Source organism: Amycolatopsis acididurans (assembly GCF_012328925.1).
In the GTDB taxonomy this organism is placed as follows: domain Bacteria; phylum Actinomycetota; class Actinomycetes; order Mycobacteriales; family Pseudonocardiaceae; genus Amycolatopsis_E; species Amycolatopsis_E acididurans.
Genome location: NZ_JAAXLS010000037.1, coordinates 1 through 55,936, shown reverse-complemented (window position 1 = coordinate 55,936; position 55,936 = coordinate 1). Strand labels below are relative to the sequence as shown.

Annotated in this window: 55 protein-coding genes and 1 pseudogene (1 of these 56 cut by a window edge); 39 read left to right on the top strand and 17 right to left on the bottom strand. The window is 69.6% G+C overall.

Annotated features, from left to right (window positions below):
* From HFP15_RS32105 to HFP15_RS32075, 7 genes are all read left to right on the top strand, one after another.
* A protein-coding gene (locus HFP15_RS32105) for an acyl-CoA dehydrogenase family protein (protein ID WP_168520539.1) crosses the window boundary here: on the top strand, positions 1-916 show its 3' portion. The gene continues 281 nt to the left of window position 1, outside the view; only the last 916 of its 1,197 coding nucleotides appear in the window; its start codon lies beyond the left edge, outside the window; its stop codon occupies positions 914-916.
* Between the two features lie 102 nt (positions 917-1,018).
* On the top strand, positions 1,019-1,543 hold the full coding sequence (locus HFP15_RS32100) for a YflT domain-containing protein (protein ID WP_168520556.1): 525 nt from the start codon (positions 1,019-1,021) through the stop codon (positions 1,541-1,543).
* A gap of 131 nt (positions 1,544-1,674) precedes the next feature.
* Complete coding sequence (locus HFP15_RS32095; protein WP_376768911.1) at positions 1,675-2,979, top strand: ABC transporter substrate-binding protein; 1,305 nt, start codon at positions 1,675-1,677, stop codon at positions 2,977-2,979.
* Positions 2,976-3,926, top strand: a complete 951-nt coding sequence (locus tag HFP15_RS32090) for a carbohydrate ABC transporter permease (RefSeq protein ID WP_168520537.1) — start codon at positions 2,976-2,978, stop codon at positions 3,924-3,926. Before HFP15_RS32095 ends, HFP15_RS32090 begins: the two co-directional genes overlap by 4 nt.
* Positions 3,926-4,768 (top strand): carbohydrate ABC transporter permease, encoded by an 843-nt coding sequence (locus HFP15_RS32085; protein ID WP_168520536.1) that lies wholly within the window; start codon positions 3,926-3,928, stop codon positions 4,766-4,768. The genes HFP15_RS32090 and HFP15_RS32085 overlap by 1 nt, the downstream gene beginning before the upstream one ends.
* 4 nt (positions 4,769-4,772) lie before the next feature.
* Complete coding sequence (locus HFP15_RS32080) at positions 4,773-5,954, top strand: ABC transporter ATP-binding protein (RefSeq protein WP_168520535.1); 1,182 nt, start codon at positions 4,773-4,775, stop codon at positions 5,952-5,954.
* 86 nt (positions 5,955-6,040) lie between these two features.
* On the top strand, positions 6,041-6,382 hold the full coding sequence (locus HFP15_RS32075) for a hypothetical protein (protein ID WP_168520534.1): 342 nt from the start codon (positions 6,041-6,043) through the stop codon (positions 6,380-6,382).
* Here HFP15_RS32075 and HFP15_RS32070 read toward each other — a convergent pair.
* Positions 6,339-7,001, bottom strand: a complete 663-nt coding sequence (locus tag HFP15_RS32070) for a TetR/AcrR family transcriptional regulator (protein ID WP_168520533.1) — start codon at positions 6,999-7,001, stop codon at positions 6,339-6,341. The genes HFP15_RS32075 and HFP15_RS32070 overlap by 44 nt on opposite strands.
* 102 nt (positions 7,002-7,103) lie before the next feature.
* Between HFP15_RS32070 and HFP15_RS32065 the strand changes: the two genes are divergently transcribed.
* Complete coding sequence (locus HFP15_RS32065) at positions 7,104-8,588, top strand: MFS transporter (RefSeq protein WP_168520532.1); 1,485 nt, start codon at positions 7,104-7,106, stop codon at positions 8,586-8,588.
* 10 nt (positions 8,589-8,598) lie between these two features.
* Here HFP15_RS32065 and HFP15_RS43090 read toward each other — a convergent pair.
* Both HFP15_RS43090 and corA read right to left on the bottom strand, forming a co-directional pair.
* A pseudogene (locus HFP15_RS43090) lies at positions 8,599-9,188 on the bottom strand (ParB N-terminal domain-containing protein); the annotation flags it as partial.
* 340 nt (positions 9,189-9,528) lie between these two features.
* Positions 9,529-10,611, bottom strand: coding sequence for a magnesium/cobalt transporter CorA (gene corA, locus HFP15_RS32050; protein ID WP_168520531.1), 1,083 nt, complete (start codon positions 10,609-10,611; stop codon positions 9,529-9,531).
* A gap of 311 nt (positions 10,612-10,922) precedes the next feature.
* On the opposite strand from corA, the gene HFP15_RS32045 reads away from it, so the two are divergent.
* Genes HFP15_RS32045 through HFP15_RS32035 form a run of 3 tightly spaced genes read left to right on the top strand, consistent with a single transcriptional unit; the run spans position 10,923 to position 14,184 of the window.
* Positions 10,923-11,426: a MaoC family dehydratase gene (locus HFP15_RS32045; protein WP_168520530.1), complete on the top strand. Its 504-nt coding sequence runs from the start codon at positions 10,923-10,925 to the stop codon at positions 11,424-11,426.
* 9 nt (positions 11,427-11,435) lie between these two features.
* Complete coding sequence (locus HFP15_RS32040; protein WP_168520529.1) at positions 11,436-12,539, top strand: DUF2332 domain-containing protein; 1,104 nt, start codon at positions 11,436-11,438, stop codon at positions 12,537-12,539.
* A 37-nt stretch (positions 12,540-12,576) separates the two neighbouring features.
* A complete protein-coding gene (locus tag HFP15_RS32035) occupies positions 12,577-14,184 on the top strand; it encodes an acyl--CoA ligase family protein (protein ID WP_168520528.1) in 1,608 nt (535 codons plus the stop codon).
* Between the two features lie 435 nt (positions 14,185-14,619).
* On the opposite strand, the gene HFP15_RS32030 is transcribed toward HFP15_RS32035, so the two are convergent.
* Positions 14,620-15,021: an NUDIX hydrolase gene (locus HFP15_RS32030; protein WP_168520527.1), complete on the bottom strand. Its 402-nt coding sequence runs from the start codon at positions 15,019-15,021 to the stop codon at positions 14,620-14,622.
* A gap of 152 nt (positions 15,022-15,173) precedes the next feature.
* Here HFP15_RS32030 and HFP15_RS32025 point away from each other — a divergent pair, with 152 nt between their 5' ends.
* From HFP15_RS32025 to HFP15_RS32000, 6 genes are read left to right on the top strand one after another with little or no spacing between them, the layout of a single operon-like run.
* A complete protein-coding gene (locus tag HFP15_RS32025) occupies positions 15,174-15,368 on the top strand; it encodes a hypothetical protein (RefSeq protein ID WP_210718143.1) in 195 nt (64 codons plus the stop codon).
* An 18-nt stretch (positions 15,369-15,386) separates the two neighbouring features.
* Positions 15,387-15,947 (top strand): PH domain-containing protein, encoded by a 561-nt coding sequence (locus HFP15_RS32020; protein WP_168520526.1) that lies wholly within the window; start codon positions 15,387-15,389, stop codon positions 15,945-15,947.
* Positions 15,948-15,979: 32 nt separating this feature from the next.
* The gene (locus tag HFP15_RS32015) at positions 15,980-16,840 is read left to right on the top strand and encodes a PHP domain-containing protein (protein WP_446680260.1); all 861 of its coding nucleotides are present in this window, start codon (positions 15,980-15,982) and stop codon (positions 16,838-16,840) included.
* A gap of 4 nt (positions 16,841-16,844) precedes the next feature.
* The gene (locus HFP15_RS32010) at positions 16,845-17,474 is read left to right on the top strand and encodes a MarC family protein (protein WP_168520524.1); all 630 of its coding nucleotides are present in this window, start codon (positions 16,845-16,847) and stop codon (positions 17,472-17,474) included.
* A 16-nt stretch (positions 17,475-17,490) separates the two neighbouring features.
* On the top strand, positions 17,491-18,348 hold the full coding sequence (locus HFP15_RS32005) for a RecB family exonuclease (protein WP_312871861.1): 858 nt from the start codon (positions 17,491-17,493) through the stop codon (positions 18,346-18,348).
* 14 nt (positions 18,349-18,362) lie between these two features.
* Entirely contained in the window at positions 18,363-18,683 is a 321-nt protein-coding gene (locus tag HFP15_RS32000; protein ID WP_168520522.1) for a hypothetical protein, read from the top strand.
* Here the strand turns inward: HFP15_RS32000 and HFP15_RS31995 are convergent.
* From HFP15_RS31995 to HFP15_RS31985, 3 genes are read right to left on the bottom strand one after another with little or no spacing between them, the layout of a single operon-like run.
* On the bottom strand, positions 18,680-19,516 hold the full coding sequence (locus tag HFP15_RS31995) for an alpha/beta fold hydrolase (RefSeq protein WP_168520521.1): 837 nt from the start codon (positions 19,514-19,516) through the stop codon (positions 18,680-18,682). The genes HFP15_RS32000 and HFP15_RS31995 overlap by 4 nt on opposite strands.
* The gene (locus tag HFP15_RS31990) at positions 19,513-20,913 is read right to left on the bottom strand and encodes an Rv3212 family protein (protein ID WP_312871860.1); all 1,401 of its coding nucleotides are present in this window, start codon (positions 20,911-20,913) and stop codon (positions 19,513-19,515) included. The genes HFP15_RS31995 and HFP15_RS31990 overlap by 4 nt, the downstream gene beginning before the upstream one ends.
* 32 nt (positions 20,914-20,945) lie before the next feature.
* The gene (locus tag HFP15_RS31985; protein WP_168520520.1) at positions 20,946-22,550 is read right to left on the bottom strand and encodes a DEAD/DEAH box helicase; all 1,605 of its coding nucleotides are present in this window, start codon (positions 22,548-22,550) and stop codon (positions 20,946-20,948) included.
* A gap of 362 nt (positions 22,551-22,912) precedes the next feature.
* On the opposite strand from HFP15_RS31985, the gene HFP15_RS31980 reads away from it, so the two are divergent.
* The gene (locus tag HFP15_RS31980; protein WP_168520519.1) at positions 22,913-23,560 is read left to right on the top strand and encodes a ferritin-like fold-containing protein; all 648 of its coding nucleotides are present in this window, start codon (positions 22,913-22,915) and stop codon (positions 23,558-23,560) included.
* A gap of 45 nt (positions 23,561-23,605) precedes the next feature.
* Positions 23,606-23,833: a DUF3107 domain-containing protein gene (locus tag HFP15_RS31975; RefSeq protein WP_168520518.1), complete on the top strand. Its 228-nt coding sequence runs from the start codon at positions 23,606-23,608 to the stop codon at positions 23,831-23,833.
* Between the two features lie 51 nt (positions 23,834-23,884).
* On the opposite strand, the gene HFP15_RS31970 is transcribed toward HFP15_RS31975, so the two are convergent.
* From HFP15_RS31970 to HFP15_RS31950, 5 genes are read right to left on the bottom strand one after another with little or no spacing between them, the layout of a single operon-like run.
* The gene (locus HFP15_RS31970) at positions 23,885-24,544 is read right to left on the bottom strand and encodes a tyrosine-protein phosphatase (RefSeq protein ID WP_168520517.1); all 660 of its coding nucleotides are present in this window, start codon (positions 24,542-24,544) and stop codon (positions 23,885-23,887) included.
* 37 nt (positions 24,545-24,581) lie between these two features.
* A complete protein-coding gene (locus HFP15_RS43085) occupies positions 24,582-24,935 on the bottom strand; it encodes a hypothetical protein (RefSeq protein WP_168520516.1) in 354 nt (117 codons plus the stop codon).
* Entirely contained in the window at positions 24,932-25,414 is a 483-nt protein-coding gene (locus HFP15_RS31960) for a DUF6247 family protein (RefSeq protein ID WP_168520515.1), read from the bottom strand. The genes HFP15_RS43085 and HFP15_RS31960 overlap by 4 nt, the downstream gene beginning before the upstream one ends.
* A gap of 45 nt (positions 25,415-25,459) precedes the next feature.
* The gene (locus tag HFP15_RS31955) at positions 25,460-25,777 is read right to left on the bottom strand and encodes a DUF4873 domain-containing protein (protein ID WP_168520514.1); all 318 of its coding nucleotides are present in this window, start codon (positions 25,775-25,777) and stop codon (positions 25,460-25,462) included.
* Complete coding sequence (locus tag HFP15_RS31950; protein ID WP_168520554.1) at positions 25,767-26,531, bottom strand: TetR/AcrR family transcriptional regulator; 765 nt, start codon at positions 26,529-26,531, stop codon at positions 25,767-25,769. Before HFP15_RS31950 ends, HFP15_RS31955 begins: the two co-directional genes overlap by 11 nt.
* 48 nt (positions 26,532-26,579) lie before the next feature.
* Here HFP15_RS31950 and HFP15_RS31945 point away from each other — a divergent pair, with 48 nt between their 5' ends.
* Positions 26,580-27,485: an AurF N-oxygenase family protein gene (locus HFP15_RS31945; RefSeq protein WP_168520513.1), complete on the top strand. Its 906-nt coding sequence runs from the start codon at positions 26,580-26,582 to the stop codon at positions 27,483-27,485.
* Entirely contained in the window at positions 27,482-28,378 is an 897-nt protein-coding gene (locus HFP15_RS31940; RefSeq protein WP_168520512.1) for an alpha/beta fold hydrolase, read from the top strand. Before HFP15_RS31945 ends, HFP15_RS31940 begins: the two co-directional genes overlap by 4 nt.
* Positions 28,379-28,412: 34 nt before the next feature.
* Here HFP15_RS31940 and HFP15_RS31935 read toward each other — a convergent pair whose 3' ends face one another.
* Positions 28,413-29,051, bottom strand: coding sequence for a TetR/AcrR family transcriptional regulator (locus HFP15_RS31935; RefSeq protein ID WP_168520511.1), 639 nt, complete (start codon positions 29,049-29,051; stop codon positions 28,413-28,415).
* An 87-nt stretch (positions 29,052-29,138) separates the two neighbouring features.
* Between HFP15_RS31935 and HFP15_RS31930 the strand changes: the two genes are divergently transcribed.
* From HFP15_RS31930 to HFP15_RS31870, 13 genes are all read left to right on the top strand, one after another.
* Positions 29,139-30,143: an alpha/beta fold hydrolase gene (locus HFP15_RS31930; protein WP_168520510.1), complete on the top strand. Its 1,005-nt coding sequence runs from the start codon at positions 29,139-29,141 to the stop codon at positions 30,141-30,143.
* Positions 30,144-30,224: 81 nt separating this feature from the next.
* The gene (locus HFP15_RS31925; RefSeq protein ID WP_168520509.1) at positions 30,225-31,319 is read left to right on the top strand and encodes a DUF3152 domain-containing protein; all 1,095 of its coding nucleotides are present in this window, start codon (positions 30,225-30,227) and stop codon (positions 31,317-31,319) included.
* A gap of 99 nt (positions 31,320-31,418) precedes the next feature.
* Positions 31,419-32,597: an adenylyltransferase/sulfurtransferase MoeZ gene (gene moeZ / locus HFP15_RS31920; RefSeq protein ID WP_168520508.1), complete on the top strand. Its 1,179-nt coding sequence runs from the start codon at positions 31,419-31,421 to the stop codon at positions 32,595-32,597.
* A gap of 56 nt (positions 32,598-32,653) precedes the next feature.
* Complete coding sequence (locus tag HFP15_RS31915; RefSeq protein WP_312871859.1) at positions 32,654-33,457, top strand: TIGR02569 family protein; 804 nt, start codon at positions 32,654-32,656, stop codon at positions 33,455-33,457.
* 229 nt (positions 33,458-33,686) lie between these two features.
* Positions 33,687-35,696: a molybdopterin oxidoreductase family protein gene (locus HFP15_RS31910; RefSeq protein WP_168520552.1), complete on the top strand. Its 2,010-nt coding sequence runs from the start codon at positions 33,687-33,689 to the stop codon at positions 35,694-35,696.
* The gene (locus HFP15_RS31905; RefSeq protein ID WP_168520507.1) at positions 35,693-37,138 is read left to right on the top strand and encodes an FAD-dependent oxidoreductase; all 1,446 of its coding nucleotides are present in this window, start codon (positions 35,693-35,695) and stop codon (positions 37,136-37,138) included. Before HFP15_RS31910 ends, HFP15_RS31905 begins: the two co-directional genes overlap by 4 nt.
* Positions 37,139-37,153: 15 nt before the next feature.
* Entirely contained in the window at positions 37,154-38,521 is a 1,368-nt protein-coding gene (locus HFP15_RS31900; protein WP_168520506.1) for a nitrate/nitrite transporter, read from the top strand.
* A gap of 32 nt (positions 38,522-38,553) precedes the next feature.
* Positions 38,554-41,091, top strand: coding sequence for a nitrite reductase large subunit NirB (gene nirB / locus HFP15_RS31895; protein ID WP_168520505.1), 2,538 nt, complete (start codon positions 38,554-38,556; stop codon positions 41,089-41,091).
* Positions 41,092-41,093: 2 nt separating this feature from the next.
* The gene (gene nirD, locus HFP15_RS31890; protein ID WP_168520551.1) at positions 41,094-41,432 is read left to right on the top strand and encodes a nitrite reductase small subunit NirD; all 339 of its coding nucleotides are present in this window, start codon (positions 41,094-41,096) and stop codon (positions 41,430-41,432) included.
* A complete protein-coding gene (locus HFP15_RS31885; protein ID WP_168520504.1) occupies positions 41,429-42,541 on the top strand; it encodes a uroporphyrinogen-III synthase in 1,113 nt (370 codons plus the stop codon). The genes nirD and HFP15_RS31885 overlap by 4 nt, the downstream gene beginning before the upstream one ends.
* On the top strand, positions 42,538-43,215 hold the full coding sequence (locus tag HFP15_RS31880) for a sirohydrochlorin chelatase (protein ID WP_168520503.1): 678 nt from the start codon (positions 42,538-42,540) through the stop codon (positions 43,213-43,215). The genes HFP15_RS31885 and HFP15_RS31880 overlap by 4 nt, the downstream gene beginning before the upstream one ends.
* 105 nt (positions 43,216-43,320) lie before the next feature.
* Positions 43,321-43,818, top strand: coding sequence for a hypothetical protein (locus tag HFP15_RS31875; RefSeq protein ID WP_168520502.1), 498 nt, complete (start codon positions 43,321-43,323; stop codon positions 43,816-43,818).
* 11 nt (positions 43,819-43,829) lie between these two features.
* Positions 43,830-44,480 (top strand): hypothetical protein, encoded by a 651-nt coding sequence (locus HFP15_RS31870; protein WP_168520501.1) that lies wholly within the window; start codon positions 43,830-43,832, stop codon positions 44,478-44,480.
* Between the two features lie 28 nt (positions 44,481-44,508).
* Here the strand turns inward: HFP15_RS31870 and HFP15_RS31865 are convergent, their stop codons facing one another.
* Together HFP15_RS31865 and HFP15_RS31860 are read right to left on the bottom strand one after the other, a co-directional pair.
* Positions 44,509-45,618, bottom strand: a complete 1,110-nt coding sequence (locus HFP15_RS31865; RefSeq protein ID WP_210718142.1) for a DNA glycosylase AlkZ-like family protein — start codon at positions 45,616-45,618, stop codon at positions 44,509-44,511.
* Positions 45,619-45,697: 79 nt separating this feature from the next.
* Positions 45,698-46,081, bottom strand: coding sequence for a DUF3224 domain-containing protein (locus tag HFP15_RS31860; RefSeq protein ID WP_168520500.1), 384 nt, complete (start codon positions 46,079-46,081; stop codon positions 45,698-45,700).
* Positions 46,082-46,144: 63 nt separating this feature from the next.
* On the opposite strand from HFP15_RS31860, the gene HFP15_RS31855 reads away from it, so the two are divergent.
* Both HFP15_RS31855 and HFP15_RS31850 read left to right on the top strand, forming a co-directional pair.
* A complete protein-coding gene (locus HFP15_RS31855) occupies positions 46,145-47,113 on the top strand; it encodes a helix-turn-helix transcriptional regulator (protein WP_168520499.1) in 969 nt (322 codons plus the stop codon).
* Positions 47,106-47,912, top strand: a complete 807-nt coding sequence (locus HFP15_RS31850; protein WP_168520498.1) for a uroporphyrinogen-III synthase — start codon at positions 47,106-47,108, stop codon at positions 47,910-47,912. Before HFP15_RS31855 ends, HFP15_RS31850 begins: the two co-directional genes overlap by 8 nt.
* Here the strand turns inward: HFP15_RS31850 and HFP15_RS31845 are convergent.
* Positions 47,881-48,708: a siderophore-interacting protein gene (locus tag HFP15_RS31845; protein WP_168520497.1), complete on the bottom strand. Its 828-nt coding sequence runs from the start codon at positions 48,706-48,708 to the stop codon at positions 47,881-47,883. The two genes, HFP15_RS31850 and HFP15_RS31845, sit on opposite strands and share 32 nt — an antisense overlap.
* A 47-nt stretch (positions 48,709-48,755) precedes the next feature.
* Positions 48,756-49,049, bottom strand: a complete 294-nt coding sequence (locus HFP15_RS31840; protein WP_168520496.1) for an MGMT family protein — start codon at positions 49,047-49,049, stop codon at positions 48,756-48,758.
* Between the two features lie 22 nt (positions 49,050-49,071).
* Here HFP15_RS31840 and HFP15_RS31835 point away from each other — a divergent pair, with 22 nt between their 5' ends.
* The 3 genes from HFP15_RS31835 (at position 49,072) to HFP15_RS31825 (ending at position 55,932) form a co-directional block, all read left to right on the top strand.
* Entirely contained in the window at positions 49,072-49,428 is a 357-nt protein-coding gene (locus HFP15_RS31835; protein WP_168520495.1) for a VOC family protein, read from the top strand.
* A gap of 91 nt (positions 49,429-49,519) precedes the next feature.
* Positions 49,520-52,675: an ATP-dependent helicase gene (locus HFP15_RS31830; RefSeq protein WP_312871857.1), complete on the top strand. Its 3,156-nt coding sequence runs from the start codon at positions 49,520-49,522 to the stop codon at positions 52,673-52,675.
* A gap of 11 nt (positions 52,676-52,686) precedes the next feature.
* Positions 52,687-55,932, top strand: a complete 3,246-nt coding sequence (locus HFP15_RS31825) for an ATP-dependent helicase (protein ID WP_168520549.1) — start codon at positions 52,687-52,689, stop codon at positions 55,930-55,932.
* The last annotated feature ends 4 nt before the right edge of the window (positions 55,933-55,936 follow it).

Genomic DNA, 55,936 nt, shown 5'->3' with positions numbered 1-55,936 from the left:
GCATTTCATCGTGGCGCACATGATTTCCCGGCATGGGACGCCGGAGCAGAAGCGGTACTACCTGCCCAGGATGGCGACCGGGGAGATCCGGGGTTCGTTCTCGATGTCGGAGCCCGATCTGGGTTCGGATGTGGCGGCGATCAAGACCCGCGCCAAGCGTGATGGCGACGACTACGTCATCGATGGCGCGAAGATGTGGTTGACCAACGGGGGCACGTCGAATCTGATCGCGTTGCTGGTCAAGACCGATGAGGGTGCGGAGAAGGCGCATCAGAATCTGACGACGTTCCTGGTGGAGAAGCCCGAGGGTTATGGCGAGGTGCTGCCGGGGCTGACGATCCCGGGCAAGATCGACAAGATGGGGTACAAGGGCGTGGACACCACCGAGGCGGTGTTCGACGGGTTCCGTATCGGGGCGGACAAGGTGCTGGGTGCGGCCCCGGGGCGGGGGTTCGCGTTCATGATGGATGGTATCGAGGTCGGCCGGGTGAACGTGTCGGCGCGGGCGTGCGGGATCGCGATCCGGGCGTTCGAGTTGGCGATCGAGTACGCCCAGCAGCGTAAGACGTTCGGCAAGGCCATCGCGGAGCATCAGGCGATCGCGTTCAAGCTGGCGGAGATGGCCACCAAGGTCGAGGCGGCGCATTTGATGATGGTCAACGCGGCCCGGTTGAAGGACACCGGGGACCGTAACGACGTCGCGGCGGGGATGGCCAAGCTGATCGCCAGCGAGTACTGCGCCGAGGTCACCCAGGAGGCGTTCCGTATCCACGGCGGCTACGGCTACTCCAAGGAGTACGAGATCGAACGCCTGATGCGGGAGGCCCCGTTCCTGCTCATCGGCGAAGGCACCAGCGAAATCCAGAAAACGATCATCAGCCGCGGCCTGCTACGCGAGTACCGGTCGAAAGGGTGAAAAAACGCCGACAACAGGTTGGTCAACACTGACCTGACGCCGGGTTCGCGTGGTTTCCTGGTCCTTGACAGGATGGCAGTCCATCGAACGACGACACAGGTGATGACCGTGACCGGCCCGTTTTCCTCGTCCGGACGCTCCGCGCAGGGGCTTCCGCGCCTGCCGACCCCACCCACCGGGTGGCCGATCGGCTCCTACACCACGTACTCGGACGCGCAGCAGGCGGTCGAGCATCTGGCGGCCAACGACTTCAAGGTCGAGGACGTCACGATCGTGGGTGTCGATCTCATGCTCGTCGAACGCGTCATCGGCAGGCTTTCCTGGGGCAAGGTACTGGGGACCGGTGCGGTGTCCGGCGCGTGGTTCGGCCTCTTCGTCGGCGTGCTGCTGAGCCTGTTCAGCGGTGGCGCGGGCATCACGTACCAGCCGATACTCGTCGGCCTGGTGTCGGGCATGCTGTTCGGCCTGGTGTTCGCCGCGATCAGTTACGCCTCCACCCGGGGTCGCCGCGACTTCTCCTCCTCCAGCCAGCTGGTGGCAGGCCGCTACGACGTGCTCTGTCAGCCGCGTAACGCCGAGCAGGGGCGCGATCTGCTCGCCAAACTCGCCATGCGTCCATCCAGCTGAATCGGTCTTGAAAGCGCTTGCGGCGCGTGACCGCCAGGCATAAGTTGAGTCACCACCGATTCCTGCGCACGACGGCGTGCTGACAACCAGGCTCTGCCGGCGTACGCGTTCGGCAAGGAGGCCTGATGGGTATGGGGAGGGCTCGGCCGAAACGGCGGTTCACGGCCGCGGTCAGCGCCGCAACTGTCGCCGCCGGTCTGCTCAGCGCCTGTAGCTCCGCGCAGGGGCTCAAGATCAACCTCTACTACGCTCCGGAAGACACCTTCCAGAGCGTGGTGGACAACTGCAACAAGCAGGCGGCCGGCCGGTACGAGATCGTCTACAACAAGCTCCAGCGCGGCGCCGACGACCAGCGCCAGCAAATGGTCCGCAGGCTCGCGGCGGGCGACAAGGAAATGGACATTCTGGGGCTGGATGTCACATGGGTGCCCGAGTTCGCCGAGGCGGGCTGGATCGACGAGTGGACCGGCGCGAACAAGGCCGCCGCCACCGCAGGCGTGCTGCCCGGACCGCTGGAAACCGCGACGTGGAACGGAAAGCTCTACGGCGCCACGAAGAACACCAACGTCCAGCTGCTGTGGTACGACGACCGGATCACCCCGCAGCCGCCCGCCACCTGGTCCGACATGATCAACGAGGCGAAGCAGCTCAAGGCGGCGGGCAAGCCGAACGCGATTCTGTTCACCGGTGCCCAGTACGAGGGCCTCGTGGTCGTCTACAACACGCTCGTCGCATCCGCGCGCGGGCACATCCTGTCCGACGACGGGAAATCGGTCGTGATGGACGCCGGCGCCGTGCAGGCGCTGCAAATCCTCAAGGACGTCACCTCCAGCGGGATCACCGACCCGTCGCTGACCAACTCGAAAGAGGATGACGTCCGGCAGGCGTTCCAGCGCGGCAACGGCGCGTTCGAGCTGAACTGGCCCTTCGTCTACGCCTCCTACGCCGAAGAGGACGCGGCGAACCTGCCGCATTTCAAGTGGGCGACCTATCCGGCGGTCAACCCCGCAACGCCCGCGAAGACGACGATCGGCGGATACGACCTCGCGGTGAGCAGCACCTCGCAGCACAAACCCGAGGCGTTCGAAGCGGCGTTGTGCTTGCGCAACAGGGACAATCAGAAATTCTCGGCGCTCAAGGACGGCGTGCCGCCGAGCATCGAGTCGCTCTACACCGACAACACGCCGCTCGACCCGGCCAAGCCGGTGGACGCGAAGAACAACCCGAGCATGCAGACCGCGTATCCGATGCGTGACACGATCCTCGCGGCGCTGAAGAACGCGGCGATCCGTCCGCTCACCCCGGCTTATCAGAGTCTGTCCACCGTGATCTCGAAGGTGCTCTCGCCGCCGTCGAAGATCGACCCGCAGAAGACCGCCGACGAGCTGCGCAGCCGGCTCGCGGACGCGCTCGAGTCCAAAGGGGTGATCCCGTGAGTCACGCCGTTTCGGAGGTCGAGGAGAAGGCCCGCCCGGGCAAACCGGCGAAGAAACCGGTGCTGTCCGAGGGAAAGAAGGCGGAGCGGCGGCTGGGCTGGCTGCTGTGCGCGCCCGCGGCGATCGTGATGCTCGCGGTCACCGGCTATCCGATCGTGTACTCGGTCTGGCTTTCCCTGCAGCGCTACGATCTGCGCTTCCCCGCGGATCGCACGTTCATCGGGTTCGAGAACTACATCACCGTACTGTCCAATTCGTACTGGTGGACCGCGTTCGGTACCACGATGGGACTCACGGTCGTCTCGGTCGCGATCGAACTGGTGCTGGGCATGACGCTCGCGCTGATCATGCACCGCACTCTCGTCGGGCGCGGTCTGGTGCGCACGGTTTCCCTGATCCCGTACGGAATCGTGACGGTGGTCGCGGCCTTCTCGTGGTACTACGCGTGGACGCCGGACACCGGATATCTCGCGAACCTGTTCGCGTCCGGCTCGGCGCCGCTGACGCAGTACCTGCCCTCGCTGGGGATCATCGTGCTCGCCGAGGTCTGGAAGACCACACCGTTCATGGCGCTGCTGCTGATGGCGGGTCTGGCCCTGGTGCCGGATGATCTGCTCAAGGCGGCCGCGATGGACGGCGCGAACGCGTGGCAGCGGTTCGTCAAGGTGATGGTGCCGGTGATGAAGCCGGCGATCCTGGTGGCATTGCTGTTCCGCACGCTGGACGCGTTCCGCATCTTCGACAACATCTTCGTGCTCACCAACGGCGCGAACGACACGTCGTCGGTGTCCATGCAGACCTACAACAACCTGCTGAAAGGCCTCAACCTCGGGATCGGGTCGACCATGTCGGTGCTGATCTTCATCACGGTCGCGCTGATCGCGTTCATCTTCATCAAGTTGTTCGGGACCGCCGCGCCGGGCAGTGACTCTGGAGGCAAGCGCTGATGGCCATGCAGGGTGCGATCACCGCCGGTCGGCGGACGCGGTGGACGCTGGTCGACATCGTGGTCGTGGTGTACGCGCTGGTTCCGGTGCTGTGGATCCTGTCGCTGTCGTTCAAGACGAAGGACACTTTGGACGACGGGAAGTTCGTTCCCCGGTCCTGGACCTTCCGGAACTACATCGACATCTTCCAGACCACCGACTTCATCCGCGCGCTGATCAACTCGATCTGCATCGCGTTGATCGCGACGCTGATCGCCGTGGTGCTGGGCACGATGGCCGCCTACGCGATCGCGCGGCTGGAATTTCCCGGAAAGCAGCTGCTGGTCGGGGTTTCGCTGCTGATCGCGATGTTCCCGCAGGTTTCGCTCGTCACGCCGTTGTTCAACATCGAGCGTTCGCTCGGGTTGTTCGACACGTGGCTCGGGCTCATCCTGCCCTACATCACCTTCGCGCTGCCGCTGGCGATCTACACGTTGTCGGCGTTCTTCCGCGAGATTCCGTGGGAGCTGGAGAAGGCGGCGAAGATGGACGGGGCCACACCCGGCCAGGCGTTCCGCAGGGTGATCGCGCCGCTGGCCGCGCCCGGCGTGTTCACCACCGCGATCCTGGTGTTCATCTTCTGCTGGAACGACTTCCTGTTCGCCATCTCGCTGACGTCGACCAACGCGTCACGCACGGTTCCGGCGGCGCTGTCGTTCTTCACCGGGGCCTCGCAGTTCGAGGACCCGACCGGGACGATCTCCGCGGCGGCCGTGGTGATCACCATCCCGATCATCCTGTTCGTGTTGTTCTTCCAGCGCCGCATCGTGGCGGGGCTGACCTCCGGTGCCGTGAAGGGGTAGTGGCATGGCCGAAATCGTGCTGGACAAGGTGAGCAAGCGTTATCCCGACGGCGCGCTCGCGGTGTCCGAAGTGGACGTGACGATCGCGGACGGCGAGTTCATCATCCTGGTCGGCCCCTCGGGGTGCGGGAAGTCCACGACGCTGAACATGGTGGCGGGCCTGGAGGACATCTCGTCGGGCGAGTTGCGTATCGACGGGCAGCGGATGAACGAGCGGGCGCCGAAGGACCGAGACATCGCGATGGTATTCCAGTCCTACGCGCTGTATCCGCACATGAGCGTGCGGGAGAACATGGCGTTCCCGTTGCGGCTGGCCAAAGTGGACGATGCGACCGTCCGGCAGAAGGTGGAGGAGGCGGCGCGGATCCTGGACCTGACGCAGCATCTGGACCGCAAGCCCGCCAACCTCTCGGGTGGCCAGCGGCAGCGCGTGGCGATGGGCCGGGCGATCGTGCGCAGCCCCAAGGCGTTCCTCATGGACGAGCCACTGTCCAATCTGGATGCGAAGTTGCGCGGGCAGATGCGCACGTCGGTGTCGAAGCTGCAACGCCAGCTGGGCACGACGACGCTGTACGTCACGCATGACCAGACCGAGGCCATGACCCTGGGCGATCGTGTCGTCGTGCTGCGGGCAGGCTACGTTCAGCAGATCGGGTCGCCGCAGTTCCTGTACGACCATCCCGCGAATCTCTTCGTCGCGGGTTTCATCGGCTCGCCGTCGATGAACTTCGTCCCGGCCACGCTCGAAGACGGGCAGATGAAGAGTGCCCTGGGCTCGTTCGCCCTGCCGGACAAGGTCCGCCGCCTTGCCGAAGCCGCGAACGCCCAGCGCGAGGTGATCGCCGGTGTGCGCCCGGAACACTTCGAGGATGCCGCACTGCTGGACGAGTCGGCACGGCAAGCAGGCGTGACCTTCTCGGCGCGCGTTGACGTGCTCGAGTCGATGGGGTCGGAGAAGTACGCGTACTTCACGGTCGAAGGCGAGCTGGCCAGCACCACCGAGCTGGCGGAACTGGCAGCCGACACCGGCGCGGACGACGTGCCCGGCGGCGGCGCGCAGATCGTGACCCGCCTGTCCGCCGCGAGCCCGGTGACCGAAGGCGCCCACGCGAACGTCTGGTTCGACGCGACGAAGATCCAGCTATTCGACCCGACCTCGGGAGCGAACCTGACTTACGAGCAATAGCAGCCTCCCCCAACCCCCGGTCCGCCGCACCCTCCGCCGCGGCCTACGGGCCCGTCTCCGTCCTCGTCCGCGACGTCGCGTTCTCCGTGCGCGGCGAGGGTTTCGCGCAGCTGCCGTGGCTGTCACTGACCGGCGCGGTGCTCGCCTTCCTCGCCGGGGCGTGGCTCATCCAGCCCGGCTACGCCGGCGGCCCGCCGGACATCGTCGTCGGCTGCAAGACCGTGGTGAACCCGCTGGTCGCGACGACGCTGGGCCTGACCGTCCTGAAAGAGAGCGCGCAGCCCGACCGCGCGACCGCGAGCGCGCTCGCCGCGTGCGCCGTGGTCGCGACAGCCGGAATCGCCGTGCTGGCACGGCATCATCAGCTCGCGACCACGCACCGCGTCACGGCGGGCAGTCCATCGCCTGGCGGAGCATCTCCTCGGTGAGCGCCGGATGCGGCAGCGGCGTCGGATCGCCGGGCCTGCCGCGCAGGCTGTCGATCAGCAGCGTGAAGTACCGCCGCCAGATGCCGGGCGCCATGTGGTCGATGTAGGTGGCGACCGCGCCGCACATCTTGAGCAGCACGACCACGTCCTCGACCTCGAAATCGGCCCGGAGTTCGCCGGAGTCCTTGGCGCGCTGAACGATCTCCCGCCCGAGCGGCATCAGCTGGTCGCGGATCTGAGCGACCTGCTCGTGCCCGAACGCCGTGCTGACCATCATGTCGTGCATGCCGCGGTCGGCCGCCATCAGCTCGACGACCTTCTCCAGGAATCCGACGAACCCGTGCCACGGGTCCGGGTCGGCGAGCGTCTTCTTCGCCAGTTCGATGATCTCGGTCATCCGGTCGGCGAACATCGACTCGATCAACTGTTCCTTGTTGGGGAACCGCCGGTAGACGGTGCCGACGCCGAGACCGGCGTGATGCGCGACATCGTCCAGAGTCGCTTCGAATCCGCGCTCGCGGAAGACCTCCCTAGCGGCGGCGATGATCCGTTGTCGATTGCGCTCGGCGTCCTTCCGGAGCGGGCGCGGCGCTGCGATCCGCTGTGTGTCCGGTGTCATAACGTCCATTCTCTCACAAAGTCGAGGCCTCCCCTCCACTTCCTGTACCGTTGGAACATGAAAGGGGAGGTACCTACTCCACATAGTACGTGAGGGGTCCACATGTCCGAGTCGACAGCGGTCATCGAGCCGCCAAGACAAGAAGCAGATCCACATCATTCGCGGCGCTGGCCGATCCTGGTGATGATCGCCATCGCGCAGCTCATGATCGTGCTCGACGTCACGATCGTGAACATCGCGCTGCCCACCGCGCAGCATGAGCTGGGCTTTTCCAGCGACGCGCGCCAGTGGGTCATCACCGCGTACGCGCTCGCGTTCGGCAGCCTGCTGCTCCTGGGCGGTCGCGTCGCCGACCTGTTCGGCCGCAAGTACGCGTTCCTGATCGGTACCGCCGGGTTCGCCGTTGCCTCAGCCGTCGGGGGAGCGGCGACAGGCTTCGAGATGCTCGTCATCGCCCGCGCCGCGCAGGGCCTGTTCGGTGCGCTGCTCGCGCCCGCCGCGCTGTCGCTGCTGACCACCACGTTCACCGACGTCAAGGAACGCGGCCGCGCGTTCGGCATCTTCGGTGCGATCGCCGGTGGCGGTGCCGCCGTCGGCCTGCTGCTCGGCGGCGTGCTCACCGAGTACCTGGACTGGCGCTGGTGCATGTTCGTCAACATCATCTTCGCGGTCATCGCGTTCGTCGGTGGGCTGACGCTGCTGGTGCACCGGCGCTCCGAGCACCGGCCGAAGCTGGACATGCCCGGCACGATCACCGCGTCCGGTGGCCTGTTCCTGCTGGTCTACGGGTTCTCCAACGCCGAGACCCACGACTGGTCGAGCGCGTCCGTGTGGGGCTTCCTCGTCGCGGGCGTCGCGCTGCTGATCGCGTTCGTGGCCATCGAGACCCGGGCCGAGCATCCGCTGCTCCCGCTGCGCGTCGTGCTCGACCGTAACCGCGGCGGCGCCTACCTCGCGGTGTTCCTGCTCGGTATCGGCATGTTCGGGATCTTCTTGTTCCTGACCTACTACCTGCAGCAGAACCTGGGCTTCACGCCGGTCAAGTCCGGCCTGGCCTACCTGCCGATGGTCGGCACCCTGATGGTCAGCGCCACCCTCGCGACCAGCCTGCTGTTCCCGCGCTTCGGCGCGAAATGGCTGGTGGGGCTGGGCATGTTGATCGCCGCGGCCGGAATGTACTGGCTGACCGGGCTCGACTCGGGCAGCACTTACGCCAGTGGCGTGCTGGGCCCGCTGCTGGTGACCGGTCTCGGCATCGGCCTGTCGATGGCACCGGCGATGAACGTCGCGACCTCGGGGGTGGACAAGCACGACGCGGGTGTCGCCTCGGCGACGGTGAACACCTCGCAGCAGGTCGGCGGTTCGATCGGCACCGCACTGCTGAGCTCGATCGCGTCGAACGCCGCATCGTCGTTCGTGATCGGCAAGACGCCGACGCCGCAACTGGCCGTCGACGCCGCGATCAACAGCTACACCACGACGTTCATGTGGGCCGCGGGAATCTTCCTGGCCGGCGCGATCATCTGCGGGCTGCTGCTCAAGCCGGGTGTTCCGGAGAATATGGGCGAGGCCGCCGTCCACATGTGACGATCACGGCTCACCGCTGGGCGCGAAGGGCTTCGAAGACTTCGTCGTCCCAGCGGTGAGTGCGGATCAGCCGGTAGCGCTCGCCCGCGACCCACATGTAGGCCTCGGCCTCGGTGCGGTTGCCGATCAGGTCGGCCTGCCGCATCAGGTCCACGACGGGCCGGTATTCGCTTTCGTACCAACGGAATAGTCCTTGACGATCAGATCGCCCCGGTACCGGATCCCGCCAGGGTTGAGTTTCGTGGTCACCTCGGTCACGTAGGCGTCTACTGTGGACAGACCGAGGGCGTGCGCGACGGACACGCGATGGTGGCCGTCCACGATGAAGTGCAGTTCGCCGACGCGGTAGACCTCGATCGGCGGAATGCTCTCGCCGCGGCGGGTGGCCAGGGCCAGCCGCTCCCACCGCTCGCGCACCCGGCCGGACGTCGGCCGGAACCGCCGGTCGAAATCGCGGCCCCGGTCCACGCTGCCGACGATCGAGTCGAGCTTGATCACGCGCAGCCCGATCCGCCGCTCTCCGGCGTAGCCCACCGCCTCGACCACCTCGTCGAAGGGCAGCATGATGTTGACGTCGTCGGGTTCGCGGCGCAGCCAGGACGTTGCGCACCTGGGTTTCGCCGATCCGGCGTTCGGGCTGCGGTTCAGGCCCGCGACGTCGACGACACGACCGTTCGCGTTGATCGCCCCGGCCGGTCCAGGCCATTCGCGCGGAAACCCGTCCCGCATCGACGAACACGCAGGGCGCGTTCAGTGCGTCGATGGGCCGCGCATGCACCCGACACCAGGCGTCAGTGGGCGGCGCGCGCGAGATCCGGATGAGACGCGATGGCCACCGCCACCCCCGTGATCCACAGGATGGTCAGGGTCAGCGCCCAGAACTTCAGGTTCGTCAGCAACCGGGACATGGGGAAACTCCTTTCGAAGAATCAGGAAAGAACTAGAGCCATTTGTTCTTCCTGAATATTCGGTAGAGGAGCAGGCAGATCCCGAGAATCAGGACCAGCACCAGCGGATAGCCGAACTGCCAGTGCAGTTCGGGCATGTAGTCGAAGTTCATGCCGTAGATGCCGGCGATCATCGTCGGCACCGTGATGATCGCCGCCCACGCGGTGATCTTGCGCATGTCCGTGTTCTGCTGCAGCGAGATCTTCGCGACCGTCGCGTCGACCAGGGTGGTCAGCAGTTCGTCGTAGGCGGCCACCCGTTCCGACACGGTGGTCAGGTGGTCGTCGACGTCGCGGAAGTAGGAGCGCACCTCGTCCGGCACGAGCCGGGTGAAGCCCTCGGCGAGCCGCCGGACCGGGGTGGCGAGCGGCATCACCGCCCGCCGCAGCTCCAGCACCTCGCGCTTCATCAGGTAGATCTGCTCGGCGCTGATCACCGTGCGCGGGGCGAAGACCCTGGTCTCCATCTCCTCGATGTCGTCCTCGACGGCGCTGGTGACCTCCAGGTAGTGGTCCACCACGTGGTCGGTGATGGCGTGCAGCACCGCGGCCGGACCCGCCTTGAGCGTCTCGGGATCTTCGTCCAGATCGCGGCGCAGCCGGGCCAGCCCGGAGTGCGCGCCGTGCCGGACCGTGATGATGAAGTCGAGCCCGAGGAACGCCATCAGCTCGCCGGTCTCCACGATCTCGTTGGCCGTGGTCGGCGACTCGTGTTCGACGTAGCGCAGCGTCTTGAGCACCATGAACAGGGTGTCGTCGTAGCGTTCGAGCTTGGGCCGCTGGTGCGCCTGCACCGCGTCCTCGACCGCCAGTTCGTGTAGCCCGTACATCTCGGCGATGCCCTGGATCTGCTCCTCGTCCGGCTCGTGCAGCCCGATCCACACGAAACCCTCGCGGCGCCGCCGCACCTCCTCGATCGCGGAGGCGTGCGTCCAGCGCCCGGGCAGCCGCTTACCGTCGACGTACACGGCGCAGTCGACGACGTAGGCGGACATCGGCACCGGGATCGGAGGCTGGGCGCGGGAACGGCCACCGCCACGGCCGCGCAGGCCGCCGAGTGAGGGAATCGCAGGCATGAGATCTCCTGGCTGACGTAGATCGTGCTACGACGGCCGGACGGAAACGCTTCCGCTCGGCCAGCGCCCAGCGAAACCCGCGAAAGTTCTTGCTAGCGGCCGGAGAAGGCCCGTGCGGGAACGCTGGAGTTACTAGGGAGCGGACTATCGCCACTGCTCATCTTGCGTTCCTCACCTCCTCGGGCCGGGGACACTGTGCCAGTCGTCGCGTTGCGTTGACGCGATGCCTCCGTTGGTCGAGGGTACTCCTCAACGTACGTTGACGTCGCTCCAGGTAGGTGTGGCGTTACCCGCAATAGGAGGTAGGAACGGTGCAGTTCGGTCGGTACTTCGAGGAGTTCGAGGTGGGCGCGGTGTACAAGCACTGGCCGGGCAAGACCGTGACCGAGTACGACGACCATCTGTTCTGCTTGCTCACGATGAACCATCACCCGCTGCACATGGACGCGCACTACGCGGGTGAGACGACCGATTTCGGCAAGAACGTGGTGGTCGGCAACTACATCTACTCGCTGCTGCTCGGCATGTCCGTTCCGGACGTCTCGGGCAAGGCGATCGCGAACCTCGAGGTCGAATCGCTCAAGCACGTCAAGCCGACCTTCCACGGCGACACCATCTACGGCGAGACCGAGGTGCTGGACAAGACGCCGTCGAAGTCGAAGGACGACCGCGGCGTGGTCTACGTGGAGACCAGGGGCTACAAGCAAGATGGCACGATCGTGTGTGTCTTCCGCCGTAAGGTGATGGTGCCGAAGCGTTCCTACGGCGACGTGCGGGGCGGTGAGCAGCCCGCGCGGCCGATTCCACACGAGTAGGAGGACTGGGTGGCCGGACTGGACGACGTCAAGCGGCGGCTGCGCGTGTTCGCGGCCGACCAGGCGGCGGGGGTGTCCCCGCTCTACGAACACCTGGCCGAGCGCGCCGCCGAGGACGACGACGTCGCGGGACTGCTGACCGCGGCACCCGACGACGCGGCCGACCCCGCGCTGCTGCTCGCCGCCGCGCACCGCCTCGTCCAGGCCGAGCCCGTCCACCCGCTGTTCCGCTACTACCCCTCGCTCGGCGGCGCCGACGGCGTCGACGACGGCACGTGGCCGACGTTCCGCGAGTTCCTGCTGGAACGCGCGGACAAGGTGCGGGCGCTCATCCGGTCCCGGCGGGTCGTCGGCAACGAGGTGAGCCGCGCCGCGAGCCTGTACCCGGCGGTGGCCATGGCGGCGAAACAGGCCGGCGGCAAGGTCGCGTTGCTCGAGGTCGGCTGCAGCGCGGGCCTGCTGCTGGGGATGGACAAGTTCGGGTACCGCTACCAGTGCGACGGTGGCGAGCAGTTGACGGCGGGGCCCGCGAAAACGCCGGTCGGCCTGCACTGCGCGCTGGAACTCGGCGAAGGTGCGCGGCTGCCGAAGCTACCGAAGAAACTCGCGGTGGGCGCGAAGATCGGACTGGACGTCGAGCCGATCGATGTGTCCGATGAGGACGAATTGGCCTGGCTCGAGGCGTGTGTCTGGGCCGACCAGTTCGACCGGATCAAGCTGTTGCGGGCGGCGGCCGCCGCGCAGCGCAAGGACCCACCGGAGCTGATCGCCGGCGACGCGGTGGACGATCTCGGCACCGCCGTCGCGCGGGCGGGCGACCTGCCGCTGGTCGTCGTGACGAGCCGGGTGGTCGCACACCTCGGGGAGCGCGGCGCCGAGTTCGTGGCGGCGCTGGCCAAGCTCGGCGCGGACCGGCCCGTGTGGTGGGTCAGCGACGAGCCGTACGAGGCCGCGCTGGCGCACGTGCTGCCCGGCCAGGACGAGCTGAACTTCTGGGACGGCGACGGCGCCTGCACGCTCGGACTCACGCGGTGGCACGACGGGGAAGTGGACGCGCGGGCGCTGGCGCTCACGTCGAAGTTCGGGCAACGGATGACCTGGCTCGCTTCCTGAGCTTGTGCGCGGGTGGGCACACGCTCAGGATGTGGCCATGGCCGTCACAGATGACACCTGGTTCACGCCGCTGACCCCGCTCGCCTTCCTGGAACGGTCCGCGGAGGTCTTTCCCGACAAAGAGGCGATCGTCTACGGCTCGCGCCGCGTGACGTATCGCGAGTTCGCCGCGGAGGCGACCCGGGTCGCGCACGCACTGCGGGCGTGCGGTGTCCAGCAGGGGGACCGGGTCGCCTACCTGCTGCCGAACATCCCGGAGATGCTCGTCGCGCACTTCGCGGTGCCGCTCGCGGGTGCGGTGCTGGTCGCGATCAACACCCGGCTGGCGCCCGCGGAGATCAAGTACATCATCGAGCACTCCGGCGCGCGGGTGCTCGTCGTGGACGCCGCGCTGCACGCGTCCGTGCCGCAGGGCCTGGACCTGGCCGAGATCGTGACGGTGACCGATCCCGCCTCGGGCGCGACACCGGAGCCGTCGGTCGGCGGGATCTCCTACGAGGACCTGCTGGCGCGGGGCGACGACCGCCCGCTGCCGTGGACCGTGGACGACGAGCGCGGCACGATCTCGATCAACTACACGTCCGGCACGACGGGCAGGCCGAAAGGCGTGATGTACCACCACCGGGGCGCGTATTTGAACTCGCTCGCGGAGATCATCCATTCGCGGCACACGCCGGAGTCGCGGTACCTGTGGACGCTGCCGATGTTCCACTGCAACGGCTGGTGCACGACCTGGGCGGTGACCGCGATCGGCGGTACGCATGTGTGTCTGCGTGCGGTGGACGCGGCGGAGATCTGGCGGCTGCTGGACACCGAAGGCGTGACGCACCTCAACGGCGCGCCCACGGTGCTCGTCACGATCGCCTCGCACGAAGGCGCCCACCCGCTGCCGCACGAGGTCGTGGTGACGACGGCGGGTGCGCCCCCGTCGCCGACGGTGATCCGGCGGATGTCGGAGCTGGGTGCGCGGCTGACGCACGTGTACGGGCTGACGGAGACGTACGGCCCGTACACGGTGTGCGAGCCGCAGGAGGGCTGGCTGAAACTGGACATCGGTGAGCGCAGCAAGGTCATGTCGAGGCAAGGTGTGGGCATGATCGTCACCGACGGTGTGCGGGTCGTGGACGACGAGATGCGTGACGTGCCGCGCGACGGGGTCACCATGGGCGAGGTCGTCATGCGCGGCAACAACGTGATGGCCGGGTATTTCAACGACGCGGAGGCCACCGAGAAGGCGTTTCGGGGCGGCTGGTTCCACTCCGGCGATCTGGGCGTGTGGCATCCCGACGGTTACATTCAGTTGCGAGACCGCGCGAAGGACATCATCGTCTCGGGCGGCGAGAACATCTCGACGATCGAGGTGGAGGCCGCCATCGACTCGCACCCCGCGGTCCTGGAGGTCGCGGTGGTCGGCGTCCCGAACGAGAAGTGGGGCGAGCGGCCGAAGGCGTACGTCGTGCTGCGGCCGGGGGAGAGCTTGGAGGAGGCGGCCCTGCTGGACCACGTGCGGAGCCAGATCGCGCGGTACAAGGTCCCGGAGACGGTGGAGTTCGTGACCGAGCTGCCGAAGACGTCGACGGGCAAGATCCAGAAGTTCCAGCTACGCGAACGAGACTGGCAAGGCCACGAAAGCCGGATCCAGTAGCGGAGGTCCGCCCAGAACGCCCAGTCGCGAGTTGAGCATTCCCAGCCGCGAGTTGAGCGTTCCCGGCGCCCGAGTCGGGCTTTCTCCGTGCACGAGTTCAGGTTTCCCTGCGTTCGGCCTTCCTGCCCGAGCCGGGCGCGAGTCCAAGCTTGCCTGCGCGCGTCGGGGCTCCCCCGACTCACGCGTCGGGGGCCTGGCCTTGGACACGGGAAAGTCTGAACTCGCGCACTCGGAATGCCCGGCTCGCGCATCGGGAACGCTCGACTCGCGCGCCGGGAAGTCTGGACTCGCGCGCGGGGAGGCCTGGACTCGCGCACCCGGAAGGCCCGACTCGGGCACCGGGAAGGTCCGGCTCGCGCGCCGGGAAGTCTCGACTCGGGCGCTCGGAACGCTGGACTCGGGCGCCGGGAACGCTCGACTCGCGGCGGGGGTGGGTTAGCAGCGGGGGAGGCTGTTCCAGTCACGGAGCGTCTCCGCCAGGCCGTCGGTCAGGGCCAGTGTGTCGAACGCCTCGGCGTCCACCCAGCGCGCGTCCGCCGCATCGTCGCCCGCCCGGAGGGTGCCGCCGGCGACCTCGCACACGAAGTCGTAGATCTCGTACCTGCCCCGCACGACCATTCCGGCCAGGCGAATCGGCCGGACGTCCAGGCCGGTTTCCTCGCGCATCTCGCGGATCACTGCCTGTGTGTCCGTTTCACCCGGTTCCACCCGCCCGCCGGGCAGCGACCACAGGCCGCGGCCGGGATCGTGCCCCCGCTGGATCACCAGGAGCCTGCCGCGCTCGTCGTGCGTGATCGCGCCCACACATCGAACCGGGTTGTGCTCTCGCGACCGCATGTGCCGACATTAACCCAGGACCGGCCACACGATATGTACACGGAGAGTAGTCATGCGGTACGATCCAGAACGGACACTGACCCAAGCGCGGGACTTTCCTCCCGCACCCTGGCTCAGTGCGGTACAACGTTACTGGTGAGCTTGCTAGACCGATGCCGGAGCAAGAGACGGGATTGATCGTAGTGAACGCGAAGAAAATTGCCGGGCTGGTGGCGATCGCGTTGGTCTTGTTCTTCGTGATCGCCCAGCCGGGTAACGCGGCGAACCTGGTCGGCAACATCCTCAGCTTCCTGCGGAGTTCGGCCGAAGCGGTGATCACCTTCGTAAGCAACGTGTTCAGCAAATAGCGGCGAAAGGCCTGGCCAATGTTCGCCCCCCGCGATCCCGACGAGTACCTGCTCGACACCGAGCGGCGAGTCGTTCGGGTCCGCAGGCACTGGGCGGTGCTGGCGTGGGACACCTTCGAGGCGATCGCGCTCCTCGCGATCTGCGTGATGGTGTCCTACCTGCTGCCGCCGTCGTTGTACGTCGTCCAGAACATTCTCTGGTACGCCGCCCTGCTGGTGGTGCTCGTCTTCGCGTTCAAGGTCATGGAGTGGTGGGTCGAGCGCCTCGTCGTCACCGACAAGCGGTTCGTGCTCACCAGCGGGGTGTTCACCACCAAGGTCGCCATGATGCCGATCAGCAAGGTCACCGACCTCACCTACGAACGCACGGCGTGGGGCCGCATGCTCGGCTACGGCACGGTGATCGTCGAATCCGCGGGGCAGATCCAGGCCCTCAACCGCATCGACTACCTCCCGCGCCCCGAAGAGTTCTACGACACGATCTCCGAGCTCGTCTTCGGCGACAAGCAGAAGCAGAGCGAGCGCTTCTCCATGATCAAGGCCCAGCGGCTGGCCCGCGGCAAGAAGATGGTCGGATAGCCGTCAAAACCGCGTAAGACAGAATGGGTCTGATGCGCATCGATCTGCACACCCATTCCACGGTGTCCGACGGCACCGACACCCCGGCGGAGCTCGTGCGAGCCGCGGCCCGCGCGGGCCTCGACGTCGTCGCGCTCACCGATCACGACACCACGGCAGGCTGGGCCGAGGCCACCGACGCCCTGCCCCCGGGCCTGACGCTCGTGCCCGGCGCCGAACTGTCCTGTGTGAGCGACCACGACGGCGGTTACGGCATCAGCGTGCACCTGCTGGCCTACCTGTTCGACCCGACCTCCCCGGCGATCGTCACCGAACAGCAGCGACTGCGCATCGAACGCCGCACCCGCCTGCGCGCGATGGCCAAGCGCATGTCCGAGGACGGACTGCCCGTCGACCCCGACGAGATCATGGGCCTGCTGCCCGCCGACTCCCCGGCAGGCCGCCCGCACCTCGCGCAGGCGCTGGTCCGCGCCGGCCTCGTCGCCTCCGTCGACCAGGCGTTCGCCGAGTACCTCGGCAACGGTCGCGGCTACTACATTCCCCGCCAGGACACGCCCGTCGAGGACGCGATCGACATGATCGCCGCGGCCGGGGGCGTCACCGTGTTCGCGCATCCGTTCGCGCGCAGCCGCGGCCGCATCGTCTCCGCCGACACGATCGCCGCACTCGCCGAGCGCGGTCTCACCGGCGTCGAGGTCGATCACCCCAACCACGATGAGGAAACCCGCGAGGAACTGCGGGGGCTGGCCCGCGAGCTGAACCTCATCCAGACCGGGTCCAGCGACTACCACGGCACCAACAAGACCATCCCGATCGGCGCCGAGAACACCGACCCGGAACAGCTCGAGGCGCTGATGGCGAAGGCCTCCGGCGCACAGGTCGCGGTGGGCTGACGCCTTGGCCCTCGCCGGCTACTTCGACACGACCGTCTTCCTGGAGGCCACGATCACGCTCGTCGTGATCATGGATCCGCCGGGCACCGTGCCGGTTTTCCTCAGTCTCGTCGGCCGCAAACCGCTCGCGGCGCGGGCCCGCGCCGCGCGTCAGGCCACGCTGGTCTCGCTGCTGGTCATCTCGCTGTTCGCGGTCGCGGGGCAGGCCATCCTCGCTTACCTCGGCATCGGCATTCCCGCACTGCAAGGGGCGGGCGGTCTGCTTCTGCTGCTGATCGCGCTCGACCTGCTCACCGGCCGCGGCGGCAGCAGTGAGCCCGAAGTGGTCGAGGACGTCAACGTCGCGCTCGTACCGCTCGGCACGCCCCTGCTCGCCGGTCCCGGTGCGATCGCCGCGACGATCGTGTTCGTGCGCGAGGCGGCCGGGCAGCTGGGCGCCTACGTCGCGCTCGCGGTCGCGATCATCGTCGTGCACCTGGTCATCTACCTGTGCATGCGCTACTCGGGCGTGGTCATCCGCCTGATCAGGGAAAGCGGTATCACGCTGCTCGCCAAGATCGCGGGTCTGCTGCTGGCCGCGATCGCCGTCGAACTCGTTGCCAACTCCGTGCGCGGGTTCATCGCAGGCGGCTGAGTACGGTGGGGGCGTGGTGGAACAACTGGGGTTCGAGTTCGCGGTCGCGCCCAAGCGCCTGACAAAGGTCAGTCCCGCCCGGCTGGCCACGTTCGCGGACTGCCCGCGCCGGTACCGGATGAGCTATCTCGACCGGCCGACGCCGACGCGCACCGGGCCGTGGGCACACAGCACGCTGGGTGCCGTCGTGCACAACGCGTTGCGCGCGTTGTTCGAGCTTCCGCCGGAGCGCCGCACTCCGGTGCGTGCCGCCGCGTTGCTGTCGGAACAGTGGCAGGACGGCGGGTTCGCCGACGCGGCGCAGGCCGCGGCCTACCGCGAGCGCGCCAAGGCGTGGGTCATGGAGTACGTGGAGCACAACGACGTTTCGGACACCCCGGTCGGGCTGGAGCGCTGGGTGTCGGCGCCGGTCAACCCGGAACCGGGCAAACCCGCGTCCATGATCATCGAGGGGCGCGCCGACCGGATCGACGAGCGGGACGGCGAGCTGGTGGTCGTCGACTACAAGACCGGACGTCGCGCACCCGACGAGTACGAAGCCCGTGCCTCGCAAGCGCTTGCCATGTACGCCGTCGCGTCCGCGCGCACCCTGCGACGCCCGTGCAACCGCGTCGAACTGCACCACCTGCCCACGGGCACGATCGCCGCGGCCGAGCACACCGACGCGAGCCTGCGCCGCCATCTCGCCCGCGCGGAGGAGACGGCCGAGGACCTGCGCGCCGCGACGGATAGTCTTGCCGACGGCGGTGACGCGCGGGAGCTTTTCCCGGCGCAGGTAGGCCCGCGCTGCGCGTGGTGCGATTTCCGCCCGAGCTGTCCGGAAGGGCAGCAGGCCGCTCCGGCGGCCAAATCCTGGGAGTTGCTGGCGCCGTGACATCGGGATCGGATTTGACGGAAGCGGAGACGGACAAGCTCGAACTCCCCGCCGAGCCATCGCGGGGCGGCCGCCTGTGGCGCGGGTTCACCGGATCACTGGCGGCGGGGCTGACGCTGCTCGCGGTCGTCGTGCTGGGAGCCGCGCTGGTCTGCGCCTTCCGGCAGGTGCCTGGGCCGGGCCTGGCCTCGCTGATCGGACATCCCATCGCCGCCGTCCTGGCGCTGGGCGCGCAACGCGTGGCCGACACGAAGCGGGGGAAGGTCGCCGCGGCCGCCGGGGTCGTGGTGTGCGTCGCCGTCGTCGTGGCGCTGTGGCTGTTCTGGTGGGACTAGCGCCAGGCGGAGATCAGCACGTCCAGTAGCCCGGCCGGGTTCTCGGTGTTCGGGGAGTGGGCGGCGCCGGGGACGGTCTCGAAGCGCGCGCCGAGGCGGTCGGCCATGTCGCGCTGGGATTCCACGCTCCACGCGTCGTCGCCTTCTCCGGTGACCACGAGCGAAGGCAGGGTCCTGACCGCCAGCGTCTCGGCGAGGGAGTCCACCAGGTCCGGCTCGTTCCGCAGGCCGTCCGCCATGCCCAGCAGCGCGTGGGGACTCGACGAGACGAAACGGCGGCGGTAGAAGGCTTTCAGCTCCGCCGGGACCTGTGCCCACGACGGGAAGCGTTCGTTCATCGCCTCCCGCACGCTGTACGCGGCCTCGATGCCGTCCTTGCGCAGCAAGGGTTCGCCCTGCTTGAGCGCCTCCCTGCGCGGCCCCTCGGGCAGTTCGGCGGGGCCGCTGTCCATCAGGGTCAGACCCGCGACCGGTGCACCGGCCAGCACGGCGCCGCGCGCCACCAGACCGCCGTAGGAATGCCCGAGCAGGATCACGCCGCCGCCGAGGAACTCGGCCACCGTCGCGACGACCTTGCCCAGCGCGGCCGGCAGGTACGCCTGTTCGTCCGCGGGCCCCGGCGATTCGTACTGTCCCGGCAGATCGATGGCCACGGCACGGAAACCGGCGTCGGCGAACCCGTCGAGCAGCGGGGCGAAGTCCTCTTTGGACCCGGTATAACCAGGCACCAGCAGGATCGTCGTGTCCCCGGCGGTGCGCAACGCGGCGATCGGTCCGTACGGTCCCGGCAGCTCGACCCGTTCGGCCCGGTGCGGGTGCAGCTGGGCGGTCACTTCAGCGCCGTCACGGTGTCGCCCCGCTGCTCCAGCAGCACCGGCCCGATCGTGGACAGACGCACCGGCCCGGTGTAACCGTGCCGGTCCACGCCGATCGTGCGGATCGTGGCGCCGTTCTGCTCGTTGAGCACCGCCAGCCCGCCCTGGATCGGCACCACGAGCTGGTTGTCGAACAGGACGCCGGGCCCGAGCGCGGAGCTGAGTGTCCACTTCGGAGTGAGGTCGTCTCTGGACAGCGCCATCATCTTGGAGCCGGTGAACCAGTACACATTGGCCGCGGTGCTGCTGGTGACCGGCGCGCCACCGGCCGGGTCCGCGGCGAGGTCGCTCGCGGGCAGGTCCAGCGGGTAGGCGGCGATCTGGTCGCCCTCGGGGCCGTAGAGCACGAGCAGTTTCTGGTCGGGCATCGCGACCGCCACGTGGTCACCCGACATGGCGACCATGCGTGCCTTGTAGCCGGGCAGAATCTGGCTGAACGAGACCTGCGGCTGGTCGGAATCCTTCGGCACCGCGCGGTAAACGGTGATGCGGTCGCCCGGATCGCCTGGGCAGCGCTCGACGACCGCGACCTTGCTCGACGCCGCGGCCACCGAGCCGTAGGTGCAGCCGACGCGCGGCTGCTTGTCCGGGTTGACCAGCGCGGGAACCTGGCCGTACTCGACGGTCTCCACCAGATCGTCGCGCCAGGTGTCGATCAGTGTGGGCCCGAACGCGGTCACGTACGCGCTGTCGGTGACCAGGCGTGTGCCCAGTTCCGCGCTGCCCGTGCGCTGCGCCATCCGGTGCCCGGTGTCGGCGTCCAGCGCGATGACCTCGCTGCAGCCGCTCAGCCCGTCGACCCCGTCCTTGCGGAACAGGGCCACGGCACGCGACCACGCGGTGCCGACCGTGCACAGCTGGAGATCACGGGAGTAGCGCCAGCGGACCTGGCCGGTGAGCGGGTCGCGGCCGAGTAGTTCGCCGCCGGACGCCGTCACCGTGGTCACGCCGTCGGCGACCGGCACCGGTTCCGCACCGTTGGGGGCCGACCACAGTTCGGTCAGCGTCGCCGGCACCGCGTTCGGTGCGGAAGGCAGCGCCGGGCCGGGCGCCGCGGTGTCGGACACCGTCGCGCGGCTCTCGCTGCCCGCCCAGACCACCACACCGGCCGCCACCGCGACGACCGCGATCAGTGCGGCGATCACCCGGTCCTGCCGTCGATTCCACGGCGACCGGCGCTCCTCGCGAACCGCGGTGTGCCGGGGCGGCCCCGACGACGCCGGAACGCCACCGGCCAGCACGTCCTCGACGCCGATGATCTGGGTGGCCTCGGAGTCGTCGTCGGGCCTGCGATGACGTCCTCGTACCGACCCCTCGGCACTGTTGCGCGACGGTCCCTCGGCGGGCTCGGTCACTCCTACTCCCGGTTCTTCGGCGCTGGTGGTGCTCAGTCTGCCGAAGCCGGTGTATCAGATGTGTTGGCGGAGTTCACCCGCCGGCGGCGCCTGCGCCGGGTGGGGCGCTCGGCGGCGTCTCCGCCGTCGCCCGCCGACGGCGCGGTGGTGTCACCGCCGCGCGTACGACGCCGGCGCGGACGCTCCTCGTCGCCGCCCTCCTTGGTCTTCGCCGTGGCGTCGGCATTCTCGACCGCCTCCGCCGCTGCCGCGCCACCACGGGTGCGGCGGCGCTTGCGGGCGCGCGCCGGTGCATCCGACGTGCGGCGCTTGCGGCCGCCCATCTTCTCCTCCGGTTCGGCGGCCAGTCCGGCCCGCGTGCGCTTGCTCAGCGGCAGGCGGCCGGTCGCGTCCTCGGGGATGCCGAGGTCGGAGAACAGGTGCTTGGACGTCGAGTACGTCTCCACCGGCTCCGGGATGTCGAGGCCGAGCGTGTCGGAGATCAGCTTCCAGCGCGCCTCCTCGTCCCAGTCGACGAGGGTGATCGCGACGCCCGTCTTGCCCGCGCGGCCGGTGCGGCCGATGCGGTGCACGTAGGTCTTCTCGTCCTCCGGCGTTTGGTAGTTCACCACGTGCGTGACGTCGTCGACGTCGATGCCGCGCGCCGCGACGTCGGTGGCGACCAGCACGTCGATCTTGCCGGAGCGGAACGCGCGCAGCGCCTGCTCACGGGCACCCTGACCGAGGTCACCGTGCACCGCGGCGGCGGCGAACCCGCGCTCGGCGAGGTCGTCGGCCACCTTCTGCGCGGTGCGCTTGGTGCGCGTGAAGACCATCGTCAGGCCGCGGTCCTTGGCCTGCAGCACGCGGGCGACCAGCTCGGGCTTGTCCAGCGAGTGCGCGCGGTAGACGAACTGGGTGGTGCGCTCGTGCACCGCGCCGGCGTCGTTCTCCTCGGCGCGGATGTGCGTCGGCCGGTTGAGGAACGTGCGGGCCAGCGTGATGATCGGGCCCGGCATGGTCGCCGAGAACAGCATCGTCTGGCGCTCGTCGGGCACCATGCCCAGAATGCGCTCGATGTCGGGAAGGAAGCCGAGGTCGAGCATCTCGTCGGCCTCGTCGAGCACCAGCGCGCGGACCTTGCCCAGCACCAGGTGCCGCTGTTCGGCCAGGTCCAGCAGGCGGCCGGGGGTGCCGATGACCAGGTCGACGCCCTTGCGCAGCGCGTCGATCTGCTGCTCGTAGGGGCGGCCGCCGTAGATCGCCAGCGTGCGGATGCCCAGGTGCTTGCCCGCGTCGGTGAGGTCGTGCGCGACCTGCAGGCACAGCTCACGGGTGGGCACCACGACCAGCGCCTGCGGCGTCCCGTCGCCCGGCGTGGTGATGCGCTGCAGCACGGGGACGCCGAAGCCGAGCGTCTTGCCCATGCCGGTGCGGGCCTGGCCGATGACGTCGTCACCGCTGAGCGCGAGCGGCAGGGTCAGCGCCTGGATCGCGAAGGTGCGCTCGATACCGGCCTCGCGCAGGGCCCGTACGATCTCCTCGTGCACGCCGAACTCGGCGAACGTCGGGTTTTCCGGCTCGACGACGGCCTCGGCCTGTAGCGGGTGCGAAGGGTCGGTGTCCGGGACGCCGCTCTCGCTGTGCTCCAGGGCCACCGGGTTGGTTTCTGTTCGGTTGTCGGAATTGCTTGCGGTCAGTGTGATCGCCTCTCTCGTACCAGCGCGCACTGCCCGGCCGGTTCTGGCACTCGACCGCGGGATTTCGATCGCGGGAATGCCGCTCAAAAGGCGTGCACGCACACTGTGTTGTTCTCAAACCACGAGGTGCGGTTCGATATCCGCCGCCCAGCTCGGGGCGGAAGTTTGCGGGTATACAGCATCGAGTGTACCGGCTGACCCCCTGGCCTCGGTGTTTCGGGGGCGCGTGTCCACGTGGGATCGGTCTCGTTGCCGCTCGCGGACAGGGCCGGCGCCGCGCCCGCCACCGCCCTCGACGAAGACGCGGCTACATTCGTAGCGTGACACGAGAGATCAGTGAAGGCGTGGTTGACCTGCTCGGCGTCATCGCCTACGGCGAGCTGTCCGCGTTCGACCGGATGGCGGAGGACGCACGGACCGCACCCACACTCGCGGGCCGTGCGGCGCTCGCGGCGATGGCGGCGGCCGAGATCGGGCACTACACCCAGCTGTCGCGGTACCTCGCCGACCACGGGGTCGCGGTCGAGGACGCGATGCGGCCGTTCGTCGGGCACATCGACGCGTGGCACGCCTCGACGGCGCCGAAGTCGTGGCTGGAGTCCCTGGTCAAGGCGTACGTGGGGGACGGGCTCGCGGCGGATCTCTACCGTGAGGTGGGCAGCTGGCTGGACGAGGAGACGAAGGACCTCGTGCTGACCGTGCTCGCCGACACCGGCCATTCGGCGTTCGCGGAGCGCGAAGTCGCCGCCGGTATCGAGGCGGATCCGAAGGCGCGGGACCGGCTGGCGCTGTGGGGCCGGCGGCTGCTGGGAGAGGCGCTGACGCAGGCCCAGTACGTGGCCGCGGAGCGGGACGGGCTGACGGAGCTGATCGTGTCCGGTTCGGGGGATCTCTCGGGAATCGCGGCGCTGTTCCGGCGGTTGCAGCAGGGGCACACCAAACGGATGCAGAAGCTCGGACTCGGTTAGCCTTGTCCGCAGATACCGTGACGCAGAACTAGGCGGAGGTCACACGTGGAGGTCAAGATCGGCATCAAGGACACCCCCCGTGAGCTGGTGGTGTCCAGTGGCCAGTCGGCCGAGGAGGTCGAAGCGCTGGTCGCCGACGCGCTGAAGGCCGGGGAAGGCCTGCTCCGCCTCACCGACGACAAGGGACGCAAGTTCGTGATCCCTTCCGACCGCATCGCCTACGTCGAGATCGCGCCGTCCGACGTGCGCAAGGTCGGTTTCGCCGTCGGCTGACCAGGCAAGATCGCACGCGGGAGCTTCACCGGATGGTGGGGCTCCCGTTTTTCATGTGAGGCGGGTGCGGATGGTCTCCAGGTGGGCCGCGTCGACACCGGCCGCGAGCAGGTAGTCCTGTGCGTCCAGCCCGGCCACGACCGCTTCGACGGCGGCTCGCGCGGTGGTGTTCTCCCGGGCCAGGATCCGCTCGACCAGCGGTCCTTGGTCGGGCTCGCCCAGCTTCTCGAACAGGGGTTTCACCGCGGCCGTGGACCGCAGGTAGTCCTCGGCGATGGCCTGCGGGGTCGCTCCGGCGAGGCCCAGCAGGAGGATCGCGACCAGGCCGGTCCGGTCGCGGCCTGCCCGGCAGTGGAACAGCGCAGCCGGTTCGGCCCTGGCGAGTGCCGTGATGGCGGCGGCGCAGCGTTCGGCCTTGTGCGCGAGGAACGCCGGGTAGTAGAGCGGGCAGCAGATGAGGTCGCCGATGTCCTGCCAGAACCGCCGGTCGGCGACGTCGTCCAGGGGCACGTGCACCGTGGGGATGCCGGTGCCCGGGCCTCTCTCGTCGTCGTTGCGCAGGTCGACGATGGTGCTGACCCCACTTGCGCGCCAGCCCGCCGCGGTGACGAACCGCGGGTCGGCGGAGCGGATGTAGGCGCCGTATCTGGTGCGGCCGCCGTTCAGCGTCGGCAGGCCACCCAGGTCGCGGGTGTTGTAGAAGCCGTTCATGCGCCGATCTTGGCGGTTGTTCCTGGGGGAGGGTCAACTATTCGGTCTGTTTCGGGTGGCCGACAGCCGCGTGCTGCACCCACACCGTGCGGTGGTCCTCGTCCACGAGGTACCAGATGCGAGCCCCGCCGGTCACCTCGATCTGCCACCGTGGCAACACGCGGCCTCGATGCGTGCCGGTGGCAAGACTCCCCTTCAGCTGATGATGCCGCCCCGTCGGGCTGCCAGGCGCCGGGTTGTTCCGCATCGCTTCCCACGCTCGGCGCAGGTTGCCTGAAGCGGTCGCCTCCAGTTCCTTCCAGCCGGCGATCGCTGCCGTGGTGGCGTACCGGATCGCCCATTCGTTCGCGGTCGGCGGCGGTGCGACCGGATCTCCGCGTTTGGGGCTCACTGCGCCGCAGCCGGTTCGGACACCGGCCCCAGGTCCTCACCCTCTTGCGTCAGGGTTTCACGCAGCGCGGGGTCGGCGTGAATCTCGGCGGTGTGGTGCCACGCGTCGAGCACCCTGGTGACCGGTGCCGGATTCTCCAGCGAGTCCGCCGCCTCCAAGGTCTCCACCAGTTCCGTGACGAATGCCGTCAAGTCCTCGGGCGGCAGGAAACGCGCCCAGGGAAACACCTTCGGGACCACCCGCATGGCCGCCGACCGGGTCTCGTCGTTGTACCCCACCAGTACGGCGAGGATGCCCGCCGCGGCCGAAGAAGCCTGCCGTGCCTGCTCCGCTCGACTGCTCAACGTCAGCAAAAGATCCTCTTCATCGGCGGCGCGACGATGCACGCGTAACGCCTGACCGGGCGAGAGCTGGAGCTTCTTGAGTGTTTCCTTCGGCCGGTTGAGTAGATCGGACAGGTTGACCTCGGCGAGAGTCATAGTTTCAAATTAGTTCGAAACTGGGCCCGTCGCAAGCAGATAACCTCAGGCCGTCAGTTCGGGCAGGGTTGTGGGGACCGTGAACGGTGGGGTGCTGGTGCCCAGGATCCGGTATCGGCCCCACGGGTCGCGGTCGGACAGTTCGCCCTTCGCGGAGCCTTGCGGGGTGCGGATCTCGGCGGGCCTCTTGCGGCCCTCGAGCAGCTTGTCCAGTTCCGCGTGCTCGGCGATGCGGCCGTACCAGCGGTAATAGCCGTCGATCGGCTGGAAATGGCCCCGCAGGTCCACCTCGACCTCGAACTCGGTGCCCTCCACGACCAGTGTCGCGGGCCCGTTGTAGCCGTCTTCGTCGTCAGCCGGCATCGCTGTCCTCCTCGGCCTCGGCCGCTCGTAGCTTGATGACCTTGTTCTCCTCCAGCGGCAGGTTCGGGTCGATGACGACCCCCTGCTGCCTGGTCAGCCCGTCGATCGCGGCCCAGATGATCTGGGTCAGGTACTCCACGACCGAGTCCCGGCCCATCGACCGGCGCTCCAGCCACCATTCACCGGTGTTCTGGACCATGCCGACGATCCCGTACGCCCACGGTTCGGCCGCGCCGGAATCCATGCCGAGCATCCGCATGTAGTCGCCGAGCAACGCGGTCAACGCGGTCGCGATGAGTTCCTTGTCCTCGGCGACGAAGTCGGAGTCGGCCGGTTTCTCGGTGAACGTGCCGCGCGCGAGCAGCCGGTACAGGTTCGGGTGTTCCTCGATGACGGTGAAGAACGAGTCCAGTGCCATCCGGATGCGGGGGACCGGCGCCAGTTCGGCGTTGATCGCCGGGACGAGCTTCGAGAAGAGGATCTCGGTGCCGCGCTGGCCGAGCGCGACGTAGAGATCCGCCTTGTCCTCGAAATGCCGGTACAGCACGGGTTTGGTGACTCCGGCCGCGACCGCGACGTCCTCCATCGCCAGCTCGGGCCCGTGTTCGTCCAACGCCCGGAGTGCGGCCTCGACGAACTCCGCGCGCCGTTCCACCCGGTGCTTGCGCCACCGGTCCCGTCGCGCGTCGCCGGTCGACGCCTCGCCTGGCTTGGCCTTACCGCTGCGCTTGACACGATCCGCCACGAGCGAGATGCTACCAGAGGTAACTGTTACCTTGAGTTACACGCAACGGGAGGCGCAATGACGCGAACGCTCAGGGAGCCGGGGCGGGAGAAGACCGCCGAACGGCTGCTGAAGTCCTCGGCCAGCAAGTTCTACGACCCGGACGTCGACATCGACTGGGCCGCGCCGCTTCCCGAGAACATGCCCTACCAGCCCGAACACCGCTGCTCGCTGTACGGCACGCACCTGTGGGACAAGCTCTCCCCGGAACAGCGCCTCGAACTGGGCAAGCACGAGCTGGCCAGCGTCGCCAGCAACGGCATCTTCTTCGAGGTGCTGCTGATGCAGATGCTGCTCAAAGAGGTCTACAACGCCGACCCGACGACGCGCCACGCCCAGTACGCACTCACCGAGGTCGCCGACGAATGCCGGCATTCGACGATGTTCGCGCGCTCGGTCGAACGTGTCGGCGCGCCCGCGTACGGACCGCTGAAGATCGTGCACCGGGCCGGCAAGCTGCTGCCGCTGGTCGGCTACGGGCCGGCGCTGTACGGCTCGATCCTGGTCGCCGAGGAGATCCTCGACCGGATCCAGCGCGAGAGCATGGCCGACGAGAACATCCAGCCGCTGGTCCGCATGGTCAACCGGATCCACGTGCTGGAGGAGGCGCGGCACGTCACCTTCGCGCGCGAAGAGGTCACCCGCGGCATGCAGAAGCTCGGCAAGGTGGAGCTTCGCTACCAGCGCTGGCTGATCGCGCTGGTGAGCTTCGCGATCACCCGTAGCCTGGTCAACCCGCGTGTCTACAAGGCCGTCGGGCTCAACCCGAAGGAAGCCTGGCACACGGCGATGGACAACCCGCACTTCCACGAGACCATCCGGTGGTCGGGCGAGCGGATCATGGCCTTCCTCACCGAGGCCGGTCTGGTCGGCGCGCCGGGAATGCACCTGTGGCACAAGTCGTTCTTGCTGGAGAAGCGATGACGGCGGTGGTTCGCCGCAGGGGGGTGGGCCACCGTTTCGTCACGCGCGACGGCACCGCCCTGCACGTCGATTCGCGCGGTCCAGAGGATGCCTCGAAGACGGTCCTGCTCGTGCACGCGTGGACCCAGGACCACACCGAGTGGGACCCGGTCCTGCCGCTGCTGCCGCCGGATGTGCGCACGGTGCGCTACGACCACCGCGGCCACGGGTTCTCCGCGCCCGCCGGACCGGGCACGGCGACCGTCGCCCAGCTCGCGGACGATCTCGCCGAGCTGATCGCCGACCGCGCGCCGGAGGGCAGACTCGTGCTGGCAGGCCATTCCATGGGCGGTATGACCCTGATGGCGCTGGCCGAGCGGTATCCCGAGCTGATCCGCGAACGGGTCGGCGGTGTCGCCTTCGTCGCCACGTCGTGCTCCGACATGGACCGTTTGACGCTGGGCCTGGGCGGCCGTGCGGGCAACGTCGCGGCCCGCACGGACAAGTCGCTGGGGCGGGCACTCGTCCGCTACGGCAAGGATTCCCTGCCGATCCCGGCGGTGCTGGCGCGGCCCGCGACGAAGTGGCTCGCGTTCGGCAAGAAGGTGAACCGGGCCGACGTGCGGCACATGACGGCACAGTTCCTGCGCGCACACCCGCGCAGCGTCGGCGGGTTTCGCGATTCGATGACGACGCACGACCGCCGCGCCGCGCTGGCGACCCTCAAGACGGTGCCGAGCGTCGTGCTGGTCGGCGACCGGGACCGGATCACGCCGATGCACCACGCGAAGGTGATCGCGAACGAGCTGCCGGACGCGGAGTTCGTGCTGTTCCCCGGCGCGGGCCACGAGCTGACCTACGAGCGCACGCACGGCGTCGCGGCCCGGCTGCGGCGGCTGATCGAGTCGGCCTAGGTTCCGGCGATCCCGGCTCGCCGCCGGGTGACCGCTACAGGGGCGGCTGCTGCTGCAGGGGGAAGCCGGCGCCGATACCGCGCCACGCGAGCGTCGCGGTGAGGTCGACGGCCTCCTCGCGGCTCATCGTGCTGTGGTGGGCCAGCCAGAACCTGGCGCTGACCTGGCTCATTCCCACCAGGCCCACGGCCAGCAGCCGCGCCTTCTCCTCGTTCAGCCCGGCGTCCGCGGTGATCGTTTCGGTGATCGCGTTCACGCTGGCCGACGTCGCGCGGTCCACCGCCTCCTGCACCGCGGGCTCGCCGCGCAGGTCGGACTCGAACACCATCTTGAAGGCGCCCGCGTCACCGTTGACGAAATCGAAGAACGCGCCCACCGCGGCCTGCACCCGCTGCTTGTTGTCGGTGGTGGAGGCCAGCGCGCCCTCGACCCGGCCGACCAGCTCGTCGACGTGGCTTTCCAGCAGCGCGATGTAGAGATCGAGCTTGCCGGGGAAGTGCTGGTAGAGCACGGGCTTGGACACCCCGGCCTGTTCGGCGATCTCGTCCATGGCCGCGGCGTGATACCCGTTCGCCGAGAACACCCGCTGTGCGGCGGCGAGCAGCTGCGCACGTCGCTCCGTGCGAGGCAGCCGCACGCCTCGTTGGCTCGCCGTGGCGGCGGTCTCCGTCATGCGTCCCTCCGGTGTCTAACCCATTCGAGATTACTCGCCGGTACCGACAGGTCGCCAAGGCCGGGCGAACATAGGCATCCTGAATCAATGACAGACACGATCCCGGCGGCCGAACCCGAGCAGCTGCTGCCCGCCAGACGGGTCCCCATCACGCACGTCCCCCTGTCCAGCGCAACGTTACCCACCCTCGACCCGAACCTTCCGCCGTGGCCGGGGTCGGTGGAGAGCTCCGGCGGAGTGTCGCTGCACGTACGGCGCACGCCGGGCGCGGGTGACGAGCAGGTCGTTTACGTGCACGGCCTGGGCGGCTCCTCCTCGAACTGGACGGACCTGGCCGCGCTGCTGGCGCCGTACGGCGACGGCATCGCCCCCGACCTGCCGGGTTTCGGTTTCTCCGAACCGGTCGAGAACTTCGATTTCAGCCTCGGCGCGCACACCGAGACGCTCGCGAGGTTCATCGAGGGCATGGGGCCCGTGCACCTCGTCGGCAACTCGATGGGCGGCGCGATCTCGCTGCTGCTGGCCGCACGCAGGCCGGAACTCGTGCGCACGCTCACACTCATCTCCCCGGCGATGCCCGACCGCAGGCCCGATCCGCGCCGGCTGTCCGATCCGGCGATGGCGCTGGCGTACCTGCCGTTGATCGGCCGCCGGGCCCGCAGGCGCCTCGCCGCGATGGGTCCTCGCGAACGCGCCCAGCAGGTGATCAACCTGTGCTTCGCCAACCCCGGCGCGTTCCCGGCGCACCGGCTCGACGAGCTCGAGGAGGAGCACAGCGCGCGGCTGGCGTTGCGGTGGGCCAGTTCGGCCATGAACCTGAGCACCTTGAGCATCTTCCGCACCTGGTTCGCCCGCGGCCCGGCCTCGCTGTGGTCGATCGCGCCGCAGGTCAAGGCGCCCTCGCTGGTGGTGTGGGGCACCGACGACAGGGTGATCTCCGTGCGCCGCGCGGCCCGCACCGCCAGGGCACTGCCGAACGCGCGGCTGCTGGTGCTGCCGAGGACCGGCCACGTGGCACAGATGGAACGCCCGGTTGCCGTAGCGAAGGCCGTTCTGGGCATGTGGGAGCGTGTCGCCGCGAATGTGTGGTAGGCCATCCGAGTGATGGAACCGCGTGCTGTGACGGGCCGGTCGCCAGGCGCGTAACAGTGCGCATGTGGCACCCTTGGGCCCGTGGACCGGGGGAGGAACGGAGCGCGACGCGATCAGCATCAGGCGTCCCGTCGTTCGCATCCCTCCCGTGGCGAGGACCGCTATCGCCCTGGTCACCGCCGCACCACGGGGGAGCCGCTGAGCGCGTCCTGGAAGCCCGCGCCCGCGCAGCTGGAGCAAGGGCCGGAGGAGGCCCGCCGGGCGCGCCGTGAGCGCGGGTTCGTCGCCCGCATCACCAAGACCTACGGCTGGCGCGTGTACGCGCTGCCGATTCTCGTCGTGATCACCGCGCTGGTGGTGTTCAACACGGCCAACTCCGGGCCGCAGCCCGCGACGGACGGCAGCGCGCAGACCACGGGCACCGGCGACGGTTCCGGCGCCAACCTGGCCGAGCGGCCCGCGCTGCCCGCGAACCTCAACGTGCCGACGGCCGAACTGCCCGCCGGCGGCGCGTTCACCGAGTCGGGCAAGGGCACCTGGCACGTCATCCCGCTCTCCGGCGACGCCGGCAAGAAGGTCGGGACCGGCGGCAAGCTGTACCACTACACCATCGAGGTGGAGGACGGGATCGATCCGTCGAGCTACGCGGGCGACGACTCGTTCGCCACGGCGGTGGAGGCGACCCTGTCGAACCCGCAGAGCTGGATCGGCACCGGCAAGGTGAGCCTGCAGCGCGTGGACGCCAGCTACCCCGATCCGGACTTCCGGGTGCGGCTGACCACGCCGAACACGGCGACGCGGGCGGATCTGTGCGGCTTCGGCATCCCGTTCCCCACGTCCTGCTACATCCGCGGGTTCCAGAAGAGCGTGGTCATCAACCTGGCCCGCTGGGTGCGCGGCGCGCTGGCATTCGGTGGCGACATGACCACCTACCGTCAGTACGCCACGAACCACGAGGTGGGACACGCGCTGGGCAAGAGCCACATCGGCTGCCAGGAGAACGGCCAGCTCGCGCCCGTGATGATGCAGCAGACGTTCGGGGTCGCCAACGACTACGTGGCCCAGCTCAACCAGGTCGACATCTACAACTCGAAGGCCGTGCCCGCGGACGGCAAGGTCTGCAAGCCCAATGCCTGGCCGGTGCTCAACCTCGGCGACAGCGCGCCCTCGGGGTGAGTCTCACCATGCGGACACCGGGAATGGTGGGGTGCGACCCTTGTGTTGTGGATACTGGGTCGTCGAGAAACGCGACCAGGCGTGAGATGGAGGACGTCGATGTCAGGCAGCCTGCCGCCGCTCGTTGAGCCGGCCGCCGAGCTCACCAAGGAAGAGGTGGCCCGGTACAGCCGTCACCTGATCATCCCGGACGTCGGGATGGACGGGCAGAAGCGGCTCAAGAACGCCAAGGTCCTGGTGATCGGCGCCGGTGGCCTTGGCAGCCCCGCGTTGCTCTACCTGGCCGCGGCCGGGGTCGGCACGCTCGGCGTGATCGACTTCGACGTGGTCGACGAGTCGAACCTGCAGCGCCAGGTCATCCACGGCCAGTCGGATGTCGGCAAGCCGAAGGCGGTGTCGGCGAAGGAGTCGATCGCGGAGATCAACCCGTTCGTCAACGTCATCCTGCACACCGAGCAGCTGACGAGCGCGAACGCGCTGGATGTCTTCTCCGGCTACGACCTGATCCTGGACGGCACGGACAACTTCGCGACCAGGTACCTGGTCAACGACGCCGCCGTGCTGCTGGGCAAGCCGTACGTGTGGGGCTCGATCTTCCGGTTCGAGGGCCAGGTCAGCGTGTTCTGGGAGGACGCGCCCAACGGCAAGGGCCTCAACTACCGTGACCTCTACCCGGAGCCGCCGCCCCCGGGCATGGTCCCCTCGTGCGCCGAGGGTGGCGTGCTGGGCGTGCTGTGCGCCTCGATCGGCTCGATCATGGTCAACGAGGCGATCAAGCTGCTCACGGGCATCGGCGAGCCGCTGCTCGGCCGTCTGATCAGCTACGACGCGCTGGAGATGAAGTATCGCGAGGTCAAGATCCGTAAGGATCCGGAGACCCCGAAGATCACCGAGCTGATCGACTACGACGCGTTCTGCGGTGTCGTCTCCGACGACGCGCAGCAGGCCGCCTCCGGCCACACGATCACCCCGGCGGAGCTGAAGGCGAAGTTCGACTCGGGCGAGGACTTCGAGCTGATCGACGTCCGCGAGCCGCACGAGTACGAGATCGTCAACATCAAGGGCGCCAAGCTGATCCCGAAGGACAAGATCCTCTCGGGTGAGGCGCTTTCCGAGTTGCCGCAGGACAAGCCGATCGTGCTGCACTGCAAGTCGGGTGCCCGCTCGGCCGAGGCGCTCGCCGCCTTGCACCGGGCCGGGTTCAAGGACGCCACGCACCTCGGTGGCGGCGTGCTCGCGTGGGCGAACCAGATCGACAAGAGCCTGCCGACCTACTGACGCGACGCAAGCGGGTTTTCTGAAATTTCCCTTGCCTGCGGCGGTAACCTCGCGGGGTGTCCCCCGGTTCCAGACTCCGCGAGGCCCCGCCGCAGCGCGTGCTCGACGCTTTCGGCGCGACGGGGGAGCCGGAGCGGCTGCCGGGTAGTTCGGCCTGGCGCTGCGGGCACGTGGTACTCAAACCTGTCGCCGATCGGGCGCGTGCGATGTGGCTGGCGAACACGCTGAGCCGCATCGACGCGCCCGATCTGCGTATCGCCCGGCCGGTGCGCACGACCGACGGGCGGGCGATCATCGGCGGCTGGGCCGCGAGCCGCTATCTGCCCGGCAGGCCCGAACACCGCTACGACCAGATCATGCAGGCCGCGCTCAAACTCACCCAGGCGACCGCGGAGCTGCCGCGGCCGGGATTTCTCGCCTCCCGCACCGATCCGGACGCCATCGCGGACCGGATCGCCTGGGGCGAGGCGAAGATTCCCGTCGAGGAGACCAGGGGCGAGGGCTGGTTCGAGGTGCTCGCGGTGGCACGAAGACCCGTGGCGTTGCCCGAGCAGATCGTCCCCGGCGATCTCTTCGGCACCGTGTTGTTCGACGGTGAGTCCCCGCCCGGAATCGTCGACTTCGATCCCTACTTCCGGCCCGCCGAATGGGCCGCCGCCATCGTCGCCGTGGACGCGGTCGCCTGGGGCGGGGCCGGTATCGAATTCCTCCACCGCTGGTCTCATCTGCCGGAATGGTCCCAGTTACTCCTTCGTGCCGTACTTTTCCGGCTGGCCGCCAACTCGATCAACCCCCGTGGCACCGCCGCCGCGCTCGACGGGATCCGCGCCGCCGCCGCCTCGGTCAGCGAACTGCTGTGAAACTCGCCGACCTGGTACTTTCCCACGGAAGTGCCCCAGGTCACTTCTCACCACCTACCTCTGCTAATAGGCAAGCAATGTCAAACGCCTGAAACATTCGGGCATTTTCAGGTAACACGGCCTCCTTACCTTCGAGTCACGTCGAGGGAAGGAGGTGCGCGTGACGCTGACGGCGGAACGTGGAGTCAAAGTCGCGACGCATTGCCCGTACTGTGCGCTGCAGTGCGGGATGAGCGTGTCCGGCACCTCTGTCGCCCCCAGGGAGTTCCCCACCAACGGCGGCGGGCTGTGCCAGAAGGGCTGGACCTCCGGAACGCTGCTGACCTCGCCCGCGCGCCTGACCAGCCCACTCGTCCGCGTCGACGGCGAACTCGTCCCGGCTAGCTGGGACGACGCCCTCGATCTCGTCGCGCGGCGGCTCACCGACATCCAGGCGCAGCACGGCGCCGACGCGGCCGCGCTCTTCGGCGGCGGCGGGCTGACGAACGAGAAGTGCTACCTGCTGGGCAAGTTCGCCCGGGTGGCGCTGGGTACTTCGCAGGTGGACTACAACGGCCGCTTCTGCATGTCCTCGGCCGCGGCCGCCGGTAACAAGGCGTTCGGGCTCGACCGCGGGCTGCCGTTCCCGCTCACGGACCTCGCCGAGGCCGACGCGGTACTGCTGATCGGGTCCAACCCGGCCGAGACGATGCCGCCGTTCATGCAGCACCTGCGCCACGCGATCGACGTCGGCGGCCTCATCGTCGTCGACCCCCGCCGCACGCCGACGGCCGAACAGGGCAGTCTGCACCTGGCGCCCGCGCCCGGTACGGACATGGCGCTGGCGATGGGGATCCTGCACGCGGTCGTCGCCGACGGCCTGCTCGAATGGTCCTATGTGGACGAACGCACCCGCGGTTTCGACGCGGTGTGGCGGATCGTGTCGCGCTGGTGGCCCGAGCGCGTCGAGCGGGTGACCGGCGTCGCCGCCGCCGACCAGCGCCGCGTGGCGCAGCGGCTGGCCAAGGCACGCAACGCCTACATTCTCACCGCGCGGGGCACCGAGCAGCACGCCAGCGGCGCCGACACGGTCAGCGCGTGGATCAACCTGGCGCTCGCGCTCGGCCTGCCGGGCCGCGCGGGCTCCGGTTACGGCTGCCTCACCGGCCAGGGCAACGGCCAGGGCGGCCGCGAGCACGGCCAGAAGGCCGACCAGTTGCCCGGTTACCGCAAGATCGACGACCCGGCCGCGCGCGAGCACGTCGCGAACGTCTGGGGCGTGCCCGCCGACTCGCTGCCGGGCGCGGGCCGGTCGGCCTACGAACTGCTCGACGCGCTGGGCACCGGGGACGGGCCGCGCGCACTGCTGGTGTTCGGCAGCAACGTGGTCGTCTCCGCGCCGCGTGCGGCGCACGTCGCCGAGCGGCTGTCCGCGCTGGACTTCCTCGTCGTCGCCGATCTCTTCCTGTCCGAGACAGCGGCGCTGGCCGACGTCGTCCTCCCGGTCACCCAGTGGGCCGAGGAGGACGGCACGATGACCAACCTCGAAGGCCGGGTTCTGCTCCGCCGCAAGGCGATCGACCCGCCGGAGGGCGTGCGCAGCGACCTCGATGTCCTCAATGGACTGGCGACCCGGCTCGGCCAGCCCGCCGAGCGTTTCCCCGTCGACGCCGAGACCGTGTTCGCCGAACTCCGCGAGGCCTCGAGGGGCGGGCTCGCCGACTACTCGGGGATCAGCTACGACCGTCTCCGCGCCGGTGAGGCGCTGTACTGGCCGGTGCCGGGCACCGAGCACGCCGGGACGCCGAGGATGTTCACCGACCGCTTCGCGCACGCCGACGGCCGCGCCCGGTTCGTGCCGGTCGAGCACCGCGGGCCCGCGGAGCCGACGGACGCCGAGTTTCCCTTGCAGGCCACCACGGGCCGCGTGCTGCAGCACTACCAGTCCGGTGCGCAGACCCGGCTGGTGCCGGAACTGAACGACGTCGTGCCCGAGGCCTATGTCGAGGTGCATCCGGACACCGCGGCCCGCCACGGGCTGGAGCACGGCGACTGGGCCCGCGTGAGCTCGCGTCGCGGCGAGACCACCGCGCGCGTGCGGTGCGTGTCCTCGATGCGGCCGGACGTGGTGTTCCTGCCGTTCCACTTCGGCGGCGCCCAGCGCGCGAACCTGCTCACCAACCCGGCGCTGGACCCGACCAGCCGGATGCCGGAGTTCAAGGTCTGTGCCGTCAACCTGGGTAAGGATGATCTTCGATGAGCCCCCGCAAGGTGGTCGTGCTCGGTTACGGGATGGCGGGTGCGCGGCTGGCCGACGAAATCCGGCAGCGTGACCCGAAGGGCGAGCGCGTCGCCCTCACCGTCATCGGCGAGGAGACGCACGCCGCCTACAACCGCGTCCTGCTCTCCGCCGTGCTCGCCGGCACGATGCGGCCCGACATGGTCCGGCTGCACGAGGGCGACTGGGCCTCGCAGCACGGGATCGACCTGCGCACCGGCGTCACCGCGGTCGGTCTCGACCGGGTCAAGCGGCACGTGGAACTCGACGACGGGTCCTGTGTGGACTACGACGCGCTGGTGTTCGCCACCGGTGCGAAGCCGTGGCTGCCGCCCGTCGAAGGGCTCGTGCTGGACGACGGCATGCCCGCGCCCGGAGTCGTCGCGTTCCGCACGCTGGACGACTGCGACCGCATCCTCGACGCGGCCAAGGTCGGCGCGCCGGTGGCCGTGCTCGGTGGCGGTCTGCTCGGGCTGGAGGCGGCTCGTGGGCTCGCCGGCCGCGGGAATCTGGTCACCGTCGTGCACCCCGCCGGCCACATCATGGAGCGCCAGCTCGACGCGGGCGCGGGCCAGGTGCTGGCCCGTTCCCTTGCCGAGCACGGCATCGACTTCCGGCTCGGCACGAGCGCCGCGCGCTACGTGCCGGGCGACGGGTTGAAACTCGACGACGGCAGCAAGGTGCACGCCGATCTCGTGGTCATCTCCGCCGGTGTGCGCGCCCAGACCGGGCTCGCGGTGGACGCCGGAATCGAGGTCGACCGCGGCATCCTGGTCGACGACGCGTTGCGCACCAGCGACGGGCGCATCCACGCGATCGGTGACGTCGCACAGCATCCGGGCACCGTGTCCGGGCTCGTGGAACCGGCGTGGCAGCAGGCCGCGGTGCTCGCGGACCTGCTCACCGGCGAGGACGTCTCGTCGCGCTACCGCGGCACGCAGGTCGTCACCAAGCTCAAGGCCCGCGGCATCGACCTCACCGCGATCGGGGAGGCGCACGCCGAGGCCGGCGACACCGGTGCCGAGGTGCTGTGCCTGACCGACCCGACCCGCGGCCGCTACACCAAACTCGTGATCCGTGAGGATCGGGTGACCGGCGCGATCATGCTCGGCGCGCCGGACGCGGCCGCCACCATCACGCAGCTCTACGACCGAGGCGTCCCCGTCCCCACCGACCGCCTCGCCGTCCTGCTGGGACGCGCGCTGCCCTCCGGGGCCGCGCCGGCGTCCAGCCCCGCCGACCTGCCCGGTTCGACCGTGGTGTGCCGATGCAACTCGGTGACCAAAGGACGCCTCGTGGAGGCGTTCCGGGCCGGCGCGACAGATGTGTCCGAGCTGGCCTCGGCGACCAGAGCGACCACCGGATGCGGCAGCTGCCGCGATGCCGTGCGCGGCATCGCGGACTGGCTCGCGACCACTTCATAACCCCCAGGAGAGGCTATGACCACAGCGACACAACACCGAGGCCGGCGCTGGATCGAGCACTGGGAACCGGAGGACGAGACCTTCTGGCAGTCGACCGGAAAGAAGATCGCGAACCGCAACCTGTGGTTCTCCATCTTCGCCGAGCACATCGGCTTCTCGATCTGGTCCCTGATGTCCGTGCTGGTGCTGTTCATGGGCACCCCGTACGGTCTGTCGGCCGGTGACAAGTTCCTGCTGACCTCGCTCGCGACGCTGGTCGGCGCGTTCGTGCGGATTCCCTACACGTTCGCGGTCGCGCGCTTCGGCGGTCGCAACTGGACGATCGTCAGCGCCTCGCTGCTGCTGATCCCGTCGATCTTCGCGGCGATCATCATGAAGCCGGGCACGCCGTTCGGGGTGTTCCTGGTGCTGTCGGTGCTGATCGGCGTCGGCGGCGGCAACTTCGCCTCGTCGATGGCCAACATCAACGCCTTCTTCCCGGAGAAGGCCAAGGGCATGGCCCTGGGTCTCAACGCGGGCGGCGGCAACCTCGGCGTCGCCGTGATCCAGCTCGTCGGGCTCGCGATCATCGCGAGCGCGGGCACGTCCGCACCGCGGATCCTGTTCGCCGTCTACATCCCGCTGATCGTGATCGCCGCGCTGGGTGCCTCGCTGGGCATGGACAACATCGCCTCGGTCAAGAACGACCAGAAGGGCATGCGCGAGGTCATGAAGGACGCCCACGCGTGGGTCATGTCCTTCCTCTACATCGGCACCTTCGGTTCGTTCATCGGCTACAGCTTCGCCTTCGGCCTGGTGCTGCAGAACCAGTTCGGCCGCACCCCGCTGCAGGCGGCGTACGTGACGTTCCTCGGCCCGCTGCTCGGCTCCCTGGCCCGCCCCGTCGGCGGCTGGCTGGCGGACCGGATCGGCGGCGGCAAGATCACATTCTACAACTTCATCGGCATGGCGGCGATGACCGCACTGCTGATCGTCGCTTCGCAGATCAAGTCGCTCGGCCTGTTCACGACGGCGTTCATCGTGCTGTTCGTGCTGACCGGTATCGGCAACGGCTCGACGTACAAGATGATCCCGGCGATCTTCAAGGCCAAGGCGCGGGCGGCCATCGACGCCGGCGCGGACTCGGCGACCGAACTGCTGCGGGCCCGCAAGCTCTCCGGTGCGCTGATCGGTCTCGCCGGTGCGATCGGTGCCCTCGGCGGCCTGGTCATCAACCTGGCGTTCCGGCAGTCGTTCACGACCACCAAGAGCGGGGTCGCCGCCTTCGTCGGCTTCCTCGTCTTCTACGGCCTCTGCTTCATGGTGACCTGGGTCGTTTATCTGCGGAAGTCCGAAGCCCCGGTAAGTGAGAAGGGGCTGGCGCTGGCCGGCGCCCAGGTCTGACGCCGAGCGCAACACCTTAGGAGGAACGAAAGATGACGCGAACGCTGGTCGTCGTCGGACACGGCATGGTGGGCCATCGGCTTGTCGAGGCATTGCGCGCCGAGGACACTGAAAACTCCTGGCGGGTCGTCGTGCTCGCCGAGGAGGCGCGCCCGGCCTACGACCGAGTCGCCCTCACGTCCTATGTGGATGGCTGGGAGGCGCAGGCGCTCGCACTGTCCGGTTCGGACTATGCCGGGGATTCCCTCGTCGAGCTGAGGCTGAACGACGCGGTGGCGGAGATCGACCGGACCGCGAAGACGGTCCGCACCGCCTCCGGGCACGTGCAGCCCTACGACGCGCTGGTACTGGCCACCGGATCCCGCCCGTTCGTGCCTCCGGTCCCCGGGCACGATCTGCCGGGCTGCTTCGTCTACCGCACGATCGAGGACCTGGACGCGATCCGGGACGCCGTCGAGAGCGCGAAGTCGGCGAAGCGGGGGCGCGCCGCCGCCATGGTGGTCGGTGGCGGGCTTCTCGGCCTGGAAGCGGCGAAGGCCTTGCGGGACATGGGTCTCTCCCCGCACGTCGTGGAAATGGCGCCGCGGCTGATGCCGCTGCAGGTGGACGAGGGCGGCGGCTCGCTGCTGCGGAAGCTGATCACCGAACTGGACCTGACCGTCCACACCGGAACGTCGGCCAACAAGATCGAGCAGGACGGCCGCAGGCTCACCGCGAGCCTGACCAACGGCACCGAGCTGGACCTGGACCTGATCGTGTTCTCCGCCGGTGTGCGGCCGCGCGACGAGCTGGCCCGCGCCGCCGGGCTGGACGTCGGCGAGCGGGGCGGCATCATCACCGACATCTCGTGCGTGACCAGCGATCCCGACATCTACGCGGTCGGCGAGTGCGCGGCGGTCGAGGGCCGCTGCTACGGCCTCGTGGCGCCCGGCTACACGATGGCCGAGATCGTCGCGGCTCAGCTGCTGGGCAGGCAGGGCACGTTCCCCGGCGCGGACATGTCCACCAAGCTCAAGCTGATGGGCGTGGACGTGGCGAGCTTCGGCGACGCGCACGCCACCACCGAGGGCGCGCTGGAGGTCGTGCTCGCGGACGCGGTCTCGGGCTACTACAAGAAGCTCGTCGTCTCCGGCGACGAGGACCGCACGCTGCTCGGCGGCATCCTGGTCGGTGACGCGAGCGCCTACAACATGCTGCGGCCGCTGGTCGGCAGCAAGCTGCCCGCCGATCCCGCGGCGATGCTCGCCCCCGAGGGCGGCGCTTCGGCCGTCGGCGTGGACGCACTGCCGGACGCGGCGCAGATCTGCTCGTGCAACAACGTGACCAAGGGTGCGATCACGCACGCGATCACCAGCGAGGGCTGCGACAGCGTCGCGAAGATCAAGGGCTGCACCAAGGCCGGCACCACATGTGGTTCGTGCGTGCCGATGCTGGGCAAGCTGCTCGACGCGTGCGGGGTGGAGCAGTCGAAGGCGGTGTGCGAGCACTTCGCCTACTCGCGCCAGGAGCTGTTCGAGATCATCCACGCCACCCGGATCACCACGTTCGGGGAGCTGATCGCCAAGCACGGCACCGGTTCCGGCTGCGCGCTGTGCAAGCCTGCCGTCGCCTCGATTCTCGCCACGCTCGACACGACGGCCGGCGACGGCGGGCACGTCCTGGCGGGCGAGCAGGCCACGCTGCAGGACACCAACGACCACTTCCTGGCCAACATGCAGAAGAACGGCACCTACTCGGTGGTGCCGAGGGTGCCCGGCGGCGAGATCACGCCGGAGAAGCTGATCGTGATCGGCGAGGTGGCCAAGGAGTTCGGGCTCTACACCAAGATCACCGGCGGCCAGCGCATCGACATGTTCGGCGCGACCGTCGACCAGCTGCCGCACATCTGGAAGCGGTTGGTGGACGCCGGTTTCGAATCGGGCCACGCCTACGGCAAGGCGCTGCGCACGGTGAAGTCCTGCGTGGGCTCGGACTGGTGCCGCTACGGCGTGCAGGACAGCGTCGGCATGGCGGTGGAGCTGGAGCTTCGCTACCGCGGCCTGCGTTCGCCGCACAAGCTGAAGTCCGGCGTCTCGGGTTGTGCGCGTGAATGCGCCGAGGCGCGGAGCAAGGACTTCGGCATCATCGCCACCGAGAAGGGCTGGAACCTCTACGTGGGCGGTAACGGCGGCGCCATCCCGCGGCACGCCGAGCTGCTGGTGTCCGATGTGGACTCCGAGTCGCTGATCCGCTACATCGACCGCTTCCTCATGTTCTACGTGCGCACCGCGGACCGGTTGCAGCGGACCGCGCCGTGGATCGAGGAGATGGACGGTGGGCTCGATCACCTGCGCGAAGTCATCGTTGACGATAAACTCGGTATCTGCGAAGAGCTCGATGCCGCGATGGCCAAACACGTGGAGAACTACGCCGACGAGTGGCGCGGTGTGCTCGAGGATCCGGACAAGCTGGCGCGCTTCACGTCCTTTGTGAACGCGCCGGGTACGCCGGACCCGACCATCTCGTTCAAGGAGGAGCGGGAGCAGAAGGTCCCTGTTCTACTGGGTGTTCCGGAGGTGGTTTCGCGGTGACGATGGTTGACGAGCAGACCAAAACCGTGGCGGTGTGCGAGGTCGGCCGCCTGATCCCGGGCCGTGGTGTCGCGGCCCTGCTGCCCGACGGCAGGCAGGTGGCGATCTTCCGTACCACCGACGACGAGTTCTTCGCGATCTCCAACATCGATCCGTTCGCGCGCGCCGCGGTGCTCTCCCGCGGCATCATCGGCGATGCGAACGGCGTGCCGATGGTCACCTCGCCGTTGCTCAAGCAGCGTTTCGACCTGAGTACGGGCAAATGCCTGGACGACGAGTCGGTCGTCATCCGGACCTATCCGGTGTCGGTGGCGGACGGCACGGTGTACATCACGCTATGAGCGATTCCCCGAGTATCCTCCCGCTCGCCGGTTTCGCGGTGGGCATCACGGCGGCCAGGCGCGCCGACGAACTCGGTGCGTTGCTGGTGCGCAAGGGCGCCACGGTCCGGTACGGGCCGGCGATCCGGATCGTGCCGCTGGCCGACGACACCGAACTGCACGCCGCCACCACGGGCCTGCTCGACGAGCCGGTCGACATCGTGGTGGCCACCACGGGCATCGGTTTCCGTGGCTGGATCGAGGCGGCCGAGGGATGGGGACTCGGGGAGGACCTGCTGGGCAGGCTGGAGAAGGCGGACCTGCTGGCCCGCGGCCCGAAGGCGCGTGGCGCCATCCGGGCCGCGGGGCTGTCGGAAAGCTATTCGCCGGCCTCGGAGAGCAACGCGGAACTGCTGCAGCACCTGCTGGAGTCCGGTGTGGACGGGCAACGGATCGCGGTGCAGCTGCACGGCGAACCGTTGCCCTACTTCGTGGACTCCCTCAGGGAGGCCGGTGCGGAGGTGATCGAGGTCCCGGTCTACCGGTGGGTGGGTCCCTCCGACCCCGGCCCGCTGGACCGGCTGATCGACGCCGTGCTCGACGGTTCGGTCGACGCGCTGCCGTTCACCAGCGCGCCGGCGGCGGCGAGCATGCTGGCGATGGCGAAACGTACCGGCAGGCATGCGTCCGTTGTGGACGCGCTGACCCACCGGGTGCTCGTCGCCTGCGTCGGCCCGATCACCGCGGCACCGCTCGCGGCGCTCGGCATTCCCACGGTGCAGCCCGACCGGGCCCGGATCGGGGCGCTGGCCAGGACGGTCGCACAATCCCTTGTGGAACGCTCGCCGCGGCTGCGCGCGGCAGGGCGCCAGATCGAGCTCCGCGGCCAGGCGGCCATTGTGGACGGCCACCTGTGCGAGGTCGCGCCCGCTCCGATGGCGGTGCTGCGCGCGCTCGCCGCGGAGCCGGGTCGCGTGGTCTCGCGCCGCGAGCTGACGGCCGCGTTGCCCAGCGGCGGGGAAGAACACGCGGTGGAGACGGCGATCGGCAGGCTGCGCACGTCGCTGGGTGAGGGGAAACTCGTGCAGACCGTCGTCAAACGCGGATACCGGCTGGCGGTGGAACGATGATCGTCCTGACGGCACACGGCACCCGGGATCCGGCGGGCCCGCGCATCATCGAGGAACTGGCCGCCCGCGTACGGGCCGGGGGACGCCTTCCGGTGCGTATCGCGTACGCGGACGTGCGTCAGCCGGACGTGACGTCCGTGCTGGACTCGGTGCGCGGGCACCGGGCCGTGGTGGTCCCGGCCTTCCTGGCGGCGGGATACCACGTGCGCACCGACATTCCCGCGCAGATCCAGGCGAGCGGGCATGCCGACGTGGTGCAGGCGGCTCCCTTCGGCCCGGCGCCCGAACTGATCGACGTGATGCGGGATCGCCTGGAATGGGCGGGCTACCGCCCGGGCGACGCGGTGGTGCTGGCCGCGGCGGGTTCGAGCGACCCGCGCGCCCTGACGGAGGTCCGGCAGGCGGCGGAGGCGTTGTCGAAGCAGCTGGGCGTCGCGGTGCGCGTGGGCTACGCGGCCACGGCACAGCCGTCCATCGCGGACGCGGTCGCCGCGGCCCGTGGCCGGGGGCGCCGCGTGGCGGTCGCCTCCTGGCTGCTGGCGCCGGGCCTGTTCCAGCGGAAGCTGTACGACGCCGGCGCGGACGTGGTCGCCGAACCGCTGGGCGTGCATCCCGGCGTTGTGGATCTCGTGCTGCGCCGCTACCACTCGGCACAGCAGCTCGTCGCGGCTTAACTCTCCTTCACTCACAGCTCTCTCGTAGCTCGCGCACATCGGCGACCCAGCCGGTGCGCCGAGTGTGGTTCGTGTCAGCAACGCACACTCCAGAGAGAGCCGGAGATGACCTTCGATCCCGCGCAGCGCGATTCGCGCGAGGCACAGACCGAGAGCTTGCCCACCCCGCAGAGCAGGTCGGCCGGTGACGGTCCGACCGGGCAGGGTGGGGCGTCGACGACGGCAACCGCAGCCCCCTCCGCGCCGCCGTCCGTCCCACCCGCGCCACCGGCCGGTGCCGGGCAGCCGCCCACCTTCGGGCCGCCGCCGCAGCAGGTGCCGCCCGCCCAGCAGGTACCGCCGCCCGCGAAGCCCGCACGCAACCTCTCCGCCGGTATCGCCGCGATCCTCGCCGCCTGCGCGCTCGTCGTCGGCGGGGCAGCCGGGTTCGTGATCGGACACTCCACCGGCTCCAGCTCGAGTACGCCCACCACGGGCCAGTTCGGGCCCGGCGGCGCCGGCGGCTACGACTTCGGTGGCTACGGCCCCGACGGCGGCATGGGCGGCCCGCCCGGAATGCAGCAGCAGGGCGACACGGGCTCCTCGCAGCAGTCCACCACCTGAGGAGAACTTCGATGGGTCTGTTGGTCCTCATCGTTTTCGCCGCGATCGTGGCAAGCCTGGTCGCGGCGTTCGGCAGGCGCTCCGGCGGCGCCTCCGGTGCCTACCAGACCGGCGACGCCGAGGCCGAGGCGCGGAGGTGGGTGGACCGGCTCGGGGCCGGGGTCACCAACCTCGACGGCGGCGGCGATCCGGCCGCGACACAGGCGCTGGCCGACGCGGCCGAGCGGTACACGGCGGCGAGCGCGGAGTGCAGCCGCGCCCGCACCCCGGCGCAGTTCTCGCTGGCGGCGCAGACCGCGATCGAGGGCCTGCACTACATCCGGGCCGCGCGCACCGCGCTCGGCATGGATCCCGGCCCGGACGTGCCCGCGCTCGGCCAGGCCGAGAGCATCGGCGCCCGGCAGCGCGTGCTCGTGGGCGGTCAGGAACACCTGGCCTCGCCCCGGCCCGGCGACGCGACACCGTACTACTACCCGGGCGGCGTCGTCGCCGGGCGGCAGGTGCCCGCAGGCTGGTACAGCACGCCGTGGTGGAAGACCGCGCTCGTGGCGGGCGCGGCCGGGATCGGCGGTGCGCTGCTGATCGACACCCTGCTCGAGGGCTTCGGTCACCACCATCACCACGACATGTTCGGCGGCTTCGGCGGGCCGGGCGGCTGGTAGCCCCGTCTCAGCTGCCGCGAACCGCTCGTCAGGCCCAGCTCACCCGCACATCGGCGAAACCGCGTACCTTCGCGACGCGTTCGGCCTCCGCCTCGGCTGCCCTGCGCGCCGGGGCGGGGAGCGCGTCGAACACCGTGATCGTGAAGTCCAGTCGCTTGCGGCCGCTGCCCTTCGTGCGCCAGACGCCCGCGATCTCCCCGTCCGCGAGCAGTGCGCCGGGGTTGCCGATGATCTTCCACACTTCCTTCTGCCGCGCCTTGTCCGGCACCAGCACCGCGCGGTCCCGCGACTGCAGGAACGGGTCCCACGGCGGCAGCAACCGCACCACGTCCGGCTCCGGCGGGTTCTCCAGCAGCGCCAGATCCGCGCTCGGCAGGGACAGTTTCCGGCCGTCCACGGAGATCTCCGCGAGCTCGTCCGGCCACATGGCCTTCGCGAGATTCGTTGTGGTGCCGACGAAACCGGCGGCCTCGGCGGGGCGCGCGGGCCCATGCAGGCGCAGGTAGGCCGACACCACCGCGGTCGCCGCCGCGGGATCGGGTTTCGTGCGCATCCGGCCGCGGCCCTCGATCGGCGCGAGCGTCGCCGGGTTGACGCCCGCTTCCAGGCGGACGCCGCCGTGGATCGCGGCCAGCCGCATGACCTGTTCGAGGATGTGGGTGGCGTGGCAGCCACGGCACCAGTACGACAGCCCGGCCGGGATCATCTTCGTGACCGCGGTGCTCACCGCGCCCTTGGTCATCGGTTCGCCGACCACGTCGCGGATCGCGCGCGCCGCCGTGAACAGGCCGTCGGTGGCGCTCATGCCCGCCGCCTCGACCTGTTTGCGCTGCCACTGCATCCGTGCCATCGCGTCGGTCTCGTCCAACGGGATCAACGCACGGGTGACCGCCGCCAGGTCGCCGGTACGGTGGAAGTGCGGGGCACCGCGATGCGTCCAGGCGAGCACGAACCGTGGGTCGTCCACGAAGGACTCGTCGATGTCGGTACAGCGGGCGGCGAGCGCGACCAGTGCGGTGTCCCGCTGCGTGCTCTGCACACCGAGGTCGAACACGGCGAGCTTCGCCGCGTCCGACTCGGTCCGGTGCAGACCCTGCGCCGCGATCCGATAGGCGAGGACCTGTTCCCTGTCCAGCATCTCAGTGCTTGCCCGGGACACCCGTACCCCCTCGGTCCTCCTCGCCGCCGCTCCTGCGTGGCGTCGGCTGCGTGTGGTCCTACAACGAATATTCAAACGTGTAGTCCATCACCTCGCTCGCCCCCGAGATGGTTCCGGCGCCGGAAATCCCGGCCAGCTCGCCGGTGCCCGAGCCGGGAACCACGGTGAACGTGCCGCGCACGCCGGTGGCCCCGTAGCCGACGGCGTGCCGGATCACGAAGCTGCCCTTGCGGCCCTCGACGGTGCCTTCGATCCGCTCGAAGCCCGGCGCCTTCTCGTCGGTGCCCTCCGCCGCGTAGTACAGCAGGTAATCGCAGGTCGAGCTGCCCTCGATGACTCCGCTGTAGTCGAAGGTGCAGTGCGCGTGCGCGTACCGCGGCCCGTCCTCTTCGCCGGCGACAACCTGCTCGTCCCAGGTCTTCATGGTGAATGTGTTGCCCATGAGCACACCTTCCCCTCCATACCTGTCAGGTAGTGTCAGCTTTTCCGGACGAGAATGGAAGTCATGCGGGCGAGCAGGTTGCTCTCGGTGCTGTTGCTGCTGCAGAACCGGGGGCGGATGACGGCCGAGGAACTGGCCGACGAGCTCGAGGTGTCGGTGCGCACGGTGTACCGCGACGTCGAGGCGCTCTCGGCAGCCGGCGTGCCCGTCTACGCCGAGCGCGGCCGCGCGGGCGGGTACCGGCTCGTCGAGGGCTACCGCACCCGGCTGACCGGGCTCACCGAGACGGAGGCCCAGTCGCTCTCGCTGGCCGGGCTGCCGGTCGCCGCTGCCGAACTCGGGCTCGGCACGGTCCTCGCGGACGCGCAACTCAAGCTTTACGCGGCGCTGCCCGAGGATCTGCGCGGCCGCGCGAGCCGCATCGCCGAGCGGTTCCATGTGGACGTTCCAGGCTGGTTCCGCGGCGTGGAAAGCCTGCCGCACCTGGCCGTACTCGCGCGTTCCGTCTGGGAAAACCGCCGGATAAGAACGCGTTACCGGCGCTGGGACGCCAGCGAGGTGGAACGCGTGCTGGAACCGCTCGGACTGATATTGAAGGCCGGGAACTGGTATGTTGCGGCGCATTGTGCGGGAGCCAATCGAACATACCGGGTATCGCGAGTTCTCGAACTCGAGGAACTGGACGAAACGTTCGAGCGGCCGGCTGATTTCGACCTCGCCGACTACTGGCGAGAATGGTCGCAACAGTTCGAGAGGCGGATGTATCCCACTGTCGCGGTCGTCCGGCTTTCCGCGCAGGGCCGGGATCTCGTACCGTTCTACCTGGGAGCGGTCGGCGCACGCGCGCTACGGGACTCCTGTGCGGGACCTGACGAGGACGGGTGGTTTCGAGTGGAGTTGCCGGTGGAGCCCGGTGCTCCGGCGCTGGGCGAGCTGCTCCGGTTCGGGCCGGAGCTGCAGGTGCTGGAGCCCGCCGAACTGCGCGAGCGAGTGGCCGCGGCCATAACGAGGATGGGGGCGCGCTATGGGTGATCTCACAGGCGTCACCATCGCCGTGACCGCGGAACGGCGGGCCGAGGAGTTCATCGGCGCGCTGGAACGTAACGGAGCCGTGGTGCGGCACGCGCCGTTGATCCACATCGTGCCGTTGCCGGACGACACGATGCTGCGTGCGGCGACGGAGAACGTGCTCGCCGAGGGCATCGACGCGCTCGCGGTCACGACCGGCGCCGGTTTCCGCGGCTGGCTCGAGGCGGCCGAGGGCTGGGGGCTGTCCGATCGGCTGCTCGAAGTCCTGAGCCGGGCGCGCATTTTCACCCGCGGCCCGAAAGGCAAGGGCGCGGTGCGCGGCAGCGGTCTGACCGAGTACTGGTCCGCCCCGGAGGAAAGCAACCGCCAGCTCTTCCGGCATCTGCTCGAAAGCGGTGTCGCCGGAAAACGGGTCGCGGTGCAGCTGCACGGTTCTCCGCTCACCGAGTTCACCAGCGCGCTGGCCGATGCGGACGCGCGGCTGGTCGAGGTGCAGCCGTACCGATGGGAGTGGCCCGCCGACCTGGCCCCGGCCAACGAACTGGTCGACGGCGTGATCGAGCGCAAGGTGCGGGCCGTGGCGTTCACCAGCGCGCCGGCGTCGGCGAACCTGCTGAGCCTCGCGCGGGAGCGCGGTGCCTACGACGAGCTGCTGGGCGCGCTCAAGGGCGATGTGGTGTGCGCGTGCGTCGGGCCGGTCACCGCCGGACCCCTCACCGCGGCCGGGGTGCCAACGCTGCAGCCGGAACGACAGCGGCTGGGCGCGCTGGTCAAGCTCCTTGTGGCTGAGCTCGGCGCGTGAGGTCGTACTGCCGCAGGCTTTCGCGGCTGTCGTCCTCCTGGTTCACGCCGAGCCGCCAGTAACCGGTGAACGTGATCGCGCGCTTGTCGAAGCCGCGGTCGCGCACGAGGTGCCTGCGGACGTGCTTGACCAGTCCGGACTCGCCGGAGATCCAGGCGTAAGGCTTGCCGCCGGGGAACACGGCCGCGCTCACGGTGTCCAGCAGCGCCGTGCCGTGGCCGCCGGTGCGATGAACCCAGGTGATCCGCACGTCGCCGGCCGTCGTCAGCCGCTGTTCCTCCGCGGGTCCGTCGATCTCGACGTAGACGTGCGCGAGCGCGCCGCGCGGCAGGCCTTCGACGATCGCGCCGATCGCGGGCAGGGCCGTCTCGTCGCCGACGAGCAGCTGCCAGTCGGTGTCCTCGGGCGGCGAGTGCAGTCCCGCGGGGCCGACGAAGGCCACGTGGTCGCCGGGCTTGGCGCGGCAGGCCCACTTGCCGGCGGGCCCGGTGTCGCCGTGCAAGACGAAGTCGATGTCCACCTCGTCGCCCCGGTGCGCGCGGATCGTGTAGGTGCGCATCGGGGGCCGGATGTCGTCGGGCATCTGCAGATAGGTGCGGTACCAGGACGTGACGTCGTCGGTCAGCAGCGGCGGCAGCACCGGCCGCTGCTCGCCCTCGCGCGGGAAGAACAGCTTGACGTACGCGTCGGGCGCTTCCACGTCGACCTTGCGGAGGTCTTCGCCGGCGAGGCTCACCCGCATCATGTGTGGTGTCACCTGCCGGACCCGGTTGACTCGCGCCAGTCTGTACTTCACGCAGGCAAGCCTAACCTAAGTCGCTGGGTGGGGCCAGGGACCGTGGGCTACGCCTTGCCGTTCCAGCGGTAGGTGCGCAGGTTGATCCGCTGCCCGTCGGCGAGCACGCCTTCCGCGCGCAGCAGCTCCAGTTGCCGGTGTACCAGGTGCGGCGCGGGGGTGCCGTTGGCGCGCAGGATCCGGTGCCACGGCAGATCCGCGCCGTCCTCGGACAGGATGCGGCCGACCAGGCGTGGCGTCGACGCACCCGCGATCACCGCGATGTCGCCGTAGGTCGCGACCTTCCCGGCGGGCACGGTCGCCACCACTTCGCGCACCCGTTCGTGCAGCTCCTCGTCCACACCGCAACTCTAGGGTGGGGCGATGATTACCGGAACACACGCGATCGTCTACGCGCAGGACCCCGAGCGTGCCCGTGCGTTCTTCCGTGACGTGCTGGACTTCCCGCACGTCGACGCCGGCGGTGGCTGGCTGATCTTCAAGCTCCCGCCCGCCGAGATCGCCGCCCACCCCGCCGACGGTCCTGGCCGGCACGAGCTGTACCTGATGTGCGACGACATCGACGCCACCGTCGCCGAACTGACCGCGAAGGGCGTCGAGTTCACCGGCGGGATCGCCGAGGCCCGCTGGGGCCGCCTCACCGAACTGCGGATCCCCGGCGGCGGCACCCTCGGCCTCTACGAGCCCCGGCATCCTAAGGCGACCGACTTGCCCGCCTGATCCGTGGCGGTTCACGGTTTCGTCGTAGGGGCATGATTCCATCGCAGATGTGAGCGGACGCGGAGCGGGAAGGCGAACGGGAGCGCGACTGGTGCGCCGACCCGTCGAGCCGCCGCGCGAGCAGCACTGGGAGGCCGCCGCACGCTCCGTGATCGAGCGTCCCTCCGGGTTCGTGCGTGTCCTCGGTGGACCCGGCACCGGCAAGACGTCCCTGCTGGCCGCCGCCGCGGCCCACCGCGTCGACTCGGGTGCCGATCCCGAGCGGGTTCTCGTCCTCACCACGTCCCGCCGCGCGGCCGACGCGTTGCGAGCGGACATCACGCGCCGCGCCACCTCCGGCGCCGACGGGCGCACCATCCGCGAGCCGATCGTGCGCACCGTGCACTCCTACGCGTTCGCGCTGCTTCGCCTGCAGGCCAACGCGCAGGGCCTGCCGCCGCCCCGGCTGCTGTCCAGTCCGGAACAGGACGTCGTGGTGCGCGACCTGCTCGCGGGCGACCTGGAAACCGGCGCCGAGTACTGGCCCGAGCCGCTGCGGCCCGCGCTGGCCGTGCCCGGTTTCGCCGAGGAGTTGCGCGACCTGTTGCTGCGCGCCGCCGAACGCGGGCTCGGGCCGGACGATCTGGTCAAACTCGGCCGCACCACCGACCGTCCCCAGTGGGTCGCGGCCGGCACGTTCTGGCGCCAGTACGAGGAGGTCACGGTCCTGCAGGGCGCCGGAGGGCACGCGCTGGGCATGCCCGGTTCACCGGCGCTGGACGCGGCCGAACTCGTCGCGAGCGCACTGGTCGAAATGGAGGGCGATCCGGACCTGCTCACGCGCGAGCAGGCACGGATCCGGCACGTGTTCGTCGACGACGCCCAGCACCTCGATCATCTCCAGTGGCGGCTGTTGTCGCTGCTGGGGTCGGCCGCGGAGGACTTCGTGCTGGCCGGTGATCCCGACCAGGCCGTGTTCTCCTTCCGCGGCGCCGATCCAGCCCTGCTCGCCGACGCCGACCCCGGCGGCGAGCGCACGATCAGCCTGACCAGGACACATCGGATGGGCCTGGAAGTGCGCTCGGCGGTCGCCCGGCTCGCGGGCACACTGTCGGGCTCGGGCCGGCACCGCACGCTCACGCCGCGGCCCGACGCCGATGCGGGCGCGGTCAAGGTGCGGCTGATGCCGACGCCGTCGGCCGAGGCCGGCTGGATCGCCGACCAGCTTCGCCGGGCGCATCTGATGGACGGGGTGCCGTGGTCGGAGATGGCGGTGCTCGTCCGCTCGCCGAGCCGGTCTTTTCCCGTGCTGCAACGGGCCTTGCGTGCGGCCGGGGTGCCGATCGCGTCGGCGGCCGAAGAACTGCCACTGGCCCGGCAGCCGGTGGTGCGGCCGCTGCTGGCGATTCTGCGCATCGCCGCGGATCCCGGCGTGCTCGACGTCGAGATCGCGGAGATGCTGCTGTCCTCCCCGCTCGGTGGCGCCGATCCGCTCGCGTTGCGCCGGATGCGCCGGGGCCTGCGCAGGCTCGAACTCGCCGCCGGTGGCGAACGCTCCAGCGACGAGCTCTTGCTGGAAGTGTTGCGAGACAACGACAAACTGGCCGGTCTACCGGACTCCGAAGCCGCTCCGATCCGGCGCGTCGCCGCGCTGATCGAGACCACGGCGGCCGCGATCCGCCGTGGTGCGCCCGTCGAGCAGGTGCTGTGGGAACTGTGGCAGGGCGCGGGTCTGCAGCAGCGGCTGGTGCGGCTGTCCGCGCGCGGCGGCACGCTCGGGTCGCAGGCCGATCGCGATCTGGACGCCGTCGTCGCGCTGTTCCACGCCGCCGGTCGATATGTCGACAGGTTGCCGAGGGCGAGTGTGGCGGCGTTCGCGGACTACCTGACCTCGCAGCACATCGCGGGCGACAGCCTGGCGCCGGTGGCGGTGCGGGGTGAGGGCGTGTCGATGCTAACCGCGCACGGCGCCGCCGGTCGCGAGTGGACGGTCGTGGCCGTCGCGAGCGTGCAGGAGGGCAGCTGGCCGGACCTGCGGTTGCGGGGTTCGCTGCTCGGGGTGGAGCGCCTGGTCGATCTTCTGTCCGGTGTGGACGGTGACGCGGTGTCGGCCACGGCGCCGATCCTCGCCGAGGAACGCCGCCTGTTCTACGTCGCCGCCGGCCGGGCGCGGCACACGCTGCTGGTCAGCGCGGTCGCGGGGGAGGACGAGCAACCGTCGCGGTTCGTGGACGATCTGGAGGCCAACAGCGCCGACGAGTCCGGCGTCGACTCGCGGATGAAGCCGCCCGGCCGCTCCCTGGTGCTGGCCGAACTGGTCGGCGAACTGCGCAACGCGGTCTGCGATCCGCGTACCAGCCCCGAGCGGCGGCAGCGAGCGGCGCGGCAGCTGGCGCGGCTGGCCGAGGCCGACGTGCCGGGCGCGCATCCGGACTCGTGGTACGGCGTCGTCGAACCCTCCACCGCGGACCCGTTGTACGGGGCAGACGACGTCGTCCGCATCTCGCCGTCCACTGTGGACACGCTGGCGAAGTGCCCGCTGCGCTGGCTGATCGAGCGGCACGGCGGCAGCGATCCCGCACAGCTCGCGGCGATCACCGGCACGCTCGTGCACGGTCTCGCGCAGGCCGCCGCGAGCGGCCTGGACGATCAGGGACTGCGCCAGGCGCTCGACGAGGCGTGGGCGAAGGTGGACGCCGGGGCGCCGTGGTTCTCGCGTCGGGAGCGCACCCGTGTCGAGCAGATGGTGCGGAACTTCCTTTCGTGGCTTGCGAATTCGCGGGACGAGCTGACCCAGCTCGGCGTGGAGCAGGACATTGAGGTCGAGCTGCCGCTGGGTGAGGACGGCATGCTCGTGCGGCTGCGCGGGCGGGTGGACCGGCTGGAGTCCGACAAGGAGGGCCGGCCGGTGATCGTGGACCTCAAGACGGGCAAGACACCGGTCACCGCGAACGACGCCGAACTGCATCCGCAGCTGGCGGCCTACCAGCTGTCGGTGCTGCTCGGCGCGTTCGGCAAGGACAAGCGGCCGGGCGGGGCGAAGCTGGTGTACCTGGCGAAGTCGCACAACAAGACCGGTGCCACGCAGCGCGCGCAACCGCCGCTGGACGACGACAGCGGCAAGCGCTGGCTCGATCTCGTGCGGCAGGTCGCCGAGTCCGCGACCGGCCCCGAGTACCAGGCCAACGAGAACACCGACTGTGATCGCTGCCCGGCACGCGGGTCGTGCCCGCTGCGCCCCGAAGGCAGGCAGGTGACCGGCGGATGAGCCAGGCGCAGATGTCGCTGTTCGACGAGGCGCCCGAGCCGGTGCGGGCCGCACACGCCGGCCCGGCCGACGTCGCCGAGGCGCTGGGGCTGTACCCGCCCACGCCCGAGCAGGCCGCCGTGATCGCGGCGCCGACCGAACCCGCGCTCGTCGTCGCCGGTGCCGGTGCGGGCAAGACCGAGACGATGGCCGCCCGCGTGGTCTGGCTGGTGGCCAACGGTTTCGTCACGCCCGAACGCGTCCTCGGGCTCACCTTCACCCGTAAGGCGGCTCGCCAGCTCGCCGAACGCGTCCGTGCCCGGCTGCGGCGGCTGGCCGGTTCCGGGCTGCTCGACCGGCTCGATCCCGGCGGTGGCCGTCGCGCCGCCGTGCTCGCCGGCGAGCCCACGGTGCTCACCTACCACGCCTACGCCGGGCGCCTGCTCGCCGAGCACGGTCTGCGCCTGCCCGTGCAGCCCGGTGTGCGCCTGCTGTCGGAGACCTCGTCGTGGCAGCTCGCGCACCGCGTGGTGTCCACTTGGGACGATGACCTGGACACCGATCGGGTGCCCGCGTCGGTCACCGCGCAGGTGCTCGCGCTCGCCGGGGAACTGGGCGAGCACCTCGTCTCGGAGGATCAGCTGGCGGCCTACAGCCGCTGGCTGTGCGAGCTCATCGAAAGCGCACCGCGCGCCAAGGGCCAGCGGGCCGCGCTGCCGAAGGCATTGCAGGAAATCGCGGAGGCGCAACGTTTCCGGCTCGCGCTCATCCCGCTCATCGAGGCCTACCACCGCCGCAAACGCGGGGACGGCGCGCTCGACTTCGCCGACCAGATGTCGCTCGCGGCCCAGCTGGCCACCACGCATCCCGAGGTCGCGGCAGGCGAGCGAGACCGGTACGGCGCGGTCCTGCTCGACGAGTACCAGGACACCGGGCACGCCCAGCGGATCCTGCTCCGCTCGCTGTTCGGTGGCGTCGAGAACCCGCCGCTGCCGGTCACCGCGGTCGGTGACCCGGCGCAGGCGATCTACGGCTGGCGTGGCGCGAGCGCGGCGAACCTGCCCCGGTTCACCACCGACTTTCCCCGTGGTGACAACGGAAAGCTGCTTCCGGCGCGCGAGTACGGGCTGCTCACCAGCTTCCGCAATCCGCCCGAGGTGCTCACTCTCGCCAACGGGATCTCCGAACCCTTGCGCGCAAGGGGACTCGGCGTGGAACGGCTCCGCGCGCGCGACGGCGCGGGCCCGGCCGACATCGAATGCGCCCTGCTGCCCGACGTCCGCCGCGAACGCGCGTGGGTGGCCGATGCGATGGCGCGGCGATGGTTCGAGGTGCAGGAAAACACCGGTACCCCGCCGACCGCCGCGGTACTCGTGCGCCGCCGCGCGGATATGGCGCCGATCGCCGCCGAACTGCGGGCGCGCGGGCTTCCGGTCGAGGTCGTCGGCCTCGGCGGGCTGTTGGACGAACCCGAGGTGGCCGACCTCGTGGCGACCCTGCGCGTGCTGGCCGATCCGCTCGCGGGCACCGCGGCGGCCCGCCTGCTCACCGGTGCGCGGTGGCGGATCGCGGCCGCCGACCTCGCGGCGTTGTGGAAGCGTGCCAACGAGATCGCGGCACCGGAGTCCAAAGAGGACGAGATCTTCGCCGAGCGCGCGGAACAGACCGGGCTGGTCGACGCGCTGGACGATCCGGGCAATCCCGCGCGGTACTCGGAACCGGGCTACGAGCGCATCCGCCGTCTCGCCGGCGAGCTGTCCGCTCTTCGGCGCAGGCTCGACCAGTCGCTGCCGGAACTGGTCGCCGACGTGGAACGGACGATGCTGCTCGACGTCGAATCCCTCGCCAGGCCGGGCGGCGCCGGGCGGGCGCACCTGGACGCCTTCGCCGACGTGGTGGCCGATTTCGCCGAGACCGCACCGGATGCCACCCTGATGTCCTTTGTGGACTACCTGGCCACCGCGGCGCATGCCGAGGACGGGCTGACGCCCGGCGAGGTCGAGGTGCTGCCGGACCGCGTGCAGGTGCTCACCGTGCATTCGGCGAAGGGTCTGGAGTGGCAGGTCGTGGCCGTGCCGCACCTGGTCAACGAGGTGTTCCCGAACCGGCGCCGGTCCTCGTCGTGGCTGCGCACCGTCACCTCCCTGCCCGCCGCGCTGCGCGGAGACGCGCAGGACCTGCCGAAGCTGCGGGTGTCCGAGGGCATGGACCGCAAGGAGATCCAGGAGGGCCTCGAAGAGCACGAGGAGAGCTTCGCCGAGCGGGAGGCGGAGGAGGAACGCCGGCTGGCGTACGTGGCGCTGACCCGCTCCGAGCGGGCGCTGCTGGTCTCGGGGCACTGGTGGAACGAGACGAGCGCCCGCCCGAAGGGGCCGTCGGACTTCCTCACCGAAACCGCGGCGCTCGTCGGCGAGGGCATCGGCCGGATTTCGGCGTGGGCGGAGGAACCGCCGGCGGACGAGGAAAACCCGCTGGTCACCGAGTCGCGCAAGGCGCGATGGCCGGCCGACCCGCTCGGCTCGCGGCGCACCGCGGTCACCGAGGGCGCCGAGATGGTGCTGTCCGTACTGGAATCCGGGGATTTCGGCGACGAGGAGGACGATCCGGACGGCTGGATCGCCGACACCGACGTGCTGCTCGCCGAACGCGCCGCGGCCGCGGGCAACGCCGAGGAAGTCAGCCTGCCCGGGCATCTGTCGGTGAGCCAGCTGGTCGAGCTGGCGGCCGATCCGGCGGGGCTCGCCCGGCGCCTGCGGCGCCCGCTGCCCATCCCGCCCAACACGTTCGCCCGGCGCGGCACCGCGTTCCACGGCTGGCTCGAACGCCGCTTCGCCGGGGAGCGGCTGCTGGAGATCGACGACCTGCCCGGCGCCGCCGACATGGACGCGGCGAGCGACGACGTGCTCGACGAACTGCGGGCCGCGTTCGAGGCCAGCGACTGGGGCCGGCGCCAGCCGCACGAGGTCGAAGTGCCGTTCTCGACGGAAGTCGACGGCGTGGTGGTGCGGGGCCGGATGGACGCGGTGTTCGCCGATGCCGACGGCGGCTGGACGGTGGTCGACTGGAAGACCGGCGTCGTGCCGGAGCCGGGCAAACTGCGCCCGCTGGCGGTGCAGCTCGCGGCGTATCGGCTGGCCTGGGCCGCGCTGTCGGGCACCCCGCTGGAGAAGGTGCGGGCGGCGTTCCACTACGTGCGCGACGACCACACCCTGCGACCGGTGGACCTGCTGGACATCAACGGCCTACGCGACCTCCTCCGCAACCTACCCACCCCCTGACCCC

What these genes read in the sequence shown, in the direction of transcription:
- HFP15_RS32100 (WP_168520556.1), top strand. Translation starts at nt 1,019, where the DNA reads ATGACCGTGACCGGCCCGTTTTCCTCGTCCGGACGCTCCGCGCAGGGG.
- HFP15_RS32095 (WP_376768911.1), top strand. Translation starts at nt 1,675, where the DNA reads ATGGGGAGGGCTCGGCCGAAACGGCGGTTCACGGCCGCGGTCAGCGCC.
- HFP15_RS32085 (WP_168520536.1), top strand. Translation starts at nt 3,926, where the DNA reads ATGGCCATGCAGGGTGCGATCACCGCCGGTCGGCGGACGCGGTGGACG.
- HFP15_RS32080 (WP_168520535.1), top strand. Translation starts at nt 4,773, where the DNA reads ATGGCCGAAATCGTGCTGGACAAGGTGAGCAAGCGTTATCCCGACGGC.
- HFP15_RS32070 (WP_168520533.1), bottom strand. Translation starts at nt 7,001, where the DNA reads ATGACACCGGACACACAGCGGATCGCAGCGCCGCGCCCGCTCCGGAAG.
- HFP15_RS32065 (WP_168520532.1), top strand. Translation starts at nt 7,104, where the DNA reads ATGTCCGAGTCGACAGCGGTCATCGAGCCGCCAAGACAAGAAGCAGAT.
- corA (WP_168520531.1), bottom strand. Translation starts at nt 10,611, where the DNA reads ATGCCTGCGATTCCCTCACTCGGCGGCCTGCGCGGCCGTGGCGGTGGC.
- HFP15_RS32035 (WP_168520528.1), top strand. Translation starts at nt 12,577, where the DNA reads ATGGCCGTCACAGATGACACCTGGTTCACGCCGCTGACCCCGCTCGCC.
- HFP15_RS32030 (WP_168520527.1), bottom strand. Translation starts at nt 15,021, where the DNA reads ATGCGGTCGCGAGAGCACAACCCGGTTCGATGTGTGGGCGCGATCACG.
- HFP15_RS32025 (WP_210718143.1), top strand. Translation starts at nt 15,174, where the DNA reads ATGCCGGAGCAAGAGACGGGATTGATCGTAGTGAACGCGAAGAAAATT.
- HFP15_RS32020 (WP_168520526.1), top strand. Translation starts at nt 15,387, where the DNA reads ATGTTCGCCCCCCGCGATCCCGACGAGTACCTGCTCGACACCGAGCGG.
- HFP15_RS32015 (WP_446680260.1), top strand. Translation starts at nt 15,980, where the DNA reads ATGCGCATCGATCTGCACACCCATTCCACGGTGTCCGACGGCACCGAC.
- HFP15_RS31970 (WP_168520517.1), bottom strand. Translation starts at nt 24,544, where the DNA reads ATGAACGGCTTCTACAACACCCGCGACCTGGGTGGCCTGCCGACGCTG.
- HFP15_RS31960 (WP_168520515.1), bottom strand. Translation starts at nt 25,414, where the DNA reads ATGACTCTCGCCGAGGTCAACCTGTCCGATCTACTCAACCGGCCGAAG.
- HFP15_RS31955 (WP_168520514.1), bottom strand. Translation starts at nt 25,777, where the DNA reads ATGCCGGCTGACGACGAAGACGGCTACAACGGGCCCGCGACACTGGTC.
- HFP15_RS31945 (WP_168520513.1), top strand. Translation starts at nt 26,580, where the DNA reads ATGACGCGAACGCTCAGGGAGCCGGGGCGGGAGAAGACCGCCGAACGG.
- HFP15_RS31940 (WP_168520512.1), top strand. Translation starts at nt 27,482, where the DNA reads ATGACGGCGGTGGTTCGCCGCAGGGGGGTGGGCCACCGTTTCGTCACG.
- HFP15_RS31935 (WP_168520511.1), bottom strand. Translation starts at nt 29,051, where the DNA reads ATGACGGAGACCGCCGCCACGGCGAGCCAACGAGGCGTGCGGCTGCCT.
- HFP15_RS31930 (WP_168520510.1), top strand. Translation starts at nt 29,139, where the DNA reads ATGACAGACACGATCCCGGCGGCCGAACCCGAGCAGCTGCTGCCCGCC.
- moeZ (WP_168520508.1), top strand. Translation starts at nt 31,419, where the DNA reads ATGTCAGGCAGCCTGCCGCCGCTCGTTGAGCCGGCCGCCGAGCTCACC.
- HFP15_RS31910 (WP_168520552.1), top strand. Translation starts at nt 33,687, where the DNA reads ATGAGCGTGTCCGGCACCTCTGTCGCCCCCAGGGAGTTCCCCACCAAC.
- HFP15_RS31905 (WP_168520507.1), top strand. Translation starts at nt 35,693, where the DNA reads ATGAGCCCCCGCAAGGTGGTCGTGCTCGGTTACGGGATGGCGGGTGCG.
- HFP15_RS31900 (WP_168520506.1), top strand. Translation starts at nt 37,154, where the DNA reads ATGACCACAGCGACACAACACCGAGGCCGGCGCTGGATCGAGCACTGG.
- nirB (WP_168520505.1), top strand. Translation starts at nt 38,554, where the DNA reads ATGACGCGAACGCTGGTCGTCGTCGGACACGGCATGGTGGGCCATCGG.
- nirD (WP_168520551.1), top strand. Translation starts at nt 41,094, where the DNA reads ATGGTTGACGAGCAGACCAAAACCGTGGCGGTGTGCGAGGTCGGCCGC.
- HFP15_RS31885 (WP_168520504.1), top strand. Translation starts at nt 41,429, where the DNA reads ATGAGCGATTCCCCGAGTATCCTCCCGCTCGCCGGTTTCGCGGTGGGC.
- HFP15_RS31880 (WP_168520503.1), top strand. Translation starts at nt 42,538, where the DNA reads ATGATCGTCCTGACGGCACACGGCACCCGGGATCCGGCGGGCCCGCGC.
- HFP15_RS31875 (WP_168520502.1), top strand. Translation starts at nt 43,321, where the DNA reads ATGACCTTCGATCCCGCGCAGCGCGATTCGCGCGAGGCACAGACCGAG.
- HFP15_RS31870 (WP_168520501.1), top strand. Translation starts at nt 43,830, where the DNA reads ATGGGTCTGTTGGTCCTCATCGTTTTCGCCGCGATCGTGGCAAGCCTG.
- HFP15_RS31865 (WP_210718142.1), bottom strand. Translation starts at nt 45,618, where the DNA reads ATGCTGGACAGGGAACAGGTCCTCGCCTATCGGATCGCGGCGCAGGGT.
- HFP15_RS31860 (WP_168520500.1), bottom strand. Translation starts at nt 46,081, where the DNA reads ATGGGCAACACATTCACCATGAAGACCTGGGACGAGCAGGTTGTCGCC.
- HFP15_RS31855 (WP_168520499.1), top strand. Translation starts at nt 46,145, where the DNA reads ATGCGGGCGAGCAGGTTGCTCTCGGTGCTGTTGCTGCTGCAGAACCGG.
- HFP15_RS31850 (WP_168520498.1), top strand. Translation starts at nt 47,106, where the DNA reads ATGGGTGATCTCACAGGCGTCACCATCGCCGTGACCGCGGAACGGCGG.
- HFP15_RS31835 (WP_168520495.1), top strand. Translation starts at nt 49,072, where the DNA reads ATGATTACCGGAACACACGCGATCGTCTACGCGCAGGACCCCGAGCGT.
- HFP15_RS31825 (WP_168520549.1), top strand. Translation starts at nt 52,687, where the DNA reads ATGTCGCTGTTCGACGAGGCGCCCGAGCCGGTGCGGGCCGCACACGCC.